Source organism: Streptomyces sp. NPDC059003 (genome assembly GCF_042740445.1).
In the GTDB taxonomy this organism is placed as follows: domain Bacteria; phylum Actinomycetota; class Actinomycetes; order Streptomycetales; family Streptomycetaceae; genus Streptomyces.
Window position 1 is genome coordinate 1 of sequence record NZ_JBHYJH010000078.1, and the last position, 43,841, is coordinate 43,841.

At 70.3% G+C, this 43,841-nt stretch carries 47 protein-coding genes, 1 pseudogene and 1 riboswitch; of the genes and pseudogenes, 20 read left to right on the forward strand and 28 right to left on the reverse strand.

Annotated features, from left to right (window positions below):
- Positions 1-126: 126 nt before the first annotated feature.
- Positions 127-2,967, reverse strand: a complete 2,841-nt coding sequence (locus ACFWZ5_RS25365) for an MMPL family transporter (protein WP_384791365.1) — start codon at positions 2,965-2,967, stop codon at positions 127-129.
- 338 nt (positions 2,968-3,305) lie between these two features.
- Here ACFWZ5_RS25365 and ACFWZ5_RS25370 point away from each other — a divergent pair, with 338 nt between their 5' ends.
- Together ACFWZ5_RS25370 and ACFWZ5_RS25375 are read left to right on the forward strand one after the other, a co-directional pair.
- Positions 3,306-3,971 (forward strand): response regulator transcription factor, encoded by a 666-nt coding sequence (locus ACFWZ5_RS25370; protein ID WP_384791362.1) that lies wholly within the window; start codon positions 3,306-3,308, stop codon positions 3,969-3,971.
- 94 nt (positions 3,972-4,065) lie between these two features.
- Complete coding sequence (locus ACFWZ5_RS25375) at positions 4,066-5,589, forward strand: sensor histidine kinase (protein ID WP_384791360.1); 1,524 nt, start codon at positions 4,066-4,068, stop codon at positions 5,587-5,589.
- On the opposite strand, the pseudogene ACFWZ5_RS25380 reads toward ACFWZ5_RS25375, so the two are convergent.
- Positions 5,579-6,106: pseudogene (locus ACFWZ5_RS25380) on the reverse strand (metallophosphoesterase); the annotation flags it as partial. The gene ACFWZ5_RS25375 and the pseudogene ACFWZ5_RS25380 sit on opposite strands and share 11 nt — an antisense overlap.
- On the opposite strand from ACFWZ5_RS25380, the gene ACFWZ5_RS25385 reads away from it, so the two are divergent.
- Positions 6,089-7,618: a recombinase family protein gene (locus ACFWZ5_RS25385; RefSeq protein WP_384791355.1), complete on the forward strand. Its 1,530-nt coding sequence runs from the start codon at positions 6,089-6,091 to the stop codon at positions 7,616-7,618. The pseudogene ACFWZ5_RS25380 and the gene ACFWZ5_RS25385 overlap by 18 nt on opposite strands.
- 439 nt (positions 7,619-8,057) lie before the next feature.
- On the opposite strand, the gene ACFWZ5_RS25390 is transcribed toward ACFWZ5_RS25385, so the two are convergent.
- The 6 genes from ACFWZ5_RS25390 to ACFWZ5_RS25415 form a co-directional block, all read right to left on the reverse strand.
- A complete protein-coding gene (locus ACFWZ5_RS25390; protein ID WP_384791352.1) occupies positions 8,058-9,506 on the reverse strand; it encodes a replication initiator in 1,449 nt (482 codons plus the stop codon).
- Between the two features lie 105 nt (positions 9,507-9,611).
- Positions 9,612-9,986, reverse strand: coding sequence for a hypothetical protein (locus ACFWZ5_RS25395; protein ID WP_384791349.1), 375 nt, complete (start codon positions 9,984-9,986; stop codon positions 9,612-9,614).
- 34 nt (positions 9,987-10,020) lie between these two features.
- Positions 10,021-10,212, reverse strand: coding sequence for a hypothetical protein (locus tag ACFWZ5_RS25400; protein ID WP_384791346.1), 192 nt, complete (start codon positions 10,210-10,212; stop codon positions 10,021-10,023).
- Positions 10,209-11,528, reverse strand: a complete 1,320-nt coding sequence (locus tag ACFWZ5_RS25405; RefSeq protein WP_384891291.1) for an FtsK/SpoIIIE domain-containing protein — start codon at positions 11,526-11,528, stop codon at positions 10,209-10,211. The genes ACFWZ5_RS25400 and ACFWZ5_RS25405 overlap by 4 nt, the downstream gene beginning before the upstream one ends.
- Before the next feature lie 29 nt (positions 11,529-11,557).
- A complete protein-coding gene (locus ACFWZ5_RS25410) occupies positions 11,558-12,010 on the reverse strand; it encodes a hypothetical protein (protein ID WP_384791340.1) in 453 nt (150 codons plus the stop codon).
- Positions 12,010-12,399: a hypothetical protein gene (locus tag ACFWZ5_RS25415; RefSeq protein ID WP_384791337.1), complete on the reverse strand. Its 390-nt coding sequence runs from the start codon at positions 12,397-12,399 to the stop codon at positions 12,010-12,012. Before ACFWZ5_RS25415 ends, ACFWZ5_RS25410 begins: the two co-directional genes overlap by 1 nt.
- A gap of 175 nt (positions 12,400-12,574) precedes the next feature.
- On the opposite strand from ACFWZ5_RS25415, the gene ACFWZ5_RS25420 reads away from it, so the two are divergent.
- Both ACFWZ5_RS25420 and ACFWZ5_RS25425 read left to right on the forward strand, forming a co-directional pair.
- The gene (locus ACFWZ5_RS25420; protein ID WP_384791335.1) at positions 12,575-13,378 is read left to right on the forward strand and encodes a GntR family transcriptional regulator; all 804 of its coding nucleotides are present in this window, start codon (positions 12,575-12,577) and stop codon (positions 13,376-13,378) included.
- A 144-nt stretch (positions 13,379-13,522) separates the two neighbouring features.
- A complete protein-coding gene (locus ACFWZ5_RS25425; protein WP_384791332.1) occupies positions 13,523-13,867 on the forward strand; it encodes a hypothetical protein in 345 nt (114 codons plus the stop codon).
- A gap of 459 nt (positions 13,868-14,326) precedes the next feature.
- Here ACFWZ5_RS25425 and ACFWZ5_RS25430 read toward each other — a convergent pair whose 3' ends face one another.
- The 6 genes from ACFWZ5_RS25430 to ACFWZ5_RS25455 form a co-directional block, all read right to left on the reverse strand.
- The gene (locus ACFWZ5_RS25430) at positions 14,327-14,533 is read right to left on the reverse strand and encodes a hypothetical protein (protein WP_384791329.1); all 207 of its coding nucleotides are present in this window, start codon (positions 14,531-14,533) and stop codon (positions 14,327-14,329) included.
- A gap of 370 nt (positions 14,534-14,903) precedes the next feature.
- A complete protein-coding gene (locus ACFWZ5_RS25435; RefSeq protein WP_384791326.1) occupies positions 14,904-15,341 on the reverse strand; it encodes an SH3 domain-containing protein in 438 nt (145 codons plus the stop codon).
- 317 nt (positions 15,342-15,658) lie between these two features.
- Positions 15,659-15,877 (reverse strand): hypothetical protein, encoded by a 219-nt coding sequence (locus ACFWZ5_RS25440; protein WP_384891288.1) that lies wholly within the window; start codon positions 15,875-15,877, stop codon positions 15,659-15,661.
- Between the two features lie 569 nt (positions 15,878-16,446).
- Positions 16,447-16,929 (reverse strand): hypothetical protein, encoded by a 483-nt coding sequence (locus ACFWZ5_RS25445; RefSeq protein ID WP_384791323.1) that lies wholly within the window; start codon positions 16,927-16,929, stop codon positions 16,447-16,449.
- A gap of 339 nt (positions 16,930-17,268) precedes the next feature.
- The gene (locus ACFWZ5_RS25450; RefSeq protein WP_384791369.1) at positions 17,269-17,472 is read right to left on the reverse strand and encodes a hypothetical protein; all 204 of its coding nucleotides are present in this window, start codon (positions 17,470-17,472) and stop codon (positions 17,269-17,271) included.
- A complete protein-coding gene (locus ACFWZ5_RS25455) occupies positions 17,469-17,702 on the reverse strand; it encodes a hypothetical protein (protein WP_384791320.1) in 234 nt (77 codons plus the stop codon). Before ACFWZ5_RS25455 ends, ACFWZ5_RS25450 begins: the two co-directional genes overlap by 4 nt.
- Before the next feature lie 149 nt (positions 17,703-17,851).
- Here ACFWZ5_RS25455 and ACFWZ5_RS25460 point away from each other — a divergent pair, with 149 nt between their 5' ends.
- Both ACFWZ5_RS25460 and ACFWZ5_RS25465 read left to right on the forward strand, forming a co-directional pair.
- Positions 17,852-18,697 (forward strand): DUF5753 domain-containing protein, encoded by an 846-nt coding sequence (locus tag ACFWZ5_RS25460; protein ID WP_384791317.1) that lies wholly within the window; start codon positions 17,852-17,854, stop codon positions 18,695-18,697.
- The gene (locus ACFWZ5_RS25465; protein WP_384791314.1) at positions 18,679-18,894 is read left to right on the forward strand and encodes a DUF397 domain-containing protein; all 216 of its coding nucleotides are present in this window, start codon (positions 18,679-18,681) and stop codon (positions 18,892-18,894) included. Before ACFWZ5_RS25460 ends, ACFWZ5_RS25465 begins: the two co-directional genes overlap by 19 nt.
- Here ACFWZ5_RS25465 and ACFWZ5_RS25470 read toward each other — a convergent pair.
- Together ACFWZ5_RS25470 and ACFWZ5_RS25475 are read right to left on the reverse strand one after the other, a co-directional pair.
- Entirely contained in the window at positions 18,849-19,865 is a 1,017-nt protein-coding gene (locus ACFWZ5_RS25470; RefSeq protein ID WP_384791311.1) for a metallophosphoesterase, read from the reverse strand. The genes ACFWZ5_RS25465 and ACFWZ5_RS25470 overlap by 46 nt on opposite strands.
- Positions 19,866-19,867: 2 nt before the next feature.
- Positions 19,868-20,110: an SCO4848 family membrane protein gene (locus tag ACFWZ5_RS25475; RefSeq protein WP_355803629.1), complete on the reverse strand. Its 243-nt coding sequence runs from the start codon at positions 20,108-20,110 to the stop codon at positions 19,868-19,870.
- Between the two features lie 88 nt (positions 20,111-20,198).
- On the opposite strand from ACFWZ5_RS25475, the gene ACFWZ5_RS25480 reads away from it, so the two are divergent.
- Entirely contained in the window at positions 20,199-21,428 is a 1,230-nt protein-coding gene (locus ACFWZ5_RS25480; RefSeq protein ID WP_384791177.1) for a D-alanyl-D-alanine carboxypeptidase family protein, read from the forward strand.
- Here ACFWZ5_RS25480 and ACFWZ5_RS25485 read toward each other — a convergent pair.
- Genes ACFWZ5_RS25485 through ACFWZ5_RS25500 form a run of 4 tightly spaced genes read right to left on the reverse strand, consistent with a single transcriptional unit; the run spans position 21,397 to position 24,371 of the window.
- A complete protein-coding gene (locus ACFWZ5_RS25485) occupies positions 21,397-22,371 on the reverse strand; it encodes a YihY/virulence factor BrkB family protein (RefSeq protein ID WP_384791175.1) in 975 nt (324 codons plus the stop codon). The two genes, ACFWZ5_RS25480 and ACFWZ5_RS25485, sit on opposite strands and share 32 nt — an antisense overlap.
- Positions 22,359-22,835 (reverse strand): GtrA family protein, encoded by a 477-nt coding sequence (locus tag ACFWZ5_RS25490; RefSeq protein WP_384791358.1) that lies wholly within the window; start codon positions 22,833-22,835, stop codon positions 22,359-22,361. The genes ACFWZ5_RS25485 and ACFWZ5_RS25490 overlap by 13 nt, the downstream gene beginning before the upstream one ends.
- Positions 22,836-22,879: 44 nt before the next feature.
- Positions 22,880-23,851: a decaprenyl-phosphate phosphoribosyltransferase gene (locus tag ACFWZ5_RS25495; protein ID WP_384791172.1), complete on the reverse strand. Its 972-nt coding sequence runs from the start codon at positions 23,849-23,851 to the stop codon at positions 22,880-22,882.
- A complete protein-coding gene (locus ACFWZ5_RS25500; RefSeq protein WP_384791169.1) occupies positions 23,844-24,371 on the reverse strand; it encodes a phosphatase PAP2 family protein in 528 nt (175 codons plus the stop codon). The genes ACFWZ5_RS25495 and ACFWZ5_RS25500 overlap by 8 nt, the downstream gene beginning before the upstream one ends.
- Before the next feature lie 152 nt (positions 24,372-24,523).
- On the opposite strand from ACFWZ5_RS25500, the gene ACFWZ5_RS25505 reads away from it, so the two are divergent.
- Positions 24,524-25,906: an FAD-binding protein gene (locus ACFWZ5_RS25505; RefSeq protein ID WP_384791166.1), complete on the forward strand. Its 1,383-nt coding sequence runs from the start codon at positions 24,524-24,526 to the stop codon at positions 25,904-25,906.
- A 375-nt stretch (positions 25,907-26,281) separates the two neighbouring features.
- A complete protein-coding gene (locus ACFWZ5_RS25510; RefSeq protein WP_384800734.1) occupies positions 26,282-27,037 on the forward strand; it encodes a decaprenylphospho-beta-D-erythro-pentofuranosid-2-ulose 2-reductase in 756 nt (251 codons plus the stop codon).
- On the opposite strand, the gene ACFWZ5_RS25515 is transcribed toward ACFWZ5_RS25510, so the two are convergent.
- Positions 27,018-27,596: a 2'-5' RNA ligase family protein gene (locus ACFWZ5_RS25515; RefSeq protein WP_384800737.1), complete on the reverse strand. Its 579-nt coding sequence runs from the start codon at positions 27,594-27,596 to the stop codon at positions 27,018-27,020. The genes ACFWZ5_RS25510 and ACFWZ5_RS25515 overlap by 20 nt on opposite strands.
- A gap of 81 nt (positions 27,597-27,677) precedes the next feature.
- The gene (gene trpS, locus ACFWZ5_RS25520; RefSeq protein ID WP_384800740.1) at positions 27,678-28,724 is read right to left on the reverse strand and encodes a tryptophan--tRNA ligase; all 1,047 of its coding nucleotides are present in this window, start codon (positions 28,722-28,724) and stop codon (positions 27,678-27,680) included.
- A gap of 80 nt (positions 28,725-28,804) precedes the next feature.
- Here trpS and ACFWZ5_RS25525 point away from each other — a divergent pair, with 80 nt between their 5' ends.
- The 3 genes from ACFWZ5_RS25525 to ACFWZ5_RS25535 all read left to right on the forward strand — a co-directional run bounded on the left by ACFWZ5_RS25525 (position 28,805) and on the right by ACFWZ5_RS25535 (position 31,122).
- Positions 28,805-29,494 carry an RNA polymerase sigma factor gene (locus tag ACFWZ5_RS25525; protein ID WP_384800743.1) on the forward strand — a complete coding sequence of 230 codons (690 nt, stop codon included), beginning with the start codon at positions 28,805-28,807 and terminating at the stop codon, positions 29,492-29,494.
- Entirely contained in the window at positions 29,478-30,314 is an 837-nt protein-coding gene (locus ACFWZ5_RS25530; protein WP_384800746.1) for a hypothetical protein, read from the forward strand. Before ACFWZ5_RS25525 ends, ACFWZ5_RS25530 begins: the two co-directional genes overlap by 17 nt.
- A gap of 157 nt (positions 30,315-30,471) precedes the next feature.
- A complete protein-coding gene (locus tag ACFWZ5_RS25535; protein ID WP_384800750.1) occupies positions 30,472-31,122 on the forward strand; it encodes a hypothetical protein in 651 nt (216 codons plus the stop codon).
- A 609-nt stretch (positions 31,123-31,731) separates the two neighbouring features.
- Here ACFWZ5_RS25535 and glyA read toward each other — a convergent pair.
- Positions 31,732-33,009, reverse strand: a complete 1,278-nt coding sequence (glyA, locus tag ACFWZ5_RS25540; protein ID WP_384800753.1) for a serine hydroxymethyltransferase — start codon at positions 33,007-33,009, stop codon at positions 31,732-31,734.
- Positions 33,010-33,051: 42 nt separating this feature from the next.
- Positions 33,052-33,142: riboswitch (ZMP/ZTP riboswitch) on the reverse strand.
- Between the two features lie 176 nt (positions 33,143-33,318).
- Between glyA and rocD the strand changes: the two genes are divergently transcribed.
- The 3 genes from rocD to ACFWZ5_RS25555 all read left to right on the forward strand — a co-directional run bounded on the left by rocD (position 33,319) and on the right by ACFWZ5_RS25555 (position 37,127).
- Positions 33,319-34,521: an ornithine--oxo-acid transaminase gene (rocD, locus tag ACFWZ5_RS25545; protein ID WP_384800756.1), complete on the forward strand. Its 1,203-nt coding sequence runs from the start codon at positions 33,319-33,321 to the stop codon at positions 34,519-34,521.
- A gap of 196 nt (positions 34,522-34,717) precedes the next feature.
- Positions 34,718-35,584 carry a polysaccharide deacetylase family protein gene (locus ACFWZ5_RS25550; protein WP_384800759.1) on the forward strand — a complete coding sequence of 289 codons (867 nt, stop codon included), beginning with the start codon at positions 34,718-34,720 and terminating at the stop codon, positions 35,582-35,584.
- Positions 35,585-35,729: 145 nt separating this feature from the next.
- Positions 35,730-37,127 carry a condensation domain-containing protein gene (locus tag ACFWZ5_RS25555; RefSeq protein ID WP_384800761.1) on the forward strand — a complete coding sequence of 466 codons (1,398 nt, stop codon included), beginning with the start codon at positions 35,730-35,732 and terminating at the stop codon, positions 37,125-37,127.
- Positions 37,128-37,134: 7 nt separating this feature from the next.
- Here the strand turns inward: ACFWZ5_RS25555 and ACFWZ5_RS25560 are convergent, their stop codons facing one another.
- Positions 37,135-37,482 carry a hypothetical protein gene (locus ACFWZ5_RS25560; protein WP_384800764.1) on the reverse strand — a complete coding sequence of 116 codons (348 nt, stop codon included), beginning with the start codon at positions 37,480-37,482 and terminating at the stop codon, positions 37,135-37,137.
- 249 nt (positions 37,483-37,731) lie between these two features.
- On the opposite strand from ACFWZ5_RS25560, the gene ACFWZ5_RS25565 reads away from it, so the two are divergent.
- Positions 37,732-38,070, forward strand: a complete 339-nt coding sequence (locus ACFWZ5_RS25565) for a hypothetical protein (RefSeq protein WP_384800767.1) — start codon at positions 37,732-37,734, stop codon at positions 38,068-38,070.
- Positions 38,071-38,086: 16 nt separating this feature from the next.
- Here the strand turns inward: ACFWZ5_RS25565 and ACFWZ5_RS25570 are convergent, their stop codons facing one another.
- From ACFWZ5_RS25570 to ACFWZ5_RS25585, 4 genes are all read right to left on the reverse strand, one after another.
- Entirely contained in the window at positions 38,087-38,713 is a 627-nt protein-coding gene (locus ACFWZ5_RS25570; protein WP_384800770.1) for a hypothetical protein, read from the reverse strand.
- Positions 38,714-38,734: 21 nt separating this feature from the next.
- The gene (locus ACFWZ5_RS25575; protein WP_384800773.1) at positions 38,735-39,919 is read right to left on the reverse strand and encodes a glutathionylspermidine synthase family protein; all 1,185 of its coding nucleotides are present in this window, start codon (positions 39,917-39,919) and stop codon (positions 38,735-38,737) included.
- An 11-nt stretch (positions 39,920-39,930) separates the two neighbouring features.
- The gene (locus ACFWZ5_RS25580; RefSeq protein WP_384800776.1) at positions 39,931-40,287 is read right to left on the reverse strand and encodes a hypothetical protein; all 357 of its coding nucleotides are present in this window, start codon (positions 40,285-40,287) and stop codon (positions 39,931-39,933) included.
- Positions 40,288-40,374: 87 nt separating this feature from the next.
- A complete protein-coding gene (locus tag ACFWZ5_RS25585) occupies positions 40,375-40,806 on the reverse strand; it encodes a winged helix-turn-helix transcriptional regulator (protein WP_384800779.1) in 432 nt (143 codons plus the stop codon).
- 111 nt (positions 40,807-40,917) lie between these two features.
- On the opposite strand from ACFWZ5_RS25585, the gene ACFWZ5_RS25590 reads away from it, so the two are divergent.
- From ACFWZ5_RS25590 to ACFWZ5_RS25600, 3 genes are all read left to right on the forward strand, one after another.
- Positions 40,918-41,853 (forward strand): NADP-dependent oxidoreductase, encoded by a 936-nt coding sequence (locus ACFWZ5_RS25590; RefSeq protein ID WP_384800782.1) that lies wholly within the window; start codon positions 40,918-40,920, stop codon positions 41,851-41,853.
- Between the two features lie 145 nt (positions 41,854-41,998).
- Positions 41,999-42,868, forward strand: coding sequence for a hypothetical protein (locus tag ACFWZ5_RS25595; RefSeq protein ID WP_384800788.1), 870 nt, complete (start codon positions 41,999-42,001; stop codon positions 42,866-42,868).
- A 51-nt stretch (positions 42,869-42,919) separates the two neighbouring features.
- Positions 42,920-43,750, forward strand: coding sequence for an NAD(P)H-binding protein (locus tag ACFWZ5_RS25600; protein WP_384800785.1), 831 nt, complete (start codon positions 42,920-42,922; stop codon positions 43,748-43,750).
- Positions 43,751-43,841: the final 91 nt, after the last annotated feature.

A 43,841-nucleotide genomic window follows, 5' to 3' on the forward strand; every position in this document is an offset into this window, starting at 1 on the left:
GGTTACCTTGGGCGGGGGGGGCGGGGGGCGTCGGGCGGGGGGGGGGGGGCGGCGACCCCCTGGGGGGGGGGGGGGGTGGGGGGCCGGGGGGGGGGCCCGCCCCCCCCGCGGCCGTGCCGTTCGCCGCTACGGCCGCGCCGGGCCCACCCCCACCGCCTCCGTCAGCTCCAGGTCGTAGGTGAGCGGCCCGTCGCCCAGCATGATGTGCCGCGCCCGTGACGCGTAGCCGGGCGCGGTCGCCGCGAGCAGGTACACCCCGGGCGCCGGGGCCGCGAGGATGTACGAGCCGTCGGCCAGGGACGACACGCGGTCGAGCTGGCGGCCGGACGTGGACATGAGCGTGAGGGTCACGCTGTGGATGGGCTCGCCGTCCGGCGTGACGATGAAGCCGTGCACGACGACGGACGTGTCGCCCACCGCGTCGCGGGGGCCCGGCACGTCGGCGACCTGTTCGAGGGCGGGCTCGTACGGCGGTTCGTACCAGGGCTCGTGCGGTTCGCGGGGAGCCTTCTTCGGGGCGTGCGCGCCCGGGGCTTCGTACGGGTTGAGCGGCTCGTACTTGTCGAGGGGCTCGTACGTGTCCGACGGCTCGTAGGTGTCGAGGGGCTCGTACTTGTCCAGAGGCTCGTACTCGTACTTGTCCAATGGCCCGTCCTTGTCCGACGACTCGTGGGTGTCCAGCGGCTCGTGCGTGTGCAGCGGCCCGCGCGTGGGAGGCGAGCCGTGCGCGGCCCGCGGCCTGTCCGCGTACGCCGTTCCCGGCCCGCTCGGGGCCGTCGGCCCGTTGAGGGCCGCCGCCACCAGCGCCTCCAGCTCCTCCGGCTCCGGCGGCGGTGCCTGGACCGGCTCGACGGTGAGGTGCGGCAGGCGGCGGTCGAGGCCGCGCGGCAGCCACCAGTTGGCGCGGCCGAGCAGCTGCATCGCGGCGGGGACCAGGGCGGTGCGCAGGATGAACGCGTCCAGGGCCACCGCCGCCGCGAGGCCGATGCCCGCCGTCGCGCCCTCCATGTCGCCGCTGAGGACGAACGCGGAGAACACGCAGATCATGATGAGGGCCGCGCAGTTGATGACGCGGCTGGTCTCGGCGAGCCCGACCCGCACGGCGCGCGCGTTGTCGCGGGTGTGCACCCACTCCTCGTGCATGCGGCTGACCAGGAACACCTGGTAGTCCATCGACAGGCCGAAGAGCAGGGAGAGCATGATGACCGGCAGGAAGGCCGTGATGGGCCCCTCCTTGCCGATGCCGAGGGCCTCCGCGCCCCAGCCCCACTGGAAGACCGCCACCAGGACGCCGAAGGACGCGGCCGCCGCGATCAGGTTCATCACGGCGGCGGTGAGCGGCACCACCACCGAGCGGAACGCGACGAGGAGCAGCAGGAAGCCGAGGCCGACGATCGCGCCCACGAAGTACGGCAGCCGGTCCGCCGTGACCGCCGCGAAGTCCTTGAACACCGCGGTCACGCCGCCGACATGCGCGTCCGCGCCCGCCCGCGGGAGCACGTCGCCGCGCAGCCGGTCGATGAGCCCGTCCGTCTCCCGCGACTGCGGTGACGTCGTCGGGACGACCTCGATGACCGAGGTGGCCCGCGCCCCCGGGGCGGCGGGCGCCGGCACCGCGGAGACCCGCGCCACGCCCTCCGTGTCCCTGATCCGCTCCACGAGCCGCGCGGTCTCCTCGGGCCCGGCCCGCTCGACGACGACCTGGAGGGGGCCGTTGAAGCCGGGCCCGAAGCCCTCGGCGAGGAGGTCGTAGGCCTGCCGGGTGGTGGTCGACTCCTGGTGGTTGCCCTGGTCGGTGGCGCCCAGGCGCAGGGAGAGGAGCGGCACGGCCAGGGCCGCCATCACGGCGAAGGACAGGACGGCGACGGTGCGCGGGCGGCGTTCCACGTACCCGGACCAGCGGGCCGCGAGGCCGTCGGCCTCCTCCGGGTCCGGGCCCGCGGCGGCGAGGCGACGGCGCTGGCGGCGGCTGAGCACCCGGGTGCCGAGCAGGCCGAGGAGCGCGGGGAGCAGCGTGATGGCGGCGAGGACGCTCAGGACGACCGTCAGGGACGCGGCGATCACCACGCCGTCGAGGAAGCGCATGTTCATCACGAACATCCCGGCGAGCGCGATGCACACCGTGCCGCCCGCGAAAAGGACCGCGCGGCCCGAGGTGTTGAGGGCCTGCGCGGCCGCGTCCCGGGGATCGAGTCCGCGCAGGATGCCGCGGCGGTGGCGGGTCACGATGAACAGGGCGTAGTCGATGCCGACGCCGAGCCCGATCAGGGTGCCGAGCAGCGGGGCGATCTCCGGCACGTCGGTGACGTGGCTGAGCAGCATCGTGGCGAGCATGCCGGTGCCGACGGCGAACAGGGCGGTGACGATCGGCAGGAGCATCGCGAACAGCGAGCCGAAGGCGAGGAAGAGCACGACCGCGGCGGCCGCGACGCCGACGAGTTCGGCGGTGCCCGCGGGCGGCTCCTGCGTACGGGCGATGGCCTGGCCGCCCAGCTCGACCTGGAGTCCTGGCCCTTCGGCGTCCTTCGCGATGTCGACGACGTCCTGGACGAGGCTCTTGGGGATCTCGTTGGCCTGACGGCCGAAGGTGACCTGCGCGTACGCGATCCGCCCGTCCTCGCTGACCTGCGCGGCGGCGGCCGGGCCCGGCGCGTAGGGGCCCGCCACCTCGCCGACGCCGTTCAGGGCGGCGATGCGGTCGAGCGCGGGCCCGATCCGTTCACGTACGGAGGCGTCGCGCACCGACGTGCCCGCGCGCGTCCGCCACACGACCGTGTCGGTGTCGCCGCTGCGCTCCGGGAACGCCTTCGCCATCAGGTCGTACGCGCGCTTGGAGTCGGTGTCGGGCAGGGAGAAGACGTTCGTGTAGTCGGTGCCCGCGGACGTGCCCGCCGCGCCGAGGCCGAACAGCGCCCCGACCCACAGCACCAGGACCACGAGCCGGTGCCGGTAGCACCAGCGTGCCAATGCCGTCACGATGTACGCCCCTTCGTCTCCGTCGTCCGCTCCGCCGAGGTCCCGCGTCCCGTTCCGCTCCACGGCCCCGCACTCGCGGGGCCCGCGCACCAGCATCGGCCGCACGGTGTGCGAACGGCGCGTTACAGCCCTGATTCACAAGGAACTCCAAAGCAGGGACCCGCACTTCGTCCAACGAGCGCACAGATACTGGGGACATGACTAGCGCCGAAGGTCACCGGGGAACACCTGTCGCAGAGCACCGGGGCACAGCTGCCGCGGAGCACCGGGGAGCACCCGCCGCGGAGCAGCGGCAGCCGCGGGAGCCGTCCGGCACGCGGCGCGCCACCGTGCTCGTCGTCGAGGACGAGCCGAGCATCGCCGACGTCCTCGCCATCGCCCTGCGCTACCACCGCTTCGACGTGATGACCGCGGGCACCGTCCGCGAGGCCCTCGCCTGCGCCGAGCGCACCCGGCCCGACTGCGCGCTCCTCGACGTGATGCTGCCGGACGGCGACGGGCGGGCGCTCGGGCAGGAACTGCGGGCGTGCAGGCCCGACTTGGCGCTGGTCTTCCTCACCGCGCGGGACGCGCCCGCCGAGGTCGTCGGCGCGCTCGGCTTCGGCGACGACTACATCACCAAGCCGTTCAACATCGACGAGGTCGTGGCCCGCATCGGCGCGGTCCTGCGCCGCACCCGGCCGGGCGACGTGCTGCCGCAGCGGCCGCCCCTGCGCTACGGCGACCTGGAGCTGGACGAGACCACCTACGTCGTCCACCGCGCGGGCGGCTCGGTGCAGCTCACGCCCACCGAGTACGCGCTGCTCCGCTTCCTCGTCCGCAACGGCGGCCGGGTCGTGCCGAAGGAGCAGCTCCTGCGGCACGTGTGGAACATCGAGCACACGGCGGAGTCCACCGTCGTCGAGACCTACATCAGCTATCTGCGGCGCAAGCTCGACCAGGTGGGGCCGCCGCTCATCACGACGCGCCGCGGCGTCGGGTACGGGCTCGCCTGACATGCCGCCCCGCACCCCCCGCCGGTTCCCCGGCCGCCGCGGGGCGCCGCGCCCCGCCGTGCGCGGCCCGCGCGGCCCGCGCGGACGCCTCGGCATGAACTCGCTGCGCGCCAAGCTCACGCTGGTGAACGTGGCCCTGCTCGCCCTCGGCATCGTCGCCGCGACCGCCGTGAGCGTCATGGGCATGAGGCACTATCTGCTCGGCAACGTCGACAGCGCGCTCACGGCCTCGCGCTCGGCGATCAACAGCACGCCGATGTCGATCGAGGAGATCAAGTCGTTCACCGGCGTCGGTGCCCTCGACGAGCTGTCGCAGGAGGCCAAGGAGGAGAGCGGCCTGCCGCCGTCGGAGTCGGTGCTCGTCGCGGTCGACCCCAGGGGCAGGCCCGTCACCATCGGCTTCCTCGGCGCGTCGCCGCTCCAGCGCGACCTCGTCCGCGCCATCGGCGACGCCGAGGACTTCGCGCGGTCCGGCACGCCGCAGGACGTGACCCTGGACGGCGACTCGTACCGCGCGATCGGGGCGCGGCTCTCCGACGGCTCGGTGCTCGCCATCGCGACCGCCACGGAGAGCCTGCACGCGGGCGTCAACCAGGCCCTCAAGCTCGATCTGGCCCTGGGGGCGGTGCTGCTGGCGCTGCTCGCCGTCCTCACGATGATCTCCGCGCACCAGCGCCTGCGGCCCCTGGAGGACATGGTCGAGACGGCGTCCGCGATCGCCGACGGCGACCTGAAGCGGCGCGTGCCGTCCAGCAGCGCCGCCGTCATGGAGACCGAGCAGCTGCGCCTCGCCCTCAACTCGATGCTGCAGCAGGTCGAGGCGGCCTTCGCGACGCGCGAGCGCAGCGAGGCCCAGCTGCGGCAGTTCGTCGCCGACGCCTCGCACGAGCTGCGCACCCCGCTGTCCGCGATCCGCGGCTACCTCCAGCTGTACGACAGGAGGATGCTGCCCACCAAGGAGGACCGGGCCCGCGCCTGGAGCCGCGTCAACGCCGAGACCGACCGCATGAACCACCTGGTGGAGGAGCTGCTCACGCTCGCCCGGCTCGACCAGCAGCCCGAGCTCCGCTACCGCACGGTCGACCTGTGCCACCTCGTGCGGGACGCGGCGGACGACCTGCGCGCGCAGGAGCCGGACCGGCCGCTCACCGTGTCCGCGGACGGCGCGATCCTCGTCCAGGCCGACGAGCGGGCGCTGCGGAAGGTGCTCGCCAACCTCCTCGGCAACGTCCGCACCCACACGCCCAGCGACACGCCGGTGCGGCTCGGCGTGGCCCGGCGCGACGGCTCGGTGCGGATCGTGGTGGCCGACGAGGGCCCCGGGCTCGACGCGGCGGACGCGGCCCGCGTGTTCGACCGCTTCTTCCGGGCGGGCCGGGGCGCGGGCAGCGGGCTCGGCATGGCGATCGTGCGGGGCGTGGTGGCGGCGCACGGCGGTGACGTCACGGTCCGCACGGCGCCCGGCAAGGGCCTGACGGTCCGGGTCACGCTCCCCGCCGTACCGACGCGCCCGGCCGCGCTCCCCACGGTGCCGACGCGCCCGGCCGCGCCGCCGCATCCGACGGTGCCGCCGCGGCGCACCCCGCCGCTGCCGGGCCCGCCCCGGGTCAGGCCCTGAGCGACGCCAGCTCCACCACCGTGACGTCCGACGGGGCGCCCACCCGCACGGGCGGCCCCCACGCTCCGGCGCCGCGCGTCACGTACAGCTGGGTGTCGCCGTACCGCTCCAGGCCCGCGAGGGTGGGGTTGGCGAGGTCGGCGACGTAGTTGTTGGGCCAGAGCTGGCCGCCGTGGGTGTGGCCGGACAGCTGGAGGTCGACGCCGTGCTCCACGGCGTCGTGGATGACCACGGGCTGGTGCGCGAGCAGGACGGAGGCGCGGGTGCGGTCCCGGTCGCCGAGCGCCTTGCCGAAGTCGGGGCCCTCGCCCTCGTCCTCGCCCTGTACGTCGTTGACCCCGGCGAGGTCGAAGTACGGCAGCTCGGTGCGGGCGTTCTCCAGGGGGCGCAGGCCGAGGGTGCGGACGTGGTCCACCCACTGCTGGGCGCCGGAGAAGTACTCGTGATTGCCCGTCGGCAACTTACCCAAAACACACGTGCGTTGGGGAAGGAATCGACCATGAGTGATACGACGACCACCGAATACGACGGGTGCGGTAGGTGCCTGGTAGGAGTACGACGCCTATCCCGCATGACCGACAAGACCAATAGCCCCGAGAAGCAAGCCGAACTAATCACCCAAGCTGCCACCGCCATCGGCGGACACATCATCGCTTGGGCAGACGACTGGGAAGTCTCCGGTGCAACTAATCCGCTTACACGGGAGAAACTTGGACCGTGGCTGCGTGATGAGGAAGGACCCTACTCCGGAATCGCGGGGTCAGCAGTCGACCGAATCGGACGGAACCAACGTGACGTGCTCAACACCGCGTACGCAATACATGAATCCGGTCGATTGCTCATTACGCACGGCCATCAAGGACCATGGGACCTTGATGACCCAGCCGACGAAATGCGCCTCTCTATGGAATCATTCGGCGCACAAATGGAGCTTCGAGCGATTCAGAAACGCAACCGAGAAGAGGCTGAAGCGTCAAGGAAGGCAGGCCGTCCGAAGAACGGAAACCGCTATGGTTTTCGCTACGTCCGCCTGACTCCCACCGGACGCGTGGATCACGTCGAACACGACCCTATCGCAAAGGAGATCATCTGCAATGTCGCAGAAAGAATTCTCGCAGACGAGACAGGAATGATAACTGTTAATACGGAGGCTACACGCCTCAATCGCGAAGGAGTCCTCTCACCAAGGGACTACAGGCGAGTGGCGTACGGAAAAGAGCCACGGGGAACACTGTGGACAGGGGTAACGGTGGCGGACCTACTAACCAGCGAGGGGTCTCTAGGCTACCTGCTACACAAAGGGAAGCCGGTACTCGACGAGCGCGGACACCCGAAGCGGATTGCGGAGGGCCTGTGGGATCACGCCAAGCGAGATGCCCTAATCAAGAAGACAAAACCAAAAACAAAGAGAGGTCCCATCGCCCCTAAGGGGACCTATCTGCTAGTCACTCTCACATCTTGCGGCAACTGCGACAAGCGAATTCAGATGACCGATAGAACCGTGCAGGAAAAATCCTATGGATGCACGGCACGCGTACGTGGAATTGCAACTTCGAAGCACTGCAAGCCCGCACCAAGTATGACCGTGAGCAAGCTGAACAAGGAAGTTACAGATTGGTTTCTAACGAGGTATGGGGCGGGGCAATTCATGGAAAAGAAGTACGACCCCGGGACCGGGCATGCCGCACGAATATCCGAACTCCGGGCCGATCGCGCGCGCCTCAGATCAGACCGCTCAGCGGGCCTCTATGACAGCGAGGACGACGAGCAGTGGTACCGGACGGAATACATGCGAATGGGAGAGGAGATCGAAAGGCTCAAGAAGCTCCCAGCGCGCGCCGCCGGAATTAGGTGGATACCAACCGGGCTCACAGTCGCAGATAAGTGGCACAGCGCCAAGGATGACGCAGAGCGCCGTGAACTTCTGGCGGCTTTCGACGTGAAGGTCAAACTCTATCCCGTCACCGCCGGAAAGCGAGTTCGCATAACCGGCGCAGATATTCGCTCCGTCCAACTAACGCTAGAATAAGCAACTCCAGAGAAAACCGAAGCCGCAGGCGACCCCTGTGGCTTCGGTGCGAGATCAGACTATTTCCGGCAACAGATAGAGGACGCGCATTCCGGTACGCGTTTCGAAGTGAACCGGACTTATCAGCATTCTATGCGACCCTAGAGAGCAGCCGCCAAGCGGTAGGTGCCTGGATTCGAAAACGAAAGACCCTAAATGCCTAGCGAATTCGATACGAAATGCCACACTGTACGCATGCGCTTCCTCAAGAACTATGGGAATTTCCTGAGCTTCCGTTTCAACTTCCCACCCCACCCTCTCGAATACTGATACGTTGCCACCCAACGCCTGCGACACCACCTGGGCTACGTGAAAAGATTCTGACGTAAGACGCCAGGTGCGAAGCTGCACCATTCGGCCACCAATCGTCCGGTCGCAGTGAAAGCTTCCCACATGCGATTCACTCGGCATTTTCTCCCCTACATCTCAAGGATTCTCTATGCGAGTCTCGCGCTCTAGAGAAACCTAAGGCGACGCCAGAGGCGATTTCTGCCTCAGTCAAGGAGTGGCCAGACCCGACGTATCTCCAGGCCGATTCTCGAATCATTCCGTCACCATTGAGGACTTCCATTCCGAGCCCAACACGGTGTTCGGCGCGTGTGGCACGAAGTTGTCTGTAGGTGGTGGAGTAGTGGCGGGATTTGGTAAGTGCGTGGCCGCGGTATCCGAGCGTGTGAGCCCAGGCGCGGAGGTTGAGGGTGTGGAGTTCTGGCAGGCCGCCCAGGCGCCAGCAGGTGCCCATGAGGGCGCGTAGGTGTGCATTTACGGGCGCGTGGTGGATGCTCGCGTAATGCGTGATCCGGCGGTCGATGCCGCCCGCGTCGCCGACGCCTTTGGAGACGTATTTCGCGACGTACGCCGCAACGGCGTCATCGGTCACGGCAGCAGAGTCGGTGAGGGCGCGGCTGGTGACGGAGTGTACGTCGAGCTGTGTGCCGAAGTGGAGCAGTCTTTCGCCTGTGGCCGGTGAATACGGGGTGCGGAGGGATACGGAGGAGGCCGCGGATCGTATGGCCTCGTCGAGGAGTTCGGGCGTTACCCAGGCCGGGGGTGGAGTCGTTGGGCCGTCGGGTCCGTCGAGGCGGATCACGGCGTGGAAGTGGATGGCGCCGCGTTTCTGGTACTCCGCTGCTTTGGCGAAGGAGAGGCGTAGGTGCTCGCCGAGGCGGCTCTGTGTGATGCCTGCCGCGGTAGCCAGGCGTCGCCTGACGGTGTGGCAGAAGCGGTTCCACAGGCGTCCTGCACAGGCATGCCACAGGACGTGTCCGGTGTAGTCGTAGCAGTGGGGGCACAGCGGCTGTCCCACCGCTGGGTCGTCGTCTGCATGCTGACGGTGGCAGGCGAGGGAGCGGCCGTGATCGCAGGTCCCGCCGGCACTCCGTGACCTGCACAAACGCCCGCCGTTGGCGCGGTGCACGGCGCCGAAGCTTGGGGCGGTGAGGGTGAGGAAGAGCCGGGGGTGGAGCTGGACGCGGTCGCTGACGCCTTTGCCGCCGAGGAGGCCGGAGCGGACGAGGTGGAAGGTGTCGCCCGCGTGCAGGTAGGAGCACGGCTGGCAGCGGGACTTGCGCCGGTTGCGGCAGCGCACGGGCATGCGGCCGCCCGGCTCGTGTGCCGTGTCGTAGTGGTGCAGCACGGCGCCTGTGGTGGCGTCGTAGATCGTGGTGTGTCCGGCGAGGTAGACGGGGTGGGCACAGCCTCCGATGGCGGTGATCTGTTGGAGCCAGCGGGGGAAGCCGGGTTCGTGTACGAGGCGGATCAGGTCGCGGTCGGTGGCGGACAGGCGGCGCGGATGTTCGGCCGTCGATGCCGAGTGCCGCGCCGCCTGGTGTGCCGGGGACGGGTGCATGAAGGCGGCCCCCTTTCGGTCGGTGTCGTGGAGGTCACGGCGTTGTCTCCTGATGTGGTGTGGTGGTGTCGCAGTCGGTTTTGGTGAAGTGTTTTTGAGGGTTGGTCAGTTCACGCGGGGAGGAATGGGCGCAGCCTTGTCGCCGTAGGGGGTGGCGCAGGTGTAGAGGATGAGGCCGGAGATTTCGGCGCGGTCGTGGGCGCGGGTGATGGTGCCGCGGGTGTACCAGGTCCGTTCGCTGCGGACGTAGACGAATTCCGAGTAGGTGAGGGTGTCTCCGCGGTAGGCGACGCCGCGTGCTAAGGCGTCTCTGTCTGGCGTGGCGCGTATCTTCGCGGCGGCACAGGAGATCTCCCCCGTGCCTTTCTCGGGCACGCTAGCCGCGTTCACAGCGGATGATGTGGTGAGCCCTGCGACGGCCGAAATGAGGCTCATGAGCGCGGAGATGACGGCGCGGATAAAGAACATGAGCAGTTCCATGGGTGTCCCTTCATAGGAGTGGGTGTGCGGGTATCTAGCCGAGAAGGCCATTGCCGATGGCCAGGACGAGCAGCCAGACGGGGTATCCGAGTGGCGTCATGGCCAGCAGAAAACCGCCCAGGCCTATCAGGATCACCTGATGGATTTTCAGTTCGCGGGACCGTGCCAGCATGAAGGCGTACAGGCCTAAGAAGGCGTCGACTACATAGAGTTGGCCGTGCGTCATTCCTCCGGACCTTCCTTTGTGGGATTCCTTGTCTCCGGGGCCGGATACGGGCCGGACAGGAAGACGCGCTCGGGCGGAGCGGTAGCGGCGATTTCCGCCCGGTCGTCCGCAGAGATCAGGTGGGATCGGGCGCGGGTCCAGTGCCCGTGCATGGAGATGACCGCGACGCCTTGTTCTTCTTCCGTGATGCTCTGCGCGACCACGACGGCGTCTTTGGCGATGTCGCCCAGGGTCATTTCTGCCGAGGCTTCATCGTGGGCCCGGTGGGCGACGCGTCCGCCGAGCTGTGAGCGCAGTGCGGTGACCCGGGCACCGAGGTCGGAGCCGACGCGCTGTCCGGCCACCACCAGGTGGACGCCGAGGGCTGCGCCGAGTTGGGCGATGCGCAGCAGCAGGGTGCCGCACCGGTCGGTTTCATCCCGGGAGGCGCGGGATCCGTCGCTCAGGTACAGCTCTGCGATCTCGTCGACGATGATCACGATGGGTGTGGGGCGCGCATCCTCGGACAGGTCCCAGATGGAGCGTGCCTGGTGCATCTGGCACAGCTGCGTGCGCTCCTGGATCTCCCGCACGAGGCGGTCCAGGACTTCAATGGCCTCCGCGCGGGTGGTGGCCAGCCGGGTCAGCCGACGCCGCAGCGGCCCGAATTCCATGCCACCCTTGAGGTCGAGGCCGACCAGGGCGACCGGCTGCGGGGCCAGAGCGCGGATCAGTGCGGCCAGCAGCGTCGACTTGCCGGACTGCGTGGCCCCGGTGATCAGCCAGTGCGGGATGCTCCGGAACGCGATCACGAAGGCTTCGCCCTCTTCGCACCAGCCGACTTCCGCCGTCAGCAGCTCTCCCGCAGGGGAGCCGGTGGGCAGCGCTCGAGTAAGTGGATCATGGGCCGTGACCGTGCAGAGCACGTGCCCGCGCCGGGGTGAAGTGACCTTGACGTGATGAACCCGCCAGGCATGCTCCATCGCCCGTGCGGCTTTGTAGTAGGGACCGGGTGTCTGGCCGGGGTGCATCAGCACGCGCACGGTCAGGCCCTGCCGGGTCGGCATGGGCATGCTCAGGCGCGGAGTCCGAGGCCGCAGTGCGTACCCCTGCACCACGGTGTCCCCGCCGATGACGCGTTGGTGGGACGACCGCAGGCTCATGGACAAGGTGTTGAGCAGGCACACCCGCCGCCAGGTGGACACGATGCGCCAGGTCGTCTGCGGGTAGCCGACCAGCCACCAGCGCACCGGAAGATCCCTGATGTTCCAGCCGCGGGCCTCCAGACGTGGCTCCCACCAGCGCCGCGTGAGCACAGCGAGCACGGCCAGGCCCATCAGCACCCAGATGATGAGGGTGGCACGCACTAGCCCTCACCCCCGCCGCCCTGTTCTTCCACGACCCGATCCAGCAGGGTGCGGCTGCGGGAAGCTGCCATGTCGGCGTGATGGGAGGTCAGTTGGAGCAGGAAGCGCAGGGTGGGAATGTCGCTGATCACGGCCAGCAAGGCCTCGTTGCCGACCAGGATGCGCATGTCCCGCAGCAGCGCGCCGAACTCGCCGTCCTGGCCGATGGACCCGGCAGCCTCACTGCACCCCTGGGTGCCGGTCAGGGACCGCAGTTCGGCCGCCATCTGCTCCGCGTCCTGCGCTACGGAGATGGCGCAGGGATCAGTGCAGGCGTACACCAACGATTCGGTGGACGGATCACGGCCCACCGGCACGAAGACGGCCGTATCCGTCATGAGGTCTCGCCCGCACAGAACGCAGGCGATGCCGGAGGCCTGCCGGGGTGATAAGTGCCAGAAGTAGCGGTCCATCAGCCCTCACCGCCGGTCGGCTTGCCGCGTGAGGAGCCACCGGCCGCCGCGCCGTGCCCCTTCCCGCTCCCGCCCACCGACGCCACCGGGCGGATCTCGTCAGCCCGCCACGACGTACCCTTGCGGCCGTCGATGTCCCATTCGCGCGACCACAGGTTCGTGACCGTGACCACGGAGCCCTCCGCGACGCCCTCCGGCCGCACCAGAGTCACGACGTTGATCATGTACGTGGTGCGCCGCTCGATGTGACGCACCGATATCCCGGTGATCCATTGCGTGTTGCCGTCCCGGTCCCGGCGGACCGTACCGTTCGGCATCGTCCGGGGTTCGGGCGCGAGCACGCAGCGCATGATCCCGAGACGTTCCTCACTGATCGGCCTGTCGTCCATTTCATCCACAGGAGTTCACCTCTTCCTCAGCTTCCTACCCATCCACTTAACCGGTTAAGTGGAGACCAATCCTCTGCCCTATACCCCGACCGGTCAACCGCCTATCCTCTCCGTGGGGAGCTTTACGCACTGCACGATCACTCAACAACCGACCGTCCAGCCGGAGGGCAGCGGCATGTCACCCGTAGAACGCCAGCACATCGAACGGCCCCGGCCCATGTACATGCAGGTAGCGAACCGTCTGGCCGAAGGGATCACGTCCGGCGAGTACCCGCCGGGCGAACCCCTGCCGTCCGAGGCGGAATTGGTGGAGATGTTCGGGGTCAGCAAGCACACCGCCCGGTCCGCCATCGCCGAGCTCCGCGGCATGGGCCTGGTCCACGTCCAGCAGGGCAAGAAGCCCGTCGTGCGTGACCAGAGCAGCGGGACCGCCACCATGCACGTGGACCGGTCCGTCTACCGCACCGGCAAGACCTGGTCGACGCCGGATCTTGCCGAAGCGGAGAAGCCCGCTGTCTCCCGGATCACCGTGAACGGCACTCCTGCCGAGCTGTTGCAGCAGCAGGACCACGACGCGATCAGCGTCGACCGCACCTTGCACGACCCGGCGACCGGGGTCCGCATCGCGCACCGCGTGATCATCCCGCTGGCCACCGCCGCGGACGTGCCCGCGCTCGCCAAGACGCCGGATGCACCACTGGCCGATCTCTACGGCCAGCTCGCCGACGGCCGCACACTGACGATCCGCGAACACGTCACCGCCCGCACGCCCTACCCCGACGAGCGGACGGCACTCGGACTCACCGAGGCCGCACCGCTGCTGATCACCTACCGCGTGATCAGTGACGCCGACGACGGCCGCCCGCTGCTCTGCGAAGAGCTGCGCGCGCCGTCGGGCACAGTCGAATTGATCTTCCCGGTGACGCCGGCTCGCCGTCCGGCCGCCAAGAAGAGCGCCGCGCGCAAGGCATCGGCGTAAATCTTCTCTACTTCCTCAAGGGCGCGCCTTCGGCGCGCCGGGCGGCTCCGGCCGCCCCGGACGGGCATGCGGCCTTCGGCCGGTCCCGTCCGGACGCCCGAGCCGCCCGCGGACCACACCCTGAATCAGCCCAAGGAGCCCACCGTGACTGTCACGATCACCGACCGCAACCGCTGGCACTTACGCACCGTGCGCGCACTCGCCGACCTTGCCGAGAGCGCCCTCAAGGCCCAGCGGCATCCGCTGGACTGGACCGTGACCGACGGCGGACAGCTCGTCGGCAAGGTCAGCCTGTGCTCCGGTCTGAGTCAGGCCGACCGCCGTTCACTCTTCGAGGAGTGGGCGCATGTCCTCGATGCCACCCCGCCGTCCGAGACGAAGCCGTACGACGGCGCCGTGCGCCTCACGGCCGCCTTCAGCCTGCCGACCGGATACGACACCGTCCGGGGCACCATCCAAGCTGTGTTCGACGTCGCCGGCGAGGAGTAGGCACTCCGCCACGAAGGCCCGCACCACTGTGTGCGGGCCTTCCTCATGATGCGCCGCAGGGTCGTTGCGCTCCTCAGGCCTCCGGCCTTGCGGGGGCGACCGACGGGGACTGCACGATCCACGGCGTCTGCGGGCCGCAGGGGCAGCACAGAGCATTGGCAGCATGGCTGATACCGCATGTGGTGCACGGGACCAGCTAGCGCCCGCCAGTTACCCGCGCCGCCGTCGTGGCTGGCTTTCGGTGGTGCAGGTCTGAGAAGGGCCGCAGTGATCTGTCTACCGTGGGCAAGTGCGGGCATGCTCCTGCGCCGCGACGCGGGATGCGCCGGCGCCAGTGATCCGGATCGGCTGGGGACATCCCTCGCAGTGGATGAACTCTCCGTCCCTGCCACCCTCAACCCATACCTTCGATCCCTTACGAGTGCTCCACTGATCGTGCCGCATAGCGTCCTCTCCCCTTCATCCTTCACCGGAGCCCCGAGCCCACGCGATCAACACCGCTGCAAGCGCGTTGGCTCCCTCCGGGCGCATCCACACCACCGGCTCACCCTGCGCCCCTGCATGCGGCACCGCACGCACTTCATCCTCAATGCCGCACGCACCTGCCGCCTGGTTAACGGCGTCGGCCGCCTCCGCCGCCTCACGCCACGCGGCGAGATAGTCCACACCAGGTACCCACAGAGCATCACCGGCCCATAACGCCTTGTCAGGCTCAGGCCCACCCCTCCCATCATCAGGTCTATTCATCATTGCAAACATGCCCCCTAGCCGCAGATCAGCCATTCTCGAATCAATTTCCGACAACCCCCGCGCCTGCCCAGCTAGTTAACAGCTGAACAGTCCGGCTGTATCGACGTGCACACATCAGAATGCTCTTCGAAACGGTGTTCCGGAAAGCCAACACGCGGACGTCTTCACACCTGCCTCCGGGATATGCGGCAACGCGGCGAGTCGCAGAGCCGATGAAAGCGGCTCCCTCTCTGTGATCACCACAGAAAGGGAGCCGCCGCGCCTCAGGCGCGCTCAACAGCGCCCGTCAGTACAGATAGGCCGCCGTCACCCAGCCGATATATCCGCGCGGCAGGCCGTAGGCGGACCTGTCCTGCAAGACGACCTTGTGCCATATCTGGCCCCCGCGGTCCTGCTTCGCGCCGATCAGCTTCACGCGGTCGCCCTTGCCCAGCAGCCCCAGAACCGCCTTCTGAGTGCCCGGACCGCTCCTCACCCTCAGCCCGTTCACGGTCGCCTCAGCGATCTCACCGGGCGAGAACCCCGAGCCCGCCATGACACCCGCCGGACCCGGCACCGGCACCGACGGCGCTAACGGCCCGTCCGCCGGCGGCGGAGGATCCGGCATGGCCGAAGCAGCCGACACCCCGACCACACCGACGCCGAGCGCCACCGCCAACGCCAGAACCAGCGCCCGAACCCTGTGACTTGCCATCTGAAACCCCTTCAGATCGAGCGACGACAAGCAGCGACCTACCGGTCAGCCACTTATCCGGATAAGTAACTAGCCTTACGGCTCCGTCACTCACAGGTCAACCACTTAACCGGATAAGTTCAGATGCGGCGACACTCTGCACGCAGCGAGCTCGCCGTGCAACAAGATCGATCTAACGCAGAGTCGCTGCCGAACTGGGCATTCAGGTTAATACGGACGCCGGCTGGGGCTGGATTCGTCACAGAACGCAATGCCTGGCGGGGATGCACCAAGCCCGGCTGCACCAAACCCTCTACGCAGGCGCGAAAAGAGCCCCGCTCAGAGTGCTTCGAGCGGGACTCGGCTTCTCACGCTCCGGGGTAGTCCGGATCATCCTCCGCGGTCGGCAGTTCGCTCAGGCCCTGCGACCAGTGGTTGCACCAGCCGCACAGGGTGCATGCGAACCTGCCGTTTAGACCGAAGACGGCGGCGCCGCACTCCTTGCACTCAGTGCGAGTGATCTCGGCATCCAGGGGGGAGGTGACCCCCTTCGCCGTTGCCCCTTGATCCTTCCGGTCAGTGTCCATGAGCAGCAGGGTACAGAGCCCTGGGCGCTAGCCGGACTGCCAGCCGCACTGATTGCTGCATACGTACGAGCCGTCCGGGTTCTGATTTGCTGGCGCTCCACAGCTGGGACAGTTCATCCGCTCTCCCATCCACAGTTCTCACAGTGCCAAGATCCGTTAGCACCTTCGTCGGTTGCTTTTCCGCACCTGGGACAGTTCACGCTGGCCTTCTCTGGCAGGGTCCCACCCTTCAGAGCGGGAGACGAGTGGGCCCGCGCCTGCTACTGGCCAGGGCGGGCGGATCTTGCCGCACAATGGGCCCCTGACTGCTGGGGAGGGTCAGGGGCCCATTGCTGACCTGGCATCCCTGCAAGAGAAGTGATCAGGGACTGTCGGGCCAGGTCATTCCGCGCCCGGCATTAGCACCGGGCACGGCGGGCCTTGAGGCCCCAACCAGCAGGTCTGAAGTGCTAGTTGGGGCCTGCCCGCACTTCCGCCTCACGAGGGATAGGCGGTGGCGGGCGGAATGCCCGACGCTTCCCCTGTCGCGCCCCCGCACGACGGGTCCGTTCGAAGGCCGGGCAGGCTTCTCAGTCGCCCTCTTGCCCTGCGCGCCGCCCGTGCTCCAGACACAGGGATTCGCCGGACTCCAGCGCGCTCAGACATTCACGGATTCGGCGTTCGCGGTGCGGCTCCGCGTGCTCGGCAATGTCTTCTTCCGGAGCCCACACGTAGCCGTCGTACTTCGCCCTATGGGTCAGGATTCGAGGCGCGTTTCCGACGCGTCCGCAGTCGAACACCAAGCAATACCGCTCCGGCGTTTCCTTGTCCCGGTCCTCCGGGATGACGTCCAGCGCAAGGAGCCGAACAGGGCTCACGTCCAGTCCGGTTGCTGTGCGGATTCCGCGCCGCAGCGACGCGTGAAGGGGAGCCCCACTGACGTCAAAGCTAGGCAGCGACATACCGCGCTGATCGGCCGGATCTAGCAGCAGGACGCGCCCTGTCTCGTCTCGGATTACGGCGTTGACGCGGATGGTTCGCTCCGACGTCGTACGTTCCTTTCCGTTCAACATTGGCTCTCCTAGGTGAGATGGGAATGCGACCCTGACCCAACGGTCGCCATGGGTTGGTGCCTGGTGCCTGCCCCCGCCGGGTCCGTGGCTGCGGGGCGTGTCGGAGACGTCCGACGGGGGCAGGGCCGTTTCCCGCGCTTGCAAGGCACGGAAGCTAAGCGCTCTTCACAACCAGGTAGACGACGAAGCACACCAGGCCCAGATGAATGACTCCGAGGAACAGGCCAGCGGCGGCACTGCCTCCCGCGCGGCGCATTCGATTCCAGGCACTGGGTTGCCGTTTGTTGACGGTTGTGGACCGTGCGGGGCGTATCGCAGGGGAGGCCATTTCGACTCCTGTCATCTGTCGATGGTGACGCGGGATTTCAGGCGCATGCGGTCGCGGTCGGCTTCCCACTCGCGTCCGCCGCCGAGGGGGCGCAGTTGCCAGCGAGGCCCTTCGTGACCCATGACGCGCCCCACTCGCCCGAGACGGGTGTCTGTGACCACGTCACCCACGCGCGGCTCGTACATGGCTTGCTGGGACTCCTTCCGGGTGCTCATGACAGCCGCTCCAGAGCCCTTTGGATGGCGCGAAGATCTACATGGTCACGGTGTGCGTAGCCGCCGCGCGGGCGGAAGCAGAGAAGGGCCCAGGGGCCGAACTCTCTTATCTGGGACACCAGCAACACCACATCGTCCGGCATCTCCATGCCGTCCAGCACTGCCATGTTGTCTGGCGCCGCCGCACTCTTCCGCGCCGTCACGCCATCCGAACTCAGCTTGTCTGTCATGGTGGTTGCTCCGTGCGTCCGCTAGTTCACTGCGGCCTGAGGCCTTACGTTGACGAGCATGGAGAGCCGGAGCGAGGTTGGAAGTGTGGACTCCAGTTAGGCCCACGCGCGCGCGGCGTTAACCAACAAAACCAACAGGAGGGGGCGGCATGCCACCACGACGGACGGCATCGGACCGCAGCCAGTCAGCGCGCGCACGCTACGCACAGGAACTGGCGCTACTCCGCAGCGAGAAGGGGGTTTCGCTGCGCGTGCTGGGGGACGCAGTGCGCGCCGATCACACCCACCTGAGTCATATGGAGCATGGGCGGAGCATCGGTGGCCCAGAGCTAGCGCGAGAGCTTGATCTGTACTACGGCACGACTCACCTGATCATCTTGTGGGAAGCGGCTGCGCACGACCCTTCGCGGTTTCGTGAGCAGTACCAGACGTACATGACCTTGGAGGCGCAAGCCTTGGGGCTCCAGCAGTACGCCCCAAGCATCATGCCGGGTCTGCTTCAAACCGAGGCGTACGCACGGACGCTGCTCCGAGCAGCCGGACCGGCAGACGAAGACGCACTCACGGAAGACGTCGTGGCACGGATGGATCGGCAGGACATCTTGAGTCGCACGGATGACCAGCCAGAGTTTCGCGCGATCCTCGACGAAGCCGTGTTGCGCCGCCCGCTGGCTGATCCGAAGGAATGGCACGAACAGTTGGCGCACCTACATCAGGTTGCCGAACTGCCAAACGTGACTCTTCAAGTAGTACTGTCCTCCGTCGGTCTGCACGGACTCACGAACACGGACACTACCTTCTTGTACCTGCCTGACGGCCGCACTCTGGCCTACGTAGAGACCGGCTATTCAGGCGCGTTGGTCGAAGACGCAAGGAACGTGGACCGCCTCCGAAGGTCGTACGATCACCTGCGTGACATCGCGCTATCTCCGCGCAAGTCAAGCGACGTGATCACTCAGCACATGGAGGACACCCCATGCGAGCCCCCCGAATAGATGTGAACACTGTGCGCTGGCGACGATCCAGCTACAGCAACCAGGACGGGGGTAACTGCGTCGAGTGGGCGCCCGAGCATGCAGCCGCCTACGGTGCCGTACCCGTGAGGGACAGCAAGACTCCGGGCGGGCCAGTCATCGCACTGTCCACTCAGGCGTGGTCATCGTTCGTTGGCTTCGCTCGGACCGACGCCTGACACGACGACCGAGCCCCGCCGCACTCTCCCAGACGGCGGGGCTTCGTTACGTCCAGCGTGCTACGTGACAGCCGCGACAGGCGCCCCCCAGCGCAGCCTCGACGCCGGCAAGACCCCGCCCGGGTCCTTGAGGGGCCTTGCCTACACCGCGGCACCGGAGGACAGTGTGATTCGGGCAGGTTGCTGGTGACGAAGAAAGATCCATGGCGTGCGCGCAGGTCCGCGAGGGGCCGGGCCGCGCCCGCGAGGTCCTCGACGTCGCCGTCCACCAGGTCGCCGACGATCGCGATGAGGTCCGGCTGCGTGGAGTTGACGGTGTCCACGACACGGCGCGCGAAGCCTTCGCCGAGGACGGGGCCCAGGTGGATGTCGCTCACCACGGCGATGCGGAAGCCGTGCGCTGCGCGCGGCAGTTTGGCCAGCGGTACGGTGACGCGTTTCACGCGGGGGCCACGGAGGACCTCGTAGGTGCCGTAGCCCACGGTCGCTGCCGCCGCCGTGGCTGCGCCCGCGGCTACTGTTCGGGCTACGAACAGGCGCCGGGTGAGGTCCCGGCTTCCCTCTTCCCTGTCGCCCTCGTTCGTATGGGGCTGCGCCCCTTTCCCCGCCTCATCGGCGCTTCGCGCCTCGTCCTCAATCGCCGGACGGGCTTTACCCACCCAGCGTCGTACCAGGGGGCGTACGAGTTCTCCCGCGAGGAGCGCCAGGAGCAGATACAGGGCGAACGCCATCCACAGGAAGCCCGGCCACGCCAGGATCTGCTGGAGCAGGAAGGGGGCGCCGCCCCGCTCAGCGGCCAGCGCCGCGAACATCAGCGCGGGACCCGCGAAGAACGCCACGGTCCCCGCGCGCCGCCCCCACGACCCCCGCACCGTGGTGTCCCGCACCATGCGGCGCCAGACGTACCAGAGCAGGCCGCCGAACACGGCGGCCACACCGATGACGACGAGAACGACCCGGACGACACCCACGGCTATGACGTACGGCGCAGTGCGCGCACTCCACGGAACCCGATGACCCCTACCACCGTCCCCAAGGCAAAGGAGACAACGGCGAGCGTCAGGTGCACCCAGAAGTACCCGGTCGGATTGTCCGCGTCGTCGAAGGCGAGCCCACTGCCGTCCTTCCACAGGTTCTTGACGAAAGTGATCCAGATGAACCAGCTCCACACGCCGAAGGCGAGCAGGAACCAGGAGACGGGGCGGCTGAGCTTCATGAACTCAGTATCGCCAGCCGGCCTGACGCGGAGCCTTCGGGGTGGGGAGCGGCGCGGCACCGGGGCGGCGCCCCGTACCCTCTCGTCCGTGCCTGCCCTGAAAAAGATCACCCTGCTCCTCGCCTCCGCGACCCTGCTGTCCGTGTCGGCCACCGCGCCCGCCTTCGCCGACGACAAGCCCGGCGGCGACAAGGACAAACAGCCGAAGCCGCCCGCCCAGATGTCCACGGTCGGCGGCGCGCGGCTCGGCAAGCCGGGCACACAGGTGGACCTGAAGGCGGGCGCGCCCGTGCTGCCGAAGGACCTGTCGGCCCGCTCCTGGATGGTGTCGGACGCCGAGACGGGCGAGGTGCTCGCGGCGCACAACCCGCACTGGCGCCTGGCCCCGGCGAGCACCCTGAAGATGCTGTTCGCCGACACGGTCCTGCCCCGGTTCCCCAAGACGCAGAAGCACAAGGTCGAGCTGAAGGACCTGGAGGGCGTCGGCGCGGGCAGCAGCATGGTCGGCGTCAAGGAGAACGAGACGTACTCGGTCCACGACCTGTGGCTCGGCGTCTTCCTGCGCTCCGGCAACGATGCCGTGCACGTCCTGTCGTCGATGAACGGCGGCGTGCCGCAGACCGTCAAGGACATGCAGAAGCACGCCGAGGACCTCCAGGCCCTCGACACACACGTCGTCACGCCGGACGGCTACGACGAGAAGGGCCAGGTGTCGTCCGCGTACGACCTGACGCTCTTCGCGCGCTCCGGCCTGCAGAAGAAGGACTTCCGCGAGTACTGCGCGACGGCCGTCGCGAAGTTCCCCGGCGAGACGCAGAAGATCAAGAAGGGCAAGGACAAGGGCAAGACGAAGCGCGGCTCCTTCGAGATCCAGAACACCAACCGGCTCCTGACCGGTGACATGGGCCTGGACCCGTACAAGGGCATCGCGGGTGTCAAGAACGGCTCGACGACCAACGCGGGCAACACCTTCACGGGCGTCGCCGAGCGCAACGGCAAGGTGCTGCTCGTCACCGTCATGAACCCGTCGTCGGGCGAGCCGCACGCCGTCTACAAGGAGACGGAGCGCCTGCTCGACTGGGGCTTCGCGGCCCACGGCAAGGTCAAGCCGGTCGGCGAGCTCGTCGCCCCGAAGGGCGCGAAGACCGGCGCGGGCAAGGGCGCCCCGAACGGCGGCTCCGCCGAGAAGGTGGCGCACGCCTCCGACGAGAAGTCGAGCGGCATGGGCGTCGCGCTCGGGATCACGGCCGGTGTCCTCGCGCTGATCGCGGGCGCCGTGTTCCTGCTCAACCGCCGCTGGCCGCTGCGCCGCCAGTGACCCCGTCCGCCCGCGGCTCAGCCGCGGGCGGTTTTGTGCGGGGGGATTCCTCGCTACGGGGGGATTCCTCGGTACGCGGGGACTCCGCCGTACGCCGCTGGGTCTGCGTCGCCGTCCACGCGGCGCAGAACAGCAGCAGCTTCGCGGTGAAGTTGATCCACAGCAGCAGTGCGACGGGCACGCCGAAGGCGCCGTACATGCTCTTCGCTGCGACGCCCTTCATATAGCCGCCGAGCAGCGCCTTCAGGAGCTCGAACCCGGCCGCGCCGATCAGACCGGCGACGATGAGGGCGCGCCGGGGCGGGTGGACGCCGGGCAGCAGCGTGAGGACGTACAGCAGGAGCAGGAAGTCCGCGAGGACGGCGACGGCGAACGCGAGGACCTGGAGGAGTACGCCGCCCGCGCCGTCCTTGTCGATGCCGAGCCGGTCCGCGGTCCAGCCGACGGCGGTGGACGCCACGGCGGAGCAGATGAGCGAGGCGAGGCCCGCGCCGCCGAGCCCGGCGAGGACCCCGGCGTCCTTGAGCTTGCGCAGGAACGGGTTCTCCTCGGTGTCCTCGAGCTCCCAGACGGCGCGCAGGCACTCCCTTATCGAGCCGACCCAGCCGATGCCGGTGAAGAGCAGCAGGGCGCCCGCGACGACGCCGACGGTGCCCGCGTTGGCGATGAGCGCGTCCAGGTCGAGCTGGTCGGAGATGCCGGGGACCTGCTCGGAGATCTTGTCCTCGATCTTCCGCTGCCGCCCGGGCGAGAGCGTGGCCGCGGCGATCGCCGCCGCGACCGTGATGAGCGGGAAGAGCGCCAGGAAGCTGACGAAGGTCATCGCGGCGGCGAGCCGGGCCCAGTGGACCTGGTCGAGCCGTTCGTAGGAGTGCCATGCATGGGTGCGGGTGAGCCGTTCGACGAGCGGCCCGATGCCGGGGAGCTTCTTCAGCCAGTCCATGTCGCCTGCCCCGTTCGTGGTGCGGTCTGTGCTGCGGTCCGCGCTGCGGCCCGTGATCGGAATACCAAGGTCCGGGTACCCCAAAACCGCAGGACAGTGGCCAGTGCCATGCCGATTCCCGCACCGGACACGGTGTCCGCGCGCCGCGAGGTGAACCCGAGGCCGTAGTGGGACACGGTGAGGCAGAGGAGCTGGACGAGGGCGCCCGCGACATTGACGGCGAAGAAGATCGCGTACTGGCGCAGCGGGGAGATGCCGGTGGCGGCCCGGCGGTAGGTGCCGAGCGCGTTGCCCGCGTACGCGACCGTGCAGCCGGCGACGAACGACAGGGCCTTCGCGGTCAGCGGGTCGAACCCGCCGGGCCCGCGCAGCCAGACGAACAGGCCGAGGTCGGCGGCGTACGCGCAGATCCCGGCGGCCGCGAAGCCGAGCAGCTCGCGCGCGTGGGAGCGCACGGAGGCCACCAGTCCGCGCGGCCCACGCAGCCCACGCAGCCCACGCACGGAGGTCACCAGTCCGCGACCGCGAGGCCGTACATCGCGAGCCAGACGAGGCCGATGAGCGCGAGCGCCCGGTCGCGCAGCACCACGTCCTCCGGCTCGCCGGCCGTGCCGCGGTCGGCGAAGACGGCGTACCGCAGGACGGCGAGGACGAAGGCCACCACCGACAGCTGCCGCCACGGCAGCAGTCCCGTGCCCTCGATCCCGCCGGACTCCATGGCCCACAGGCAGTACGCGAGGACGGCGACGCCCGCCGCGAGCTGCCAGACGAACCGCAGGTAGCCGGTGGTGTACTCGGTGAGGAGCGCCCGGGTGGCGCCCTCCTTGCCCGCCATCTGCACGGCTTCGGAGTACCGCTTGGCGGACACCATGAAGAGCGCGCCGAAGCCGGTCGTGATCAGGAACCAGCGGGACAGCGGGATGCCGAGCGCGAGCCCGCCGATCATCGCCCGCATCAGGAATCCCGTGGCGACCACGGCCAGATCGACGACGAGGACGTGCTTGAGGCTGACGCAGTACGCCAGCTGCATCACGACGTACGCGGCGAGCAGGGCCGCCGTGAGCGGGTTGCACAGGGCGGCGGCGGCCGCGGGCGCGAGGACGGCGAGCAGCGCGCCCACGGCGTACGCGACCGACACCGGGACCTGGCCCGCGGCGACGGGTCTGCGGCACTTGGTGGGGTGGGCGCGGTCGGCGTCGGCGTCGCGGGCGTCGTTGATGAGGTAGACGGCGGCTGCGGCGGCCGTGAACAGGGTGAAGACGAGGGCGAGTTGGCTGAGCGCGTGGTGCGAGAACAGTTCGCCCGCGGCCGCGGGGGCGGCGACGACCAGCACGTTCTTGACCCACTGGCGGGGCCGGGCGGTCCGCAGGAGCCCGATCGGCAGGCTCACGGGGCCGGGCTTGGGGGTGGGGGGCGGGGGCGTGGGCGGGGCGAGGAGGGCGGTGCGCGTGGTGGTGCCGCTCGTGGTGCGCTCAGCCATCGGTGCCCCCTGTGTACGCGAGGGCGCGGCCCATCCACGCGGCGCCCGCCCGTGCGGTGAGCGCGCCGAGGGCCGCGCCCGCCGCGACGTCCGACGGGTAGTGGACGCCGACGACCATGCGGGACACGCACATCGCGGCGGCGAGCGGGGGCACGAGGCGGGCGCCCGCCGGGCGGAGCGCGCCGTACGCGACCGCGGCGGCGGCCGCCGACGTGGCGTGCGAGCTGGGGAAGGAGTGGCGGCCCGCGGTGCGGACGAGCGGCCGTACGTGACCGGGCCGCGGGCGGCGCACGACCTGCTTCACGCCCATGCTGGCCAGGTGCGCGGCCGCGGTGAGCGCGGTGCCGCGCAGCCAGGCGCCGCGCCGTTCGCGGTCGAGGGCGGCACCGGCGAGGCCCGCGGCGAGCCACACCGCGCCGTGCTCGCCGCTCCAGGACAGGGCGCGGGCGGCGGCCGCCACGCGTGGGTCGCGTCCGCAGTCGCGCAGGGCCGCGAGGAGCCGGTGGTCCATGTCATGCATGCGTCCGACTCTTCTAGCCACCATCCGAATAATCGGGACAATCTTGGGTGACACTCATGTAATCACCCATTTCGGTGAGAGAGGTATCGTTTGCGTCGAACAGCATACGAAGCTGACTAACTCACCTCATTCCGGGCGATACGGTCACGCCCATGTCTCCCACCCCCGCACCCGAACCCCCCACGGCGTCCGTGTCCGTGTCCGGCTGGGGCCGCACCGCCCCCACCACCGCCCGCCTGGTGCGGCCCCGTTCGCAGGAGGAGGCGGTCCGGGCGGTGGACGCGCTGCGCACCGGTGCGGAGCGGGGCGGCATCGCGCGCGGGCTCGGCCGCGCGTACGGGGACGCCGCGCAGAACGCGGGCGGCGCGGTCCTCGACATGACGGGCCTCGACCGCGTGCACGCGATCGACGCGGACACCGGCACCGTCGTGTGCGACGCGGGCGTCTCCCTGCACCACCTGATGGAAGTCCTGCTCCCGCTCGGCTGGTTCGTGCCGGTGACGCCCGGGACCCGCTACGTCACGGTCGGCGGCGCGATCGGCGCCGACATCCACGGCAAGAACCACCACGTCTCCGGCTCCTTCTCCCGGCACGTACGCGCCCTCGACCTGCTCACGGCCGACGGCACCGTGCGCAAGGTGCGGCCCGGCAGCAAGCTCTTCGACGCGACGGCGGGCGGCATGGGCCTGACCGGCGTGATCCTCAAGGCGAAGCTCCAACTCCAGCCGGTCGAGACCTCCCTGATGTCCGTCGACACCGAACGCGCCACGGACCTCGACGACTTGATGGCCCGCCTCACCGCCACGGATCACCGCTACCGCTACTCCGTCGCGTGGATCGACCTCCTCGCCCGCGGCGCCGCCACCGGCCGCGCCGTCCTCACCCGCGGCGACCACGCCCCCCTCGACGCGCTGCCGCCCCGCGCCCGCACGGCCCCCCTGGCCTTCCGCCCCCGCCAGCTCCCGCCCGCCCCCGCCTTCGTCCCCTCGGGCCTGCTCGGCCGCACCACCGTCGGCCTCTTCAACGAACTCTGGTACCGCAGGGCCCCGCGCCACCGCACCGGCGAACTCCAGAAGATCTCCGCCTTCTTCCACCCCCTGGACGGCGTCCCCCACTGGAACCGCGTCTACGGCCGCGGCGGCTTCGTCCAGTACCAATTCGTCGTCGGCCACGGCAGGGAGGACGCCCTGCGCCGCATCGTCCAGCGCATCGTGCGGCACCGGTGCCCGTCCTTCCTCGCCGTCCTCAAACGCTTCGGCGACGCGGATCCCGGCTGGCTGTCCTTCGCCCGCCCCGGCTGGACGCTCGCCCTCGACATCCCGGCGGGACTTCCCGGCCTGCCTTCCTTCCTCGACGAGCTCGACGAGGAGGTGGCGGGGGCCGGGGGCCGCGTCTACCTCGCCAAGGACTCCCGGCTCCGGCCCGAGCTCCTGGCGACGATGTACCCCCGCCTCGCCGACTTCCGCGCCCTGCGCACCACGCTGGACCCCACCACCATCTTCCGCTCGGACCTGTCCCGCCGCCTCACCCTCTGACCCGGCCCAGTCGGCGCTCCGCGCCTCGCCTCAAGCGCCGGGCAGGCTGATTCCCCCACCCACCCACCCTCACCCTGGGGGCTCCGCCCCCAGACCCCCTCCTCTCCGGCGCTGCGCGCCTCGTCCTCAAACGCCGGACGGGCTGATTCCCCACCCACCCGCCCTTCCCACTGGGGCTGTCGCCCCAGACCCCCGCAGATACCAGCCGACAGCAGCGAAGATCTCAGCCCGCCCGGCGCTTGAGGGCGAGGCGCGCGGCGCCGATAAAGCGGGGGTGCCAGGGGGCGCAGCCCCCTGGTTCGGGAAGGGGCGGGCCTGGGGCGCACCCGCGAGGGACCCCACCCGCACCAACAGAACTCCCCCAGAACGGACCCCATGAAAGACGCGTTCGGTACCCCCCAGTCCCTCCTGGTCCTCGGCGGCACCTCGGAGATCGCCCTGGCCACGGCCCGCCGCCTGGCAGCCCGCCGCACCCGCAAGATCTGGCTCGCGGGCCGCCCCTCCCCCACCCTGGAGAAGTCCGCGGAACAGCTCCGCGCCCTCGGCGCGGACACCCGCACGGTCCCCTTCGACGCCCTCGACGCCGAGTCCCACCCCGCAGCCCTGGCCAAGGTCTTCGCGCAGCACGACATCGACATGGTCCTGCTGGCCTTCGGCATCCTCGGCGACCAGGCGAGGGACGAGGGCGACCCCCTGTCCGCGGTACGGGTGGCGCAGACGAACTACACCGGCGCCGTCTCCGCGGGCCTGGTCTGCGCAAAGGCACTGCAGGCACAGGGCCACGGCTCCCTCGTGGTGCTCTCCTCCGTCGCCGGCGAACGCGCCCGCCGCTCGAACTTCATCTACGGATCGAGCAAGGCCGGCCTCGACGCCTTCGCCCAGGGCCTGGGCGACGCCCTGCACGGCACCGGCGTGCACGTCATGGTCGTGCGCCCCGGCTTCGTACGGTCGAAGATGACGGCGGGCCTGGAGGAGGCCCCGCTGGCGACGACCCCGGCCGCGGTGGCGGAGGCCATCGAGACGGGCCTCAGGCGCCGCTCGGAAACGGTGTGGGTACCGGGCACGCTGCGCGTGGTGATGTCGGCGCTGCGCCACGTACCGCGCCCGTTGTTCAGACGGCTCCCCGTGTGACCGTGTCCCGGGACGCGGCCTGCGGCGGCACCGTACTCCCGCCGAAGGGGAACTCGCGCAGCTTGCGCCACACCCCGTCGGCCCCCTGCTCGTACAGCGCGAAGCCGGTGCAGGACCACTCGGCCTCGTAGCCGGAGAGCTCTTCGTAGGCACGGTCCATCGCCTCCTCGGCGATGCCGTGCGCGACGGTGACGTGCGGGTGGTACGGGAACTGCAGCTCCCGCGCGACGGGCCCGGACGCGTCGCGGACCCGCTCCTGCAGCCAGGCGCAGGCCGACCCGCCCTCGACGACCTGCACGAAGACGACGGGCGACAGCGGACGGAACGTACCCGTGCCGGAGAGCCGCATCGGGAAGGGCCGCCCGCGCGCCGCGACGGACACCAGATGGGCCTCGATCGCGGACTGCGCGGACGCGTCCACCTCGGTGGGCGGCAACAGCGTGACGTGCGTGGGGATGCCGTGTGCGGCGGGGTCACCGAAGCCCGCACGCAGCTCCTGGAGCAGGCTGCCGTGTGGCTCCGGGACCGCGATCGACACACCGATCGTTACGGTCCCCACGTCGTACTCCTGTCGTCGTGTTGGTGGGCAGGGCGTGCGCGCCGCACCGGGGCGCGGCGGTACTGCTGCGGCTTCCGTACGTCAGTGCTTGGCGGGCAGGAAGCCCACCTTGTCGTACGCCTGGGCGAGCGTCTCCGCGGCGACGGCGCGCGCCTTCTCCGCGCCCTTGGCCAGGATCGAGTCGAGCGTCTCCGGGTCGTCCAGATACTGCTGGGTGCGCTCCCGGAACGGCGTCACGAAGTCGACCATGACCTCGGCGAGGTCCGTCTTCAGCGCACCGTAGCCCTTGCCGTCGTACTTCTGCTCAAGTTCCGCGATACCGGTTCCGGTGAGCGTCGAGTAGATCGTGAGCAGGTTGCTGACGCCCGGCTTGTTCTCGGTGTCGTACTTGATCACCGTGTCGGTGTCGGTGACCGCGCTCTTGACCTTCTTCGCCGTGGCCTTCGGCTCGTCGAGGAGGTTGATCAGGCCCTTCGGGGTGGACGCCGACTTGCTCATCTTGATCGTCGGGTCCTGAAGGTCGTAGATCTTCGCGGTCTCCTTGAGGATGTACGCCGACGGGAGCCTGAAGGTGTCCCCGTAGCGGCCGTTGAAGCGCTCCGCGAGGTCGCGGGTCAGCTCGATGTGCTGGCGCTGGTCCTCGCCCACCGGGACCTCGTGGGCCTGGTACAGCAGGATGTCGGCGACCTGGAGGATCGGGTACGTGAACAGGCCGACGGTGGCGCGGTCGGCGCCCTGCTTGGCCGACTTGTCCTTGAACTGCGTCATGCGGGACGCCTCACCGAAGCCGGTCAGGCAGTTCATGATCCAGCCGAGCTGGGCGTGCTCGGGGACGTGGCTCTGGACGAACAGCGTGCAGCGCTCGGGGTCGAGCCCGGCGGCGAGCAGCTGGGCCGCGGCGAGCCGGGTGTTGGCGCGCAGGTCCGCCGGGTCCTGCGGGACCGTGATCGCGTGCAGGTCCACGACCATGTAGAACGCGTCGTGGGACTCCTGAAGGGCCACCCACTGGCGGACGGCGCCCAGGTAGTTGCCGAGGTGGAACGAGCCCGCGGTGGGCTGGATCCCGGAGAGCACGCGCGGACTGTCACCGGCGGCGGAGCGGAGACGATCAGAGGCCATGCTCAGCATTCTCTCAGGTGTCGCCCGTTGGTCGAGAACTGGTTCGCGACGGGTGGGAACCGATGCGGTCCGGGCGGTGTACCAAAGGTGTGAGTGCACGGGGGAAGGCCCTGGAGCGAGCTCCGGGGCGTACGGCGGGGCGGGCGCTTGAGGGGGACGGCATCGGCGTCGACGAGGCGGCGGTCATCGCGCGGGTGCGCGCCGGGGAGCCGGAGGCGTACGCCGAGCTGGTGCGCGCCTTCACCGGCGTGGCGCTGCGGGCGGCCGCCGCGCTCGGCGCGGGCGCGGACGCGGAGGACGTGGTGCAGCAGTCCTTCTTCAAGGCGTACTGCGCCCTGGGCCGGTTCCGGGACGGCTCGGCGTTCAAGCCGTGGCTGCTCTCGATCGTCGCCAATGAGACGAGGAACACAGTGCGTTCGGCGGCGCGGCGGCGCTCGGTGGTGGGCCGCGAGGCGCTGTACGCCGAGGCGGAGCCGTTGATACCGGAATCGGCGGACCCGGCGGTCGCGACCCTGGACCGCGAGCGCCGGACCACGCTCCTGTCCGCCCTCGACCACCTCAGCGAGCACCACCGCATGGTCGTGACGTACCGCTACCTCCTGGACATGGACGAAGCGGAGACGGCCCAGGCACTCGGCTGGCCCCGGGGCACGGTCAAGTCCCGCCTGAACCGAGCCCTGCGCAAGCTGGAGCGGCTGCTTCCGGAGGGAGCGGGAGGAGACGGCGGAGAGGGCGGAGAGGGCGGCGCAGTGGGAGAGGGAGGTGACAGGCGTGGGTGAAGGGGACGAGCGGGACGAGCGGGAGCGTCTGCTGCCGGAGGAGCTGCGGGCGCTCGGGCGGGCCCTGGACCGGCCGGAGAGCGGCGAGACGATGGTCGAGCGGGTCCTGGCCCAGATAGTGGCCGAGGGCGCCGTGCCCCGGCGGCCCGGCCCCGGCGCGCGGCTCCGCGACGGCGGGCGGCGGCTGCGGCACGGCCTGCGGGCGCGGTGGCGGTCGGTCACGGCGTCGGCGTGCGCCCTGCTCACGGTGCTCGCGCTGACGCCGCCGGTGCGGGCGGCTGTCTCCGACTGGTTCGACTGGTTCGACTTCGGCGGCGTCGAGGTGCGGTACGACCCGTCGCCGCCGACGTCGGCCGCGGGCACGCCGGGGTGCGGGGCGTCGCCGGTGTCGCTGGCGCGGGCCGAGCGTGCGGCCGGGTTCCGGCCCGTCGTGCCGAAGGCCCTCGGCGAGCCGGACGCGGCGGCGGTCACGCGCGGACCGGGCGACCGCTTCCTGATCACGCTGTGCTGGCGCGAGGGCGGCCGGACGGTCCGGCTCGACGAGTTCCCCGCGCAGCTGGACCCGGGCTTCACCAAGCGGCTCGACGTGCGCCCCGACTGGGAGGACATCGGCGTCGGGATGGCGCTGTGGTTCGCCCGCCCGCACCGCCTGGAGTTCTGGATGCGGGACGCCGAGGGCGAGCAGTGGACGCGCACGGAGCGGACGGCGGGCCCGACGCTGCTGTGGACGCACGGCGAGGACCAGGACCTGACGCTGCGGCTCGAAGGGGTGGCGTCGAAGGATCGGGCGCTCGGCGTGGCGCGGTCGGTCCCGAGGTAGCCGGTGGCCCCGGTCCGAGATCGGTGGGCCGGGGGTGGGAACCCGCGGGGCTCGGGCGGTGTACCAGAAGTGAAGTCGGCGCGGAGGGGCCGCGCCGGGGAGCCGCAGGGGGTCACAGATGCGAGGAGTACGAGGAGTACGAGGAGTAGAGGGAGCGATGGTGCTGATGACGGCGCTGGCGGCCGTGCTCCTTGGGGCGTCCGGGGCGGCGGCGGGCGGACCGACGAGCGTGCTGGTGGTGTCGCCGGAGAGCGCCCGGACGGCCTCGCTCTACGCCAGCCACAGGCAGTACGAGGAGTTGGAGTCCCTCCTGGGCGCTGCGGAAGGAGGCACCCGCAGCCAGCCACCGGACCTGGGCCTGGCCACATCCCGCCAGGTCAACGTCACCTGGCTGATCCACGACGTGCGCCCATGGCGAGTGGACCGGGTGTACGCGAAGCCGACCGCCCCCAAGCGGGCGGACCGGACGATATGGATCCACACGACGACGGACATGGAGTCCCTGACCGGCCGCTGGCACAAGGCGGCCAACCCCACGGCCCTGCGCGCCCTCCTGAACGACCTGGACGTCCTGGGCCCCAAGTCCAAGAACGGCACCGACGGAGTAGCCCCACCGTCCACATGGAAGATTCCCAAGGCCGAGAAGCCGGACGCGGCCGCCACGCCCCGCACCACCGACACGGGCTGGCACTGGGCGATACCGAGCGCGGCGGCCGGGGCGGCCATAGGCGCCGCGTCGGTCTGGCACCTACGCCGACGCGGAGAGCCGGAGAACACGACCCCCCACCAGGAACTCCTGGACGCCTAAGGCCACACCCACAGCACCCACACAGACACCGGAACCGGCGACCGCACAGGCACAGGCACAGGCGACCGCATCCGCACAGACACAGGCACCGGCACCGGCACCGGCACCAGAGCCCAGCGACACCGGCACCTGCGACCGCACCAGAGCCCAGCGGCAGCGGCCACCGGCCAACGGCCACCAGTCAGCGGCAGCCGCACCGGCACCGGCCAACGGCCACCAGCCACCGGCCAACGGCAGCCGCACCGGCACCGGCCAACGGCCACCAGCCACCGGCCAACGGCAGCCGCACCGGCACCGGCACCGGCCACCGGCCACCGGCCACCGGCCACCGGCCACCGGCCACCGGCCAACGGCAACGGCAACGGCAACGGCAACGGCAACGGCAACGGCAACGGCAACGACAGCGACAGCGACAGCGACAGCGACAGCGACAGCGACAGCCGCCAACGGCGGATCACCCCCGCGAGGGGCGTTCCCCGGCCGGTCGAGAGTCACGGGCGGGCGGGTGGGAAAGAATCCGCCGCGCGCAGCGCAGGCGAAACCCCCCACCGACCCGCACCCGCACCCGCACCCGCCCCCTCACCCACCCACCCACCACCAACCAGAAACTCAACCAACCGCAAGCCCCGGCGCAGGAAACGCCGCCATCAACTCCCCCACCTCACCGCGAATCTTCCCCAGCGCATCCTCATCCGCCTCGCGACAAGCCCGCACACCCCGGTCGATCCAGTCGGCCACGACATCCATGTGCTCGGTGCCCAGACCACGGGAGGTGAGGGAAGGGGTACCGATCCGCACGCCGGAGGGGTCGAACGGCTTGCGGGGATCGAAGGGAACGGTGTTGTAGTTGACGACGATCCCGGCCCGGTCAAGGGCCTTCGCGGCGACCTTGCCCGGCACGTCCTTGGGCGTGAGGTCCATCAGGATCAGATGGTTGTCGGTGCCGCCGGAAACAAGATCGAAGCCACGGGCGAGCAGCGCCTCCGCGAGGGCCTTCGCGTTGGCGACGACGGCCCGGGCGTAATCACGGAAGGAGGTCTGGGAGGCCTCGTGGAGGGCGACGGCGATGGCGGCGGTGGTCTGGTTGTGGGGACCGCCCTGGAGACCGGGGAAGACGGCCTTGTCGATGACCTTGGCATACTCCTCGCGGGCGAGGAGCATCGCGCCGCGCGGCCCGCGGAGGGTCTTGTGGGTGGTCGTGGAGACGACGTCGGCGTACGGCACGGGTGAGGGGTGGGCGCCGCCGGCGACGAGCCCGGCGATGTGGGCGATGTCGGCGACGAGCACGGCCCCGGCCTCGCGGGCGATCTCGGCGAAGGCGGCGAAGTCGATGGTGCGGGGCAGGGCGGTGCCGCCGCAGAAGATCAGCTTGGGCCGTTCCTTGAGGGCGAGGTCACGCACGGCGTCGAAGTCGATGAGCCCGTTGTCCTCGCGGACGCCGTACTGCACGCCGCGGAACCACGTGCCGGTGGCGGAGACGCCCCAGCCGTGGGTGAGGTGGCCGCCCATGGGCAGGGCCATGCCCATGACGGTGTCGCCGGGCTCGGCGAAGGCGAGGTAGACGGCGAGGTTGGCCGGGGAGCCGGAGTAGGGCTGGACGTTGGCGTGATCGGTGCCGAAGAGGGCCTTGGCGCGGGCGACGGCGAGGCGCTCGACCTGGTCGATGTTCTGCTGGCCCTCGTAGTAGCGGCGGCCGGGGTAGCCCTCGCTGTACTTGTTCTGCAGGACGGTGCCGGAGGCTTCGAGGACGGCGGCGGAGACGTAGTTCTCGCTGGGGATCAGGCGGAGCGTGTCGGCCTGGAGGCGCTCCTCGGCGGTGACGAGGGCGGCGAGTTCGGGATCGGTGGCGGTGAGGGCGGGGTGCTGGTGGGCAGGGGGCTGGGTCATGGCTTCCTCCGGGGGCGAGCGGGGTGGTGTCCGGTCGTGGTCCCGGGGTGCCCAGGCGGGCGGCACCTCGAAGGTCGTGCCTCGCACGGCTCCCTCAGGGTCGATTCCCTGTGCGCCAGTCGCCGTGCTGTGAAAACCAGCCTATCGGGCGCTCCACTGTGTAGTGGTTCTTCGTCCAGGATGCGAGCGACGATGGAGACGATAGGAATCGGGCCACGCGCCCGTCCTGCACCGGAAGTACGCGCACTGCGCCCCAAGTAGCCGTAAGACATCGCACAACGGAGTGCGAACGCGAGAAATGGAGCCCCCGTGACCGCTACGGAAGACCTCATCGCCTCGGCCGAAGCGCACAGCGCGCACAACTACCACCCCCTGCCCGTCGTGGTGGCGTCGGCGGAGGGGGCCTGGATGACGGACGTGGAGGGCCGTCGCTACCTGGACATGCTCGCCGGCTATTCGGCGCTCAACTTCGGGCACGGCAACCGGCGGCTCATCGAGGCCGCGGAGAAGCAGCTGCGGCGGGTGACGCTGACGTCGCGCGCCTTCCACCACGACCGGTTCGCGGAGTTCTGCGCGCGGCTCGCGCAGCTGTGCGGCAAGGAGATGGTGCTGCCGATGAACACGGGCGCGGAGGCCGTGGAGACGGCGGTGAAGACCGCCCGGAAGTGGGGTTATCGCGTCAAGGGCGTGCCGGACGGGCGGGCGCGGATCGTGGTGGCGAGCAACAACTTCCACGGCCGCACGACGACGATCGTCAGCTTCTCGACGGACCCGGAGGCGCGCGCCGACTACGGCCCGTTCACGCCGGGATTCGACATCGTGCCGTACGGCGACCTGGCGGCGCTGCGCGCGGCAGTCACGGACGAGACGGTGGCGGTGCTGCTCGAACCGATCCAGGGGGAGGCCGGGGTCCTGGTGCCGCCCGCCGGCTATCTGCCGGGGGTGCGGGAGCTGACGCGGGAGCGCGGGGTCCTCTTCATCGCGGACGAGATCCAGTCGGGGCTCGGCCGGACGGGCCGGACGTTCGCGTGCGAGCACGAGGGCGTGGTGCCGGACATGTACGTCCTGGGCAAGGCGCTCGGCGGCGGTGTCGTGCCGGTGTCGGCGGTGGTGGCGGACACGGATGTGCTCGGCGTCTTCCGGCCCGGGGAACACGGGTCGACGTTCGGCGGGAATCCGCTGGCGTGCGCGGTGGCCCTCGAGGTCGTGGCGCTCCTGGAGACGGGCGAGTTCCAGCAGCGGGCGACGGAGCTCGGCGAGCATCTGCACGCGGAGCTCGGCCTGTTGACGGAGTCCGGCCGGGTCACCGAGGTGCGCGGGCGCGGCCTGTGGGCGGGCGTGGACATCGACCCGGCGTGCGGCACGGGCCGGGACGTCTCCGAGAAGCTGATGGACCGCGGCGTCCTGGTGAAGGACACGCACGGGGCGACCATCCGGATCGCGCCCCCGCTGGTGATCAGCAAGGACGACCTGGACTGGGGCCTCGACCAGCTGCGGGCGGTGCTCGGCTGAGGGAGCGGGCCGTGGCGCGGTCGGCGTCGGTGCGCTCGGCCGGGGGCAGTGGGGCGCCCTCGGCCGGGCGGATAGCCCGGTGACCTGCGCCATAGCCGGATTTCCAAGATCTCCTTGACCCTCACATCAGTGTGAACGTTGAACGATAAGTGCCGTGCACAGCGCACGGCCACACCACACACTGAAGGTGAGCATCATGGACAACAAGCTCTACGACTACAGCCCGATCACCGAGCGCGAGCCGATCCACTGGCCCGAAGGCAAGCGCGTCGCCTTCTACATCGGCCTGAACATCGAGCACTTCGAGATCGACAAGCCGTCCACGAGCATCTACCCGGGCACCGCGGAGCTCACCCCCGACCCGCTCAACCACGGCTGGCGGGACTACGGGGCGCGCGTGGGCTTCTGGCGCATGCTGGAGACCCTGGACCGGCACGGCGTCCGCGCCAGCGTCCTGCTCAACTCGGACGTCGGCGACCGCTACCCGCAGATCATCAAGGCGGGCCAGGAGCGCGACTGGGCCTGGCTCGCACACGGCAGGACCAACTCGATCCTGCACACCGACATGACGGAGGACGAGGAGCGCGCGTTCCTCAAGGACGTCGTCGGGACGATCGAGCGGACGACGGGGAAGCGGCCGCGCGGCTGGATGGGCCCGGGCCTGACCGAGACCCACAACACCCCGCACCTGCTCAAGGAGTTGGGCCTCGACTACGTCCTGGACTGGACGGCCGACGACCAGCCGTTCGACCTGAACGTGCCGGGCATGCTGAGCGTGCCGTACACGGTCGAGCTGAACGACATCGGCCTGTTCGTCGTGAAGAGCACGTCGGGCCCGGAGTTCGTCCAGATGATCAAGGACCAGGTCGACCAGCTGCACGCCGACGCGGAGGCCACGGACAGCGGGCGCGTCATGCCGCTCGCCCTGCACCCCTTCGTCATCGGCCAGGGCTTCCGCAACAAGTACCTCGACGAGGCCCTGGAGTACGTGGTCAACCACCCCGGCGTGTGGACGACGACGTCGGACGAGATCGCGGAGCACTTCCGCAGCCGGCGGGGCTGAGTCCGGTCGGCGACGCGGAGTGCGGTCTTGCCCCGGAGCGTTCGGCACGGAACCCTCGGATTGCCTCACCAGTCCCTTTCGGAACGGTGCCTCGTTGGGCCACGGTGGCATCGACCGATGCCGGGAACGGAGAAGCTCTGTGCGAATGACCGACATCCAGCGCTGCGAGGTCCGTCCCGGACGGGTCGTGGAGTGGACGCTGCACCCGACGGCCATCGAGGCGGCGGCCGGCCTGCCGGAGGACACCCGGCCGCCCGCCTACGTGCAGGAGTCCCACGTACGCACGGCGCGTTCCGTACGCGAGGACGGCCTGTTCGTACCGACCTGGCTCGGCGCGGCCTTCGACCTCGCCGGGCCGGTCGACATCGAAGCCCTCCAGGAGGCGCTGCGGGCCTGGACCCTGCGGCACGAGACGCTGCGCAGCGGCTTCCGCTGGGTCGACGGCGAGCTGAGCCGGTTCACGCTGTCCGCCGCCGACGTCGCGCTGCACCGCGAGGACGTCGGCGGCTTCGCCGACGCGGGCACCCTCACCCGCTACCTGGAGGACCGCTTCGACAGCGCCGCGAACGCGCTCAGCTGGCCCAACTTCATCTACGCCGCGGTGATCAGGGACGACGGCGCGAGCGTCTACGCGGCGTTCGACCACAGCAACGTGGACGCGTACTCGATGTACCGCCTGCCCGCCGAGCTCCACGAGCTGTACGCGGCCGCCCGCGAGGGCCGCACCGACACGACGGCGCCGGTCGCCAGCTACGTCGACTTCTGCGCGATCGAGCGGACCAACGCCGACCGGATCGACGACACGCACGAGATCGTCGCCCGCTGGCGCGAGTTCATCGCCCGGTGCGGCGGGACGCTGCCGAACTTCCCCGTCGACCTCGGCCTCGACCCCGAGGGCCCGCTGCCCACCCAGAAGCTGCTGCGCGCACCGCTCGCGGACGACGCGGACGCGGCGGCCTTCGAGGCGTACTGCCGCCCGTACGGCGGCAGCCTGGTCGGCATCCTCGCCGCCACCGCCCTCGTCCTGCACAAGCTCGGCGGCGAGCCGGTGTACCGCGCCGTCGTGCCGTTCCACACCCGGGTGAAGTCCCAGTGGCAGGAGTCCCTCGGCTGGTACGTGGGCGGGGCGCCCATCGAGATCCCCCTCGCGCAGACGCCCGACTTCGACAGCGCGCTGCGCCTGGTCCGTGACCAGCTGCGCAGGAACAAGCCGCTCTCCCGCATCCCCATCGCCCGCGTCCTGAGCCAGCTCGGCGCCGACTTCCGGCCAACGTCCCCGGACCTGTACTCCATCGTCTCGTTCGTCGACACCCGGGGCATCCCCGGCTCGGAGAGCTGGCCGGACATGAAGGCGTACGGCCTGGTCCGCGTCTCCTACGGCGACAAGGTGTGCGCGTGGGTCGCCCGGTTCCACGACGGCCTGCACTTCTCCGCCCGCCACCCGGACACGGACACGGCGCACAAGAGCATGCGGCTGTACGTGGAGGGGGTGCGGGAACACATCACGGCGACGGCGCGCGCGGCAGCCGCGCGCGCCGTGTGACCTTCGGTCAGGAGAACACGACCGAGCGGAGCTTGAGGCGCTCGCTGCCGTACCCGGTGTGCGGGCGCAGGCTGAACCAGTCGCCCTCGCAGTCCGGCTCCGTGAAGACCACGGCCGTCGCGTCCGTCCGGTTGCGCGGGGAGTGAGCCGGCGAGCTGGAACCCGGGTCGGCCACCTCCGGCAGGGTGATGCACTCCCCGCTCTCCGGGTCGTCGAGGACAGCGATCCGGGGCGTGCCGTCGAGGCCGGTGTACGTGTACTGGAACTGGCCGTCGGCCGCGGCGGCCGACGTGGGCAGGGTGACGATCAGGGTCAGGGCACCCGCGGCGGCGGCCAGGGCGGTGCGGAAGCGCATGTGCGCGGTCCTCTCGGAGAGTGGTGACTGCAACGGGCCTTTCGCTGCCCACCCGGCTGTCCGCGCATGCCGTGACTCACCCGGACGAGGGGGCGGACGAGGGGCGCGGACGAGGGGCGCACACCCCGGCCGCCCGCGCCGACTTCCCGGCCGCCCCACCTCGCGTTCCCGACCCCCGGCTCCGGCTTCCCGGCCGCCCGGGACCGTACCCCCTGGGCGCCACCACCCCCGTCAGGAACCGTGGCACCCATGACCCACACACGCATGACGTCGGCGCGCCTCGGCCGCGCGGCCCTGGCCGCCGCTGCCGCCCTCGCCGTCTTCACCGCCCTGCCCGCCGCCACCGCCCACGCCGCCACCGGCACGTTCTTCTACCACTCGTCGCAGTCCGGCGACCTGGAGATCGAGGACCCGGACAACGGGGAGTGCTACCTCCTCCTCCAGGGCGCGGACAGCGTCAGGAACCGCACGGACGCCGTGGCCCGGGTGTACTACGACCAGGGCTGCGAGGAACTCGCGGACACCCTGGTCCCCGGGGACGGCCGCCCCTTCACCGATCCCCTCGCGCGCGGCGTGACGTTCGGCTGAGCGGCCGTACCGTCCGCTACCGCACCGCCCACTTGAGGGGCTCCTTGTAGAAGCCCTGCGAGTAGGTGACGTTCTTGACCTCGGTGGTGGCGGGGATCAGATAGGGCTCGCACACGGTGCGCTCCTCGCCCTTCTTCCAGATGTCGTCGCCACCGAGCGTCTTCGCGCCGTCGTTGCCCTTGCAGTCGGCGGGCATGCTGGAGAGGCTGCCGATGACGATGAACTTCGTGGCGGGGGTGCCGCTGACGGTCTCGGCCCCGATGTCGCTCATCACCATCGGCCCCTTGACCGCGTCACCGCCGACGTGCTTGGCCTTGACGTAGATCCAGGCGACCTTCTTGTCCTTGTACTTCTTCTCGTCGTCGAGTTCCTTGAGGTCGGCCGGCTTGCCGAGGGTGACCTTCGTCGGGGTGAGGGAGAACTTGCCGGTCTTCTTGTAGCGGGTGATCTCCTGCACGGGGCCCGCCTGGCCGAGCTTGAGGTCCTTGGGGGCCTCGCTCGCCTCCTGGGCGCCGCCCGCGTGACCGCCCTTCTTGTCCTTCTTGCCGCCGTCGCAGGCGGCCAGGCTGACGGCGGTGACCGCCGCGAGGGCCACGAGGCCGAGGCGCCGACGGTGTGCTCGCTGGATTCGCTGGATGTTCATGAGGTGCTTTCCGATCGTGTTTCAGAGGATCACATGAGGGACGAAGCGGGCGTACTCGTCCGTGACGAGGCCCGACGACTCCCGGATGCCGAGCCCCGCCGCCTCGTTCCCGACGACCCACGCGCCGAGCACGACGCGGTTGCCGTCGAAGTCGGCGAGGGGTGCCAACTCCTGGTAGCAGCAGGGCTCTTCGCGTACGACGGGAGCGGCGCCCGGCTCGTGCACGGTGACGCCCGCGCCCTCGCGGCCGAGCAGCGGCTTGGCCACGTATCCCGGCCGTTCGGCCAGCTCGCGCGGGCCGTCCAGGTACGCGGGGAGCAGGTTCGGATGCCCCGGATAGAGCTCCCAGAGGACCGCGAGCAGCGCCTTGTTGGAGAGGAGCATCTTCCAGGCGGGCTCGATCCACAGCGTCGTGCCCGTGCCGCCGCCGTTGTCGAGGGTCTCCAGGACGTACGGGGCGAAGCGGTCCGTCGTCAGCCACTCCCAGGGGTACAGCTTGAAGCAGGAGCGGATGAAGCGGAGCTTCTTGTCGACGAAGCGGCGCGAGAGCCGGTCCCAGCCGATGTCCTCGACGGCAATGGAGTCCGTGGTGAGGCCCGCCTGGTCGGCGGTCTCGCGCAGGTACGCGACCGTCATCAGGTCCTCGCCGAGCTCGTCGCCCGCCGAGTGCGCGAAGTGCACGGGCCCGCCGGGCGGCAGCAGCCGCGCCTGCTTGCGCCAGGCGTCGACCAGGCGCTCGTGCAGGGAGTTCCACTGGTCGGCGCCGGGGAAGCGCTCCTCCATCCAGAACCACTGCGGGCTCGCCGCCTCGACGAGCGACGTCGGGGTGTCGGCGTTGTACTCCAGGAGCTTGGCCGCGCCCACGCCGTCGTAACGGAGGTCGAACCTGCCGTACAGGGACGGCAGTTCGTCCCGGCGGTGCCATGCCTCCGTGACGAGCGCGGCGAGGCGCGGCTCGGTGATGCCGAGGTCGGCGAGGCGGTCCCGCTCGACGATGTGCCCGGCCGCCGCGAGGCACATGGCGTGCAGCTCCTCGACGACCTCCTCCAGGGCCTCGATCTCTGCGATGCCGAAGACGTAGTACGCGGACTCGTCCCAGTACGGGCGCAGGGAGCCGTCGGGGTGGCGGGTGAGCGGGTAGATGAGCCCCTGCTCCTCGACGGTCCGCTGCCAGCCGGGGCGCGGGGTGATGGTGCGGCGTTCCACGGCGGCGGCCCTCAGCCGCCGCCGCTGCCCGAGCAGCCGAAGCCGTCCCGGTCGACGGCCTCGCTGCGGCTGAACGTGCCGTCGTCGGCGTAGCGCCCGGTGACGTCCGGGTCGTAGTACCAGGCGGCGTCGGTGCGGGTGGTTCCGGCGCCGGTCCTGCACAGTTTGTCCTTGACGACCCGGTAGCCGCTGACCAGGTCGTAGCTGTCCCGGTCCACGCAGCGCCTGTCCGGCTCCGAGCCGCAGGACGTGAGCGCGGCGGCGAGGACGCCCATGGAGCCGAGGGCGACGGTGCTCGAGCGCAGCCGACGCCGCCGCTCCGGTATCTGTTCCGGTATCTGTTCCGGTATCTGTTCCGGTGTTGCCATGCCTTGCTGACACTCCCCCGTGTCGTGACGTGAAACGGCGGTCAGCTTAAAGAGGCCGTGCTCCGCCGCGCCAACCGGGCTGCCGCCTCACGCGCTCGCGTCGTCGTACCGGGTCCGGTTTGCCAGGACCTCGTCCATGTTCTCCTCCGCCCAGGCCTTGATCGCGCGCATCAGGGGGATCAGGCTCTCGCCGAGCGGGGTGAGGGCGTAGTCGACGCGGACCGGGACCGTCGGCGTGACGGTGCGGGTGATCAGGCCGTCCCGTTCGAGGTTGCGGAGGCTCTGGGTGAGCATCTTCTGGCTGACGCTGGCGAGTTTCCGGGACAGGTCGGTGTAGCGCTGGGGGCCGTCGGCGAGCGCGTTGACGATGAGGCTGACCCATTTGTTGCTGATGCGGTCCAGGAGGTGCCGGGCCGGGCACTCGGCGAGGTAGGCGTCGTAGGCGGCCGCCGCGGCGGCCGCAGTGGCCGCGGTGGCCGCGGTTGCACGCGCAGTCGTCACGGCGGGCGTCGTCGTCATGTCTCCCCTTCGCGTTCGGTACGCACCTTGAAGTGCCTTCTTCCCCCTGGAGAGTAGCTCTCCATAGGGTCGCTGAACAGGTGATCGCAACCGGACGGAAGGGGAGCACGCATGCGCGCGGTAGTGGTGCGGACGGTGGGCGGGCCGGAGGCCCTGGAGATCGTGGACGTGCCGGTGCCCGTGCCCGGCGCCGGGCAGGTGCGGGTGCGGGTCGAGGCCGCCACGGTCAACCCGGTCGACGCGGCGACGCGCTCCGGGGACCTGGTCTCGGCGGGCCTGCTGCCGCCCCGGGACGTCATCGGGATCGGCTGGGACGTCGCCGGGCGCGTGGACGAAGTCGGGGCGGGGGTGACGGAGTTCGCGCCGGGAGACCGGGTGATCGGGGTGCGGGACCGCCTCGACCTGTCGCTCGGTACGTACGCCGAGTACGTGGTCCTGGACGCCACCGCCGTCGCGGCGGCCCCCTCCCGCCTCTCCCCCGCCGAAGCCGCGACCCTCCCCCTGAACGGCCTCACCGCCCTCCAGGCCCTGGACCGGCTCGGCCTGGAACCCGGGGCGACCCTCCTGGTGACGGGCGCGGCCGGTGCGGTGGGCGGCTTCGCCGTGGAGCTGGCCGCGCTGCGGGGCCTGCGGGTGGTGGGGTCCGCCGGGGAAGGGGACGAGGCGTTCGTGCGGGCGGCGGGGGCGCGGTGGTTCGTGCCGCGGTCGCGCGAGGTCGCAGAGGCGGTGCGGGAGTTGGTGCCGGGGGGTGTGGACGCCGTCCTCGACGCGGCCGTCGTCGGGATGCCCGCGCTGGGGGCCGTGCGCAATCGCGGCGCCTTCGTCTCCGTCGTCGGCGGCGCCGCGCCCGTCCCGCTGCGCGGGATCACCGTGATCGAGCAGTGGATCGCCGCCGACGCCGACGAGCTCGGCCGGCTGGCGTCGCTGGCCGATGCGGGGCGGCTCACGGTGCGGGTGGCCGGGACGATGCCGTTGCGGGAGGCGGCGGGGGCGCATCGGCGGCTTGCGGAGGGGGGTGTGCGGGGGCGTCTTGTCCTGACGCCTTGAGCGGGGGCGTCTTGGCCCGACGCCATGAGCGGCCCCCTGCCCCGTAGCCCTGTAGACCCGTAGGCCCGTACGCCCGTACGCGTTGAGCGGCCCCAGCCGGAGCTCCGGAAACTCCCTCCCCTAAAGTCACTTCGTGACTCTTGGGATGATTTGCGCGCTCGGTTCGGCGGTCTGCTTCGGCATGGCCTCGGTGTTGCAGGCGGTCGCGGCGCGCTCGACCGCGCCCGGCACGGGGTCCGGGGTCGACCCGGCGCTGCTGTGGCGGGCGGCGCGGCAGTGGCGGTACGTGGCCGGGCTCGCCCTCGACGGCCTCGGTTTCCTGCTCCAGGTCGTGGCCCTGCGGTCCCTCCCCATCTACACCGTCGGCGCCGCCCTCGCCGCGTCGCTCGCCGTGACGGCGGTGGTCGCGGCGCGGCTCCTGCGGGTGCGGCTCAGCGGGGTCGAGTGGGGCGCCGTCGGCGTCGTCTGCGCCGGGCTCGCCATGCTGGGGCTCGCGTCCGGCGACGAGGGGGACAAGGGCGGCTCCACGGGTCTTCGGTTCGCGATCCTCGGCATCGCCCTGGCGGTACTCCTCCTCGGCGCCGTGGCCGGGCGCCTTCCGGACCGGGCCCGTGCGGTGGCTCTCGGCCTCGGGGCCGGGTGCGGCTTCGGCGTCGTGGAGGTCGCCGTCCGGCTCATCGACGACGTCTCGCCGGGGGCGGTCGTCGCCAACCCCGCCGCGTACGCCCTCCTCCTCGGCGGAGGCGCCGCCTTCCTGCTCCTCACCTCCGCCCTCCAGCGCGGCTCGGTGACCGCCGCGACGGCGGGCATGGTCATCGGCGAGACCATCGGGCCCGCCCTCGTGGGCGTCGTGTGGCTCGGGGACCGGACGCGGGACGGGCTCGGGTGGCTGGCCGTGCTCGGGTTCGGGGTGGCGGTGGCCGGGGCGCTGGCGCTGGCGCGGTTCGGGGAGGCACCGGAGGGTCCGGAGGGACCGGAGGGACCGGCTTCACCCTTGACCTCAAGTCCCCTTTAACTCCTACGGTCCCGACGGACGGAGATCAACGGACCGCAGGAGGAACACGTCATGACTGTGTTGGTGACCGGAGCGACTGGCCGCGTCGGCCGCGAGGTGGTCGGCCATCTGCTGAAGCGCGGCGAGAAGGTCCGCGCCCTGACCCGCAAGCCGGAGTCGGCCCGACTCCCCGACGGAGTCGAGGTCGTGGCCGGCGACCTCTCGATCCCCTCCTCCCTCGCCCCCGCCCTGGAGGGAGTGACCGGCCTGCACCTGATGACGAGCGCGAACGGCGAGCCGGTCCCCGACGAGGTCGCCGCCGGGATCGTCGCGGCGGCGGAGCGCGCGGGCGTGCGGCACGTGACCGTGCTGTGGAGCGGGGTGGAAGGCGCCGTCGAGCGGGCCCTGGCCGAGAGCCGCCTCGGCTGGACCGTCCTCGAACCCGTCGAGTTCATGTCCAACGCGCTCGACTGGGCGGACTCCCTCCGCACCGAGGGCGTGGCCCGTCTCCTCGGGGACCGGCCCGGCGCGCTCGTCCACGAGTCCGACATGGGCGAGGTGGCCGCGGTCGCCCTCGTGGAGTCCCTGGCCGGTGACGGCCGCCATGCCGCCCAGCGGTACGTACTGACTGGCCCCGAAGCGCTTACTCCCGCCGAGCGGGTCCGCGCCCTCAGTGACGCCCTCGGCCGCGACCTCCGCTTCGAGGAGCTCACCGAGGAGCAGGCCCGCGACCTCGTCCGCGCGACGGGGGCCTCCGAGGAGGGCGTCGACCACGTGGTGGGCTGGTATCTGAACCCGCCCGTCATCGCGTACACCGTGTCGCCCGCGGTCGAGCGGGTCACCGGGCACCCGGCCCTCACCTTCGCCCAGTGGGCGAAGGAGCACGCCGACTCCTTCCGCTGAGCCTGACCGGGTCGTCGGTGTGGCGCAGCCCTCGCGGGGCGCCCCAGTCCCGCCCCTTTATCCAAATCCAGGGGGCTCCGCCCCCTGGACC

What these genes read in the sequence shown, in the direction of transcription:
- ACFWZ5_RS25375 (WP_384791360.1), top strand. Translation starts at nt 4,066, where the DNA reads ATGAACTCGCTGCGCGCCAAGCTCACGCTGGTGAACGTGGCCCTGCTC.
- ACFWZ5_RS25385 (WP_384791355.1), top strand. Translation starts at nt 6,089, where the DNA reads ATGAGTGATACGACGACCACCGAATACGACGGGTGCGGTAGGTGCCTG.
- ACFWZ5_RS25390 (WP_384791352.1), bottom strand. Translation starts at nt 9,506, where the DNA reads ATGCACCCGTCCCCGGCACACCAGGCGGCGCGGCACTCGGCATCGACG.
- ACFWZ5_RS25395 (WP_384791349.1), bottom strand. Translation starts at nt 9,986, where the DNA reads ATGGAACTGCTCATGTTCTTTATCCGCGCCGTCATCTCCGCGCTCATG.
- ACFWZ5_RS25400 (WP_384791346.1), bottom strand. Translation starts at nt 10,212, where the DNA reads ATGACGCACGGCCAACTCTATGTAGTCGACGCCTTCTTAGGCCTGTAC.
- ACFWZ5_RS25405 (WP_384891291.1), bottom strand. Translation starts at nt 11,528, where the DNA reads ATGGGCCTGGCCGTGCTCGCTGTGCTCACGCGGCGCTGGTGGGAGCCA.
- ACFWZ5_RS25410 (WP_384791340.1), bottom strand. Translation starts at nt 12,010, where the DNA reads ATGGACCGCTACTTCTGGCACTTATCACCCCGGCAGGCCTCCGGCATC.
- ACFWZ5_RS25415 (WP_384791337.1), bottom strand. Translation starts at nt 12,399, where the DNA reads ATGGACGACAGGCCGATCAGTGAGGAACGTCTCGGGATCATGCGCTGC.
- ACFWZ5_RS25420 (WP_384791335.1), top strand. Translation starts at nt 12,575, where the DNA reads ATGTCACCCGTAGAACGCCAGCACATCGAACGGCCCCGGCCCATGTAC.
- ACFWZ5_RS25440 (WP_384891288.1), bottom strand. Translation starts at nt 15,877, where the DNA reads ATGGACACTGACCGGAAGGATCAAGGGGCAACGGCGAAGGGGGTCACC.
- ACFWZ5_RS25445 (WP_384791323.1), bottom strand. Translation starts at nt 16,929, where the DNA reads ATGTTGAACGGAAAGGAACGTACGACGTCGGAGCGAACCATCCGCGTC.
- ACFWZ5_RS25450 (WP_384791369.1), bottom strand. Translation starts at nt 17,472, where the DNA reads ATGAGCACCCGGAAGGAGTCCCAGCAAGCCATGTACGAGCCGCGCGTG.
- ACFWZ5_RS25455 (WP_384791320.1), bottom strand. Translation starts at nt 17,702, where the DNA reads ATGACAGACAAGCTGAGTTCGGATGGCGTGACGGCGCGGAAGAGTGCG.
- ACFWZ5_RS25460 (WP_384791317.1), top strand. Translation starts at nt 17,852, where the DNA reads ATGCCACCACGACGGACGGCATCGGACCGCAGCCAGTCAGCGCGCGCA.
- ACFWZ5_RS25465 (WP_384791314.1), top strand. Translation starts at nt 18,679, where the DNA reads ATGCGAGCCCCCCGAATAGATGTGAACACTGTGCGCTGGCGACGATCC.
- ACFWZ5_RS25475 (WP_355803629.1), bottom strand. Translation starts at nt 20,110, where the DNA reads ATGAAGCTCAGCCGCCCCGTCTCCTGGTTCCTGCTCGCCTTCGGCGTG.
- ACFWZ5_RS25485 (WP_384791175.1), bottom strand. Translation starts at nt 22,371, where the DNA reads ATGGACTGGCTGAAGAAGCTCCCCGGCATCGGGCCGCTCGTCGAACGG.
- ACFWZ5_RS25495 (WP_384791172.1), bottom strand. Translation starts at nt 23,851, where the DNA reads ATGGCTGAGCGCACCACGAGCGGCACCACCACGCGCACCGCCCTCCTC.
- ACFWZ5_RS25500 (WP_384791169.1), bottom strand. Translation starts at nt 24,371, where the DNA reads ATGCATGACATGGACCACCGGCTCCTCGCGGCCCTGCGCGACTGCGGA.
- ACFWZ5_RS25505 (WP_384791166.1), top strand. Translation starts at nt 24,524, where the DNA reads ATGTCTCCCACCCCCGCACCCGAACCCCCCACGGCGTCCGTGTCCGTG.
- ACFWZ5_RS25510 (WP_384800734.1), top strand. Translation starts at nt 26,282, where the DNA reads ATGAAAGACGCGTTCGGTACCCCCCAGTCCCTCCTGGTCCTCGGCGGC.
- trpS (WP_384800740.1), bottom strand. Translation starts at nt 28,724, where the DNA reads ATGCTGAGCATGGCCTCTGATCGTCTCCGCTCCGCCGCCGGTGACAGT.
- ACFWZ5_RS25535 (WP_384800750.1), top strand. Translation starts at nt 30,472, where the DNA reads ATGGTGCTGATGACGGCGCTGGCGGCCGTGCTCCTTGGGGCGTCCGGG.
- glyA (WP_384800753.1), bottom strand. Translation starts at nt 33,009, where the DNA reads ATGACCCAGCCCCCTGCCCACCAGCACCCCGCCCTCACCGCCACCGAT.
- ACFWZ5_RS25550 (WP_384800759.1), top strand. Translation starts at nt 34,718, where the DNA reads ATGGACAACAAGCTCTACGACTACAGCCCGATCACCGAGCGCGAGCCG.
- ACFWZ5_RS25555 (WP_384800761.1), top strand. Translation starts at nt 35,730, where the DNA reads ATGACCGACATCCAGCGCTGCGAGGTCCGTCCCGGACGGGTCGTGGAG.
- ACFWZ5_RS25560 (WP_384800764.1), bottom strand. Translation starts at nt 37,482, where the DNA reads ATGCGCTTCCGCACCGCCCTGGCCGCCGCCGCGGGTGCCCTGACCCTG.
- ACFWZ5_RS25565 (WP_384800767.1), top strand. Translation starts at nt 37,732, where the DNA reads ATGACCCACACACGCATGACGTCGGCGCGCCTCGGCCGCGCGGCCCTG.
- ACFWZ5_RS25570 (WP_384800770.1), bottom strand. Translation starts at nt 38,713, where the DNA reads ATGAACATCCAGCGAATCCAGCGAGCACACCGTCGGCGCCTCGGCCTC.
- ACFWZ5_RS25580 (WP_384800776.1), bottom strand. Translation starts at nt 40,287, where the DNA reads ATGGCAACACCGGAACAGATACCGGAACAGATACCGGAACAGATACCG.
- ACFWZ5_RS25585 (WP_384800779.1), bottom strand. Translation starts at nt 40,806, where the DNA reads ATGACGACGACGCCCGCCGTGACGACTGCGCGTGCAACCGCGGCCACC.
- ACFWZ5_RS25590 (WP_384800782.1), top strand. Translation starts at nt 40,918, where the DNA reads ATGCGCGCGGTAGTGGTGCGGACGGTGGGCGGGCCGGAGGCCCTGGAG.
- ACFWZ5_RS25595 (WP_384800788.1), top strand. Translation starts at nt 41,999, where the DNA reads ATGATTTGCGCGCTCGGTTCGGCGGTCTGCTTCGGCATGGCCTCGGTG.
- ACFWZ5_RS25600 (WP_384800785.1), top strand. Translation starts at nt 42,920, where the DNA reads ATGACTGTGTTGGTGACCGGAGCGACTGGCCGCGTCGGCCGCGAGGTG.